The 57,671-nt window shown below is 70.3% G+C and carries 52 protein-coding genes and 3 rRNA genes (2 of these 55 only partly in view); 48 read left to right on the forward strand and 7 right to left on the reverse strand.

Annotated elements, in window-relative coordinates:
- Positions 1-632 carry the 5' end (the start) of an alpha-N-arabinofuranosidase gene (locus GJQ66_RS02690; RefSeq protein WP_155047790.1) on the reverse strand. Its footprint begins 892 nt before the window's first position, so 632 of the gene's 1,524 nt are visible here — the first part of the coding sequence; it begins with the start codon at positions 630-632; its stop codon lies off the left edge, out of view.
- A 94-nt stretch (positions 633-726) separates the two neighbouring features.
- Between GJQ66_RS02690 and GJQ66_RS02695 the strand changes: the two genes are divergently transcribed.
- The 13 genes from GJQ66_RS02695 (at position 727) to dapF (ending at position 14,500) form a co-directional block, all read left to right on the forward strand.
- A complete protein-coding gene (locus tag GJQ66_RS02695) occupies positions 727-1,755 on the forward strand; it encodes a LacI family DNA-binding transcriptional regulator (protein ID WP_155047791.1) in 1,029 nt (342 codons plus the stop codon).
- Positions 1,756-1,765: 10 nt separating this feature from the next.
- Positions 1,766-2,743, forward strand: a complete 978-nt coding sequence (gene dapA, locus GJQ66_RS02700) for a 4-hydroxy-tetrahydrodipicolinate synthase (RefSeq protein ID WP_155047792.1) — start codon at positions 1,766-1,768, stop codon at positions 2,741-2,743.
- Between the two features lie 35 nt (positions 2,744-2,778).
- Positions 2,779-4,455 (forward strand): ribonuclease J, encoded by a 1,677-nt coding sequence (locus GJQ66_RS02705; RefSeq protein ID WP_155047793.1) that lies wholly within the window; start codon positions 2,779-2,781, stop codon positions 4,453-4,455.
- Between the two features lie 82 nt (positions 4,456-4,537).
- Positions 4,538-7,321, forward strand: coding sequence for a DNA translocase FtsK (locus tag GJQ66_RS02710; protein WP_155047794.1), 2,784 nt, complete (start codon positions 4,538-4,540; stop codon positions 7,319-7,321).
- 21 nt (positions 7,322-7,342) lie between these two features.
- Positions 7,343-7,915 (forward strand): CDP-diacylglycerol--glycerol-3-phosphate 3-phosphatidyltransferase, encoded by a 573-nt coding sequence (pgsA, locus tag GJQ66_RS02715; protein WP_155047795.1) that lies wholly within the window; start codon positions 7,343-7,345, stop codon positions 7,913-7,915.
- Entirely contained in the window at positions 7,912-8,433 is a 522-nt protein-coding gene (locus GJQ66_RS02720; RefSeq protein WP_368732584.1) for a CinA family protein, read from the forward strand. The genes pgsA and GJQ66_RS02720 overlap by 4 nt, the downstream gene beginning before the upstream one ends.
- Before the next feature lie 115 nt (positions 8,434-8,548).
- Positions 8,549-8,860 carry a helix-turn-helix domain-containing protein gene (locus tag GJQ66_RS02725; protein ID WP_155047796.1) on the forward strand — a complete coding sequence of 104 codons (312 nt, stop codon included), beginning with the start codon at positions 8,549-8,551 and terminating at the stop codon, positions 8,858-8,860.
- Positions 8,861-8,870: 10 nt separating this feature from the next.
- Positions 8,871-9,092: a DUF3046 domain-containing protein gene (locus tag GJQ66_RS02730; protein WP_155047797.1), complete on the forward strand. Its 222-nt coding sequence runs from the start codon at positions 8,871-8,873 to the stop codon at positions 9,090-9,092.
- Between the two features lie 258 nt (positions 9,093-9,350).
- Complete coding sequence (recA, locus tag GJQ66_RS02735; protein WP_155047798.1) at positions 9,351-10,406, forward strand: recombinase RecA; 1,056 nt, start codon at positions 9,351-9,353, stop codon at positions 10,404-10,406.
- Between the two features lie 8 nt (positions 10,407-10,414).
- On the forward strand, positions 10,415-11,098 hold the full coding sequence (locus tag GJQ66_RS02740; protein ID WP_196215786.1) for a regulatory protein RecX: 684 nt from the start codon (positions 10,415-10,417) through the stop codon (positions 11,096-11,098).
- A 49-nt stretch (positions 11,099-11,147) separates the two neighbouring features.
- Complete coding sequence (gene miaB / locus GJQ66_RS02745; protein WP_155047922.1) at positions 11,148-12,692, forward strand: tRNA (N6-isopentenyl adenosine(37)-C2)-methylthiotransferase MiaB; 1,545 nt, start codon at positions 11,148-11,150, stop codon at positions 12,690-12,692.
- A complete protein-coding gene (gene miaA / locus GJQ66_RS02750) occupies positions 12,689-13,585 on the forward strand; it encodes a tRNA (adenosine(37)-N6)-dimethylallyltransferase MiaA (protein ID WP_368732585.1) in 897 nt (298 codons plus the stop codon). Before miaB ends, miaA begins: the two co-directional genes overlap by 4 nt.
- Positions 13,586-13,621: 36 nt before the next feature.
- Entirely contained in the window at positions 13,622-14,500 is an 879-nt protein-coding gene (gene dapF, locus GJQ66_RS02755) for a diaminopimelate epimerase (RefSeq protein WP_155047800.1), read from the forward strand.
- 140 nt (positions 14,501-14,640) lie between these two features.
- Here the strand turns inward: dapF and GJQ66_RS02760 are convergent, their stop codons facing one another.
- On the reverse strand, positions 14,641-15,336 hold the full coding sequence (locus GJQ66_RS02760; protein WP_155047801.1) for a LysE/ArgO family amino acid transporter: 696 nt from the start codon (positions 15,334-15,336) through the stop codon (positions 14,641-14,643).
- Between the two features lie 74 nt (positions 15,337-15,410).
- Between GJQ66_RS02760 and GJQ66_RS02765 the strand changes: the two genes are divergently transcribed.
- Complete coding sequence (locus GJQ66_RS02765) at positions 15,411-16,301, forward strand: LysR family transcriptional regulator ArgP (protein WP_155047802.1); 891 nt, start codon at positions 15,411-15,413, stop codon at positions 16,299-16,301.
- Positions 16,302-16,305: 4 nt separating this feature from the next.
- On the opposite strand, the gene GJQ66_RS02770 is transcribed toward GJQ66_RS02765, so the two are convergent.
- Positions 16,306-16,944, reverse strand: coding sequence for a class I SAM-dependent methyltransferase (locus tag GJQ66_RS02770; protein ID WP_155047803.1), 639 nt, complete (start codon positions 16,942-16,944; stop codon positions 16,306-16,308).
- Between the two features lie 113 nt (positions 16,945-17,057).
- On the opposite strand from GJQ66_RS02770, the gene hflX reads away from it, so the two are divergent.
- Positions 17,058-18,569, forward strand: coding sequence for a GTPase HflX (gene hflX, locus GJQ66_RS02775; RefSeq protein ID WP_155047804.1), 1,512 nt, complete (start codon positions 17,058-17,060; stop codon positions 18,567-18,569).
- A gap of 341 nt (positions 18,570-18,910) precedes the next feature.
- Here hflX and GJQ66_RS02780 read toward each other — a convergent pair whose 3' ends face one another.
- Positions 18,911-20,881 carry a prolyl oligopeptidase family serine peptidase gene (locus tag GJQ66_RS02780; protein WP_155047805.1) on the reverse strand — a complete coding sequence of 657 codons (1,971 nt, stop codon included), beginning with the start codon at positions 20,879-20,881 and terminating at the stop codon, positions 18,911-18,913.
- Positions 20,882-20,916: 35 nt separating this feature from the next.
- A complete protein-coding gene (lexA, locus tag GJQ66_RS02785) occupies positions 20,917-21,600 on the reverse strand; it encodes a transcriptional repressor LexA (RefSeq protein WP_155047806.1) in 684 nt (227 codons plus the stop codon).
- Between the two features lie 200 nt (positions 21,601-21,800).
- Here lexA and GJQ66_RS02790 point away from each other — a divergent pair, with 200 nt between their 5' ends.
- The 6 genes from GJQ66_RS02790 (at position 21,801) to GJQ66_RS02815 (ending at position 26,193) form a co-directional block, all read left to right on the forward strand.
- A complete protein-coding gene (locus tag GJQ66_RS02790) occupies positions 21,801-22,181 on the forward strand; it encodes a LysM peptidoglycan-binding domain-containing protein (RefSeq protein ID WP_155047807.1) in 381 nt (126 codons plus the stop codon).
- Positions 22,182-22,207: 26 nt separating this feature from the next.
- The gene (locus GJQ66_RS02795; RefSeq protein WP_368732586.1) at positions 22,208-23,290 is read left to right on the forward strand and encodes a histidinol-phosphate transaminase; all 1,083 of its coding nucleotides are present in this window, start codon (positions 22,208-22,210) and stop codon (positions 23,288-23,290) included.
- A gap of 10 nt (positions 23,291-23,300) precedes the next feature.
- The gene (hisB, locus tag GJQ66_RS02800) at positions 23,301-23,906 is read left to right on the forward strand and encodes an imidazoleglycerol-phosphate dehydratase HisB (RefSeq protein ID WP_155047808.1); all 606 of its coding nucleotides are present in this window, start codon (positions 23,301-23,303) and stop codon (positions 23,904-23,906) included.
- On the forward strand, positions 23,903-24,541 hold the full coding sequence (hisH, locus tag GJQ66_RS02805; protein WP_368732587.1) for an imidazole glycerol phosphate synthase subunit HisH: 639 nt from the start codon (positions 23,903-23,905) through the stop codon (positions 24,539-24,541). Before hisB ends, hisH begins: the two co-directional genes overlap by 4 nt.
- Before the next feature lie 106 nt (positions 24,542-24,647).
- Entirely contained in the window at positions 24,648-25,394 is a 747-nt protein-coding gene (gene priA / locus GJQ66_RS02810) for a bifunctional 1-(5-phosphoribosyl)-5-((5-phosphoribosylamino)methylideneamino)imidazole-4-carboxamide isomerase/phosphoribosylanthranilate isomerase PriA (protein WP_155047809.1), read from the forward strand.
- Positions 25,378-26,193 (forward strand): SseB family protein, encoded by an 816-nt coding sequence (locus GJQ66_RS02815; protein ID WP_155047810.1) that lies wholly within the window; start codon positions 25,378-25,380, stop codon positions 26,191-26,193. The genes priA and GJQ66_RS02815 overlap by 17 nt, the downstream gene beginning before the upstream one ends.
- A gap of 8 nt (positions 26,194-26,201) precedes the next feature.
- On the opposite strand, the gene GJQ66_RS02820 is transcribed toward GJQ66_RS02815, so the two are convergent.
- Positions 26,202-26,624 (reverse strand): DUF1844 domain-containing protein, encoded by a 423-nt coding sequence (locus tag GJQ66_RS02820; protein WP_155047811.1) that lies wholly within the window; start codon positions 26,622-26,624, stop codon positions 26,202-26,204.
- Positions 26,625-26,891: 267 nt separating this feature from the next.
- Here GJQ66_RS02820 and infC point away from each other — a divergent pair, with 267 nt between their 5' ends.
- From infC to rrf, 21 genes are all read left to right on the forward strand, one after another.
- The gene (gene infC, locus GJQ66_RS02825) at positions 26,892-27,497 is read left to right on the forward strand and encodes a translation initiation factor IF-3 (RefSeq protein WP_368732614.1); all 606 of its coding nucleotides are present in this window, start codon (positions 26,892-26,894) and stop codon (positions 27,495-27,497) included.
- 84 nt (positions 27,498-27,581) lie between these two features.
- Positions 27,582-27,776: a 50S ribosomal protein L35 gene (rpmI, locus tag GJQ66_RS02830; RefSeq protein ID WP_155047812.1), complete on the forward strand. Its 195-nt coding sequence runs from the start codon at positions 27,582-27,584 to the stop codon at positions 27,774-27,776.
- A 38-nt stretch (positions 27,777-27,814) separates the two neighbouring features.
- On the forward strand, positions 27,815-28,198 hold the full coding sequence (rplT, locus tag GJQ66_RS02835) for a 50S ribosomal protein L20 (protein ID WP_155047813.1): 384 nt from the start codon (positions 27,815-27,817) through the stop codon (positions 28,196-28,198).
- Between the two features lie 86 nt (positions 28,199-28,284).
- A complete protein-coding gene (locus GJQ66_RS02840) occupies positions 28,285-29,124 on the forward strand; it encodes a TrmH family RNA methyltransferase (RefSeq protein ID WP_368732588.1) in 840 nt (279 codons plus the stop codon).
- Between the two features lie 67 nt (positions 29,125-29,191).
- Complete coding sequence (locus GJQ66_RS02845; RefSeq protein ID WP_155047814.1) at positions 29,192-29,932, forward strand: amino acid ABC transporter ATP-binding protein; 741 nt, start codon at positions 29,192-29,194, stop codon at positions 29,930-29,932.
- Between the two features lie 63 nt (positions 29,933-29,995).
- The gene (locus GJQ66_RS02850) at positions 29,996-30,889 is read left to right on the forward strand and encodes a glutamate ABC transporter substrate-binding protein (RefSeq protein ID WP_155047815.1); all 894 of its coding nucleotides are present in this window, start codon (positions 29,996-29,998) and stop codon (positions 30,887-30,889) included.
- A gap of 100 nt (positions 30,890-30,989) precedes the next feature.
- A complete protein-coding gene (locus GJQ66_RS02855; RefSeq protein WP_368732589.1) occupies positions 30,990-31,637 on the forward strand; it encodes an amino acid ABC transporter permease in 648 nt (215 codons plus the stop codon).
- Entirely contained in the window at positions 31,634-32,560 is a 927-nt protein-coding gene (locus tag GJQ66_RS02860) for an amino acid ABC transporter permease (RefSeq protein WP_155047816.1), read from the forward strand. The genes GJQ66_RS02855 and GJQ66_RS02860 overlap by 4 nt, the downstream gene beginning before the upstream one ends.
- Before the next feature lie 37 nt (positions 32,561-32,597).
- Positions 32,598-33,638 carry a phenylalanine--tRNA ligase subunit alpha gene (pheS, locus tag GJQ66_RS02865; RefSeq protein ID WP_368732590.1) on the forward strand — a complete coding sequence of 347 codons (1,041 nt, stop codon included), beginning with the start codon at positions 32,598-32,600 and terminating at the stop codon, positions 33,636-33,638.
- Positions 33,638-36,136, forward strand: coding sequence for a phenylalanine--tRNA ligase subunit beta (pheT, locus tag GJQ66_RS02870; RefSeq protein ID WP_155047817.1), 2,499 nt, complete (start codon positions 33,638-33,640; stop codon positions 36,134-36,136). The genes pheS and pheT overlap by 1 nt, the downstream gene beginning before the upstream one ends.
- Positions 36,137-36,354: 218 nt before the next feature.
- Entirely contained in the window at positions 36,355-37,398 is a 1,044-nt protein-coding gene (argC, locus tag GJQ66_RS02875; RefSeq protein ID WP_155047818.1) for an N-acetyl-gamma-glutamyl-phosphate reductase, read from the forward strand.
- Positions 37,395-38,552 carry a bifunctional glutamate N-acetyltransferase/amino-acid acetyltransferase ArgJ gene (argJ, locus tag GJQ66_RS02880; protein WP_155047819.1) on the forward strand — a complete coding sequence of 386 codons (1,158 nt, stop codon included), beginning with the start codon at positions 37,395-37,397 and terminating at the stop codon, positions 38,550-38,552. Before argC ends, argJ begins: the two co-directional genes overlap by 4 nt.
- Positions 38,549-39,451, forward strand: coding sequence for an acetylglutamate kinase (argB, locus tag GJQ66_RS02885; protein ID WP_155047820.1), 903 nt, complete (start codon positions 38,549-38,551; stop codon positions 39,449-39,451). Before argJ ends, argB begins: the two co-directional genes overlap by 4 nt.
- On the forward strand, positions 39,448-40,656 hold the full coding sequence (locus GJQ66_RS02890) for an acetylornithine transaminase (protein WP_155047821.1): 1,209 nt from the start codon (positions 39,448-39,450) through the stop codon (positions 40,654-40,656). Before argB ends, GJQ66_RS02890 begins: the two co-directional genes overlap by 4 nt.
- Positions 40,653-41,582 (forward strand): ornithine carbamoyltransferase, encoded by a 930-nt coding sequence (gene argF / locus GJQ66_RS02895; protein ID WP_155047822.1) that lies wholly within the window; start codon positions 40,653-40,655, stop codon positions 41,580-41,582. Before GJQ66_RS02890 ends, argF begins: the two co-directional genes overlap by 4 nt.
- The gene (locus tag GJQ66_RS02900) at positions 41,555-42,673 is read left to right on the forward strand and encodes a heparan-alpha-glucosaminide N-acetyltransferase domain-containing protein (protein ID WP_368732591.1); all 1,119 of its coding nucleotides are present in this window, start codon (positions 41,555-41,557) and stop codon (positions 42,671-42,673) included. The genes argF and GJQ66_RS02900 overlap by 28 nt, the downstream gene beginning before the upstream one ends.
- A complete protein-coding gene (gene argH, locus GJQ66_RS02905; protein WP_368732592.1) occupies positions 42,670-44,115 on the forward strand; it encodes an argininosuccinate lyase in 1,446 nt (481 codons plus the stop codon). The genes GJQ66_RS02900 and argH overlap by 4 nt, the downstream gene beginning before the upstream one ends.
- Positions 44,116-44,126: 11 nt before the next feature.
- Complete coding sequence (gene tyrS, locus GJQ66_RS02910; RefSeq protein WP_155047823.1) at positions 44,127-45,428, forward strand: tyrosine--tRNA ligase; 1,302 nt, start codon at positions 44,127-44,129, stop codon at positions 45,426-45,428.
- A gap of 569 nt (positions 45,429-45,997) precedes the next feature.
- Positions 45,998-47,524, forward strand: a 16S ribosomal RNA gene (locus GJQ66_RS02915).
- A 362-nt stretch (positions 47,525-47,886) separates the two neighbouring features.
- Positions 47,887-50,984 (forward strand): 23S ribosomal RNA (locus GJQ66_RS02920).
- 143 nt (positions 50,985-51,127) lie between these two features.
- Positions 51,128-51,244: ribosomal RNA gene (gene rrf, locus GJQ66_RS02925) — 5S ribosomal RNA — on the forward strand.
- Together the 16S, 23S and 5S rRNA genes form the textbook arrangement of a ribosomal RNA operon.
- Positions 51,245-51,469: 225 nt before the next feature.
- Here rrf and GJQ66_RS02930 read toward each other — a convergent pair.
- On the reverse strand, positions 51,470-52,525 hold the full coding sequence (locus GJQ66_RS02930; RefSeq protein WP_155047824.1) for a hypothetical protein: 1,056 nt from the start codon (positions 52,523-52,525) through the stop codon (positions 51,470-51,472).
- Between GJQ66_RS02930 and GJQ66_RS02935 the strand changes: the two genes are divergently transcribed.
- The 6 genes in view from GJQ66_RS02935 to recN are tightly spaced (at most 24 nt apart) and all read left to right on the forward strand, a layout consistent with a single transcriptional unit that may run on beyond the window.
- Positions 52,451-53,698, forward strand: coding sequence for a hypothetical protein (locus GJQ66_RS02935; protein WP_155047825.1), 1,248 nt, complete (start codon positions 52,451-52,453; stop codon positions 53,696-53,698). The two genes, GJQ66_RS02930 and GJQ66_RS02935, sit on opposite strands and share 75 nt — an antisense overlap.
- Positions 53,682-54,719 carry an HAD-IIA family hydrolase gene (locus tag GJQ66_RS02940; RefSeq protein ID WP_155047826.1) on the forward strand — a complete coding sequence of 346 codons (1,038 nt, stop codon included), beginning with the start codon at positions 53,682-53,684 and terminating at the stop codon, positions 54,717-54,719. Before GJQ66_RS02935 ends, GJQ66_RS02940 begins: the two co-directional genes overlap by 17 nt.
- A gap of 24 nt (positions 54,720-54,743) precedes the next feature.
- Complete coding sequence (locus GJQ66_RS14565; protein WP_166316596.1) at positions 54,744-54,884, forward strand: hypothetical protein; 141 nt, start codon at positions 54,744-54,746, stop codon at positions 54,882-54,884.
- Positions 54,881-55,705: a TlyA family RNA methyltransferase gene (locus tag GJQ66_RS02945; protein ID WP_368732593.1), complete on the forward strand. Its 825-nt coding sequence runs from the start codon at positions 54,881-54,883 to the stop codon at positions 55,703-55,705. Before GJQ66_RS14565 ends, GJQ66_RS02945 begins: the two co-directional genes overlap by 4 nt.
- Positions 55,702-56,679, forward strand: coding sequence for an NAD kinase (locus tag GJQ66_RS02950; protein WP_155047828.1), 978 nt, complete (start codon positions 55,702-55,704; stop codon positions 56,677-56,679). Before GJQ66_RS02945 ends, GJQ66_RS02950 begins: the two co-directional genes overlap by 4 nt.
- Positions 56,676-57,671 carry the 5' portion of a DNA repair protein RecN gene (gene recN, locus GJQ66_RS02955; RefSeq protein WP_155047829.1) on the forward strand. Its footprint extends 693 nt past the window's final position, so only the first 996 of its 1,689 coding nucleotides appear in the window; its start codon is at positions 56,676-56,678; its stop codon lies beyond the right edge, outside the window. The genes GJQ66_RS02950 and recN overlap by 4 nt, the downstream gene beginning before the upstream one ends.

Genomic DNA, 57,671 nt, shown 5'->3' on the forward strand with positions numbered 1-57,671 from the left:
GCGATCCGGTACACGCGGTTGTCCCCGTGGTCGCGGACGTACGTCGCGTACTGGCGCGCGAGGTCGGCATATGCCTCGGCGCGCATGTTCCCGCCGCAGCCCCAGGCCTCGTTGCCGATCCCGAAGAACGGCACGCGCCACGGCTCGTCGCGCCCGTTTGCCCGCCGGAGGGCGGCCATGGGGGAGTCATCCGCGCGGGTGAGGTACTCGATCCAGTCGCTCATCTCTCGCACGGTCCCGGATCCGACATTGCCGTTGACGTACGGATCCGCCCCCAAGAGCTCGCACAGGTGAAGGAACTCGTGCGTGCCGAAGGAGTTGTCCTCGACGACGTCGCCCCAGTGCGAGTTGACCATGCGGGGGCGCTCGGCGCGCGGGCCCACGCCGTCGCGCCAGTGGTACTCGTCGGCGAAGCACCCGCCGGGCCACCGGAGGTTGGGGATCCCGAGCTCGCGGAGGGCGTCGACGACGTCGAGCCGGATGCCGCCCTCGTTCGGGATCTCGGAGTCCTCCCCGACGAAGAACCCGCCGTAGATGCACCGACCGAGGTGCTCCGCGAAGTGGCCGTACAGGTGGCGGCTGATGGTGGCGCCGGGCAGGTCGAGGTCGATGACGACGCGCGGGTCGGACATGGGGTTCCTTTCGTTGGGGTGTGATGTAACGATAAAGCACACGCCCGCGCGGCGGAACCCCGGCGCGTACGCTGGATCGGGAGAGGGGACGGCGATGGTCACGATGCAGGATGTCGCCCGCGCGGCGGGCGTGTCGGCGATGACGGTGTCGAACGTCCTGGCCGGCCGCGGGCGCGTGAGCGACGCCACGCGGCGCACCGTCCTGGCGGAGGTCGAGCGTCTGGGCTACGAGGTCGATCTCTCCGCGCGCCGGCTCCGGGCGGGCCGCACGGGCGCGATCGCGCTCGTCGTGCCGTTCTACGACCACGTGTTCTACGGGGAGTTCGCGGCGGACGCGGCCCGCGCCGCGGCGGCCGCCGGGCTGCACCTCGTCGTGGAGCAGACGGGCGCCACGCGCGAGGGCGAGCTCCGCGCGCTGTCCACGGCCCGCCTGCGCACCTACGACGGCGTGCTGCTCAGCCCCATCGGGCTGTCGGACGCCGATCTCGACCGCCTGGACACGCGCGTGCCCGTCGTGCTCCTCGGCGAGCGGCCCTCCCATCCGCGGTTCGATCACGTGGCGATGCCGAACGTCGATGGCGCGTGCCTGGCGACGGCTCGCCTCATTGAGGGCGGGGCGCGCCGCGTCGCGATCTGCGGGGGCGACCCAGGCGGATCCGACACCATGCCGGCCCTGCGCGCCGAGGGCTGGCGCCTCGCGCACGAGCGCGCGGGCCTCGCGGCGGATCCGCGGCTGGCGCTGGACGCGGGCGACCACACGGCTGCGGGCGCTCGCGCGGGCGTCGCGCGCGCCCTCGGGCGGGGCGCGGAGGTCGACGCGATCTTCGCCGTCACCGATCAGGTGGCGATCGGGGCCGTCGCCGGCCTGGCGGACGCGGGGCTCGCGGCCGGCGCGGACGTCGAGGTGATCGGGTTCGACAACCTCCGGATCGCGCGGGAGGTGGCGGGCGGCATCTCGACGATCGACCCCGGATCCGCGTGGATCGCCGAGCGCGCCGTCGGGCTCCTCCGTGCGCGGATCGACGGATACACGGCCCCGCCCGCCCACCTCACGAGCTCGGCGACGCTCGTCGAGCGCGCCACGACGAGGGATCGGGCGCGGACACAGGGGCGCACGCGATAACCTGAGGGGTATGACGCACCCCGCCAATCCGTTCGGTCAGGTCCTCGTCGCGCTCATCACCCCGATGACCGCCGACGGCGAAGTCGACTGGGACGCGACGGAGAAGCACATCGACGACGTCATCACCTCGGGCGCCGACGGCATCGTCGTGACCGGGACGACGGGGGAGACCTCGACGCTCACGGACGCCGAGAAGCTGCGCCTCGTGGAGGTCGGCAAGAGCGTCTCGGCCGGCCGCGCGAAGATCATCACCGGCGGCGGGTCGAACGAGACGGCCCACGCGATCGATCTCTACGACAAGAGCGCGAAGGCGGGCGCCGACGGCATCATGGTCGTCACGCCGTACTACAACAAGCCCACGCAGGCGGGGATCCTCACGCACTTCCGCCTCATCGCGGACTCGACCGAGCTCCCGGTCCTCCTGTATGACATCCCGGGCCGCACCGGGGTCCCGATTCGCTACGAGACGCTCCTGCGCCTCGCGAAGCACCCCAACATCCTCGGCGTGAAGGACGCCAAGGGCGACTTCAGCGAGGTAAGCCGGGTGCTGAACCAGACCGACCTGCTGTATTTCTCGGGCGACGATGCGAACGCGCTGCCCCACATGTCCATTGGCGCCTCGGGCCTGATCGGCGTCACGGCGAACATCGCCGCCGGCCCTTACCGAACCATCGTCGACGCGGTCAACCGCGGCGACCTCGCAACCGCCACCGAACAGCACAAGAAGCTCGAACCGCTCGTGCGCGCCGTCATGACGCACGTGCCGGGAACGGTCTCCGCGAAGTACATCCTCCACGGCCTCGGCCGCATCTCGAGCCCCCGCGTGCGTCTCCCGCTCGTGGGGCCCGAGGAGTGGGAGGCCGCCCTCATCGAGGACGAGCTCGCCGTCGTGGCGGGCGTGGACGGCGTCGACTTCTCGAACTTCCGCCCCGACCGCAACGCGGCCGCGGGCGGCGCGCTGCCGAAGGTGCCTGGCACCACCCGGTGACGACCACCCCTGCGCCCCCGGCGCGGAAAGGCACAATGTCCACTCCCGTTTTCGATCCGCCCGCTCTCAAGCCCGGCACCCTCCGCGTCACGCCCCTCGGCGGGCTCGGCGAGGTCGGCCGCAACATGGCGATGTACGAGTTCGACGGCAAGATCCTCATCGTCGACTGCGGCGTGCTGTTCCCCGAGGAGCACCAGCCGGGCGTCGACCTCATCCTCCCCGACATGGAGCCCCTGCGCGGCCGCCTCGGCGACGTCGTGGGCCTCGTGCTGACGCACGGGCACGAGGATCACATCGGCGCCGTGCCGTACCTGCTGCGGATGCGCCAGGACATCCCGCTGTACGGATCCAAGCTCACGCTCGCGCTGACGGCGGCGAAGCTCAAGGAGCACCGGATCACGCCCGTGGCGCACGTCGTGCGCGAGGGCGAGCGCCGCACGGTCGGGTCCTTCGACCTCGAGTTCGTCGCCGTCAACCACTCCATCCCCGACGCCCTCGCGGTCGCGATCCGCACCGAGGCGGGCCTGGCGCTCCACACGGGCGACTTCAAGATGGACCAGCTCCCGCTGGACGGTCGCCTGACAGACCTGCGCGCGTTCGCGCGCCTCGGCGAGGAGGGGGTCGACCTCTTCCTGCCCGACTCGACCAACGCCGAGGTTCCCGGCTTCACGCCGACCGAGCGCCAGATCGGCCCCGTGATCGACCAGGTGATGTCGAAGACCACGGGCCGCGTCATCGTGGCGAGCTTCTCGAGCCACGTGCACCGCGTGCAGCAGGTTATCGACGCGGCGCACGCGAACGGGCGTCGGGTCGCGTTGCTCGGGCGCTCGATGGTCCGGAACATGACCATCGCGCAGCAGCTGGGCTACCTCGACGTGCCCGAGGGCACGCTCGTCGACTACAAGAAGTCCGGCGACATCCCCGACTCGCAGATCGTCTACATGTCGACGGGATCCCAGGGCGAGCCCATGGCCGTCCTCAGCCGGATGGCGAACCTCGACCACGCGATTGAGCCGGGCGAGGGCGACACCGTCATCCTCGCGTCGAGCCTGATCCCGGGCAACGAGAACGCCGTCTACCGCGTCATCGACGGGCTCACGAAGCTCGGCGCGCACGTCGTGCACAAGGCGAACGCCAAGGTGCACGTCTCGGGTCACGCCGCTGCCGGGGAGCTGCTGTACTGCTACAACATCCTGCAGCCGAGGAACGTCCTGCCCGTCCACGGCGAGTACCGGCACCTCATGGCGAACGCGACGATCGCGCGGGACGCGGGCGTCCCGGAGGCGTCGACCTTCATCGCCGAGAACGGCACCTCGATCGACCTGAAGGACGGCGAGGCGTGGGTGTCGGGTCAGCTCGACCTCGGGTTCGTCTACGTCGATGGGTCCACGGTCGGCGCGATCACCGACGCCGACCTCAAGGACCGCCGCGTGCTCGGCGAGGAGGGCTTCGTTTCCGTCATTGTCGTCGTCGACGCGAAGACCGGAAAGATCATCACGGGCCCCGAGATCCACGCGCGCGGGATCGCGGAGGACGACAAGGTGTTCGACAAGGTCAAGCCGAAGATCGTCAAGGCCCTGGAGGACGCGGCGCAGAAGGGCGTGCGCGACAACCACGCGTTGTCCCAGGTCGTGCGCCGCACGATCGGGCGGTGGGTGAGCCAGTCGCTGCGCCGTCGCCCCATGATCGTGCCGCTCGTCATCGAGGCCTGATCACCACGGCCCCCGTCCGATCGGACGGGGGCCGTGCGCGTCCTCCGCGGGATTGTCGGGGGCCGGGCGTACCGTGGATCCCATGGCACGCCAGTCGACCGCGCCCCAGAAGTCCGCGCAGAAGGATCGCGGCGCCTCCTCCCGGGGGGCGTCTCGGCGTTCCGCGCCCGCGCCGCGCGGGCACATCGACGACCCGGAGCGTCCCGCCGTGCCCGTCCGAGCCTGGAACGGCCTGGCGCGCGCCGTCGGGGGCCTGTTCCGCGCGTTCGGGTCCGAGGGTCTCGACCGCGACGACCGCCGGGACGGCTTTCCGCTTCTCCTCGTGCTGCTCGCCGTCGCGGGCGCCGTCGTCGAGTGGTTCTTTATCGGGACCCCCGCGGCCGAGGCGATTAGCGCCTTTACCTTCGGGGGGCTCATCGGCCGCACGGCCTTCGTGTTCCCCGTGCTGCTGCTGTTCCTGGCGGGCTGGCTCTTCCGCCATCCCTCCTCCGTCCACGACAACGGGCGCGTCGGCATCGGCTTCGCGCTGTTCACCGTGTCGGTGGCGGGCATCTGCCACCTCGCGATCGACCCCGAGAGTCGACCGGCACCGGCCGACGGAATGCCCGCGCTCAGCGGTTCCGGCGGCCTGTTCGGCTGGATGATCGGAGAGCCGCTCGCGCTCGTGATCACGCCGATCGGCGGGTACATCGTCCTTGGCGCCGTGATCGCGCTCAGCCTCCTCATCATCACGAAGACCCCGCCGAACCGCATTGGTCGGCGCCTGGGCGACCTGTACGCGTGGATGTTCGACGCCGAGCGCCCCGCCGACCGCGACTCGTCCGGCGACGATGCCCCGACCGAGGTCCTCGAAGACGCCCCGTCGCGCGGCAAGCGCGGGCGGAAGAAGAAGGGCGAGCAGGAGCTCTTTGACGGCGCCGACGAGCTCCCGTGGTGGCGCCGCAACGCGTCCGGGCGCGAGGAGGACGCCGACGCGGTCACCGACCCACAGGAGCTGACCGAGCTGCTCGGCGCGCAGACCGACGGCGGCTACGACCAGGCGGTCGTGACGAGCAAGACGGATCCGGCGGAGGCCGCGACCGAGGTCTTGAACGATCCGGCCCTCGAGTCGCTTCGCTCCGCTTCGCACGAGGACGCGCACCTCGGCCTCCTGGGCGACGACGACGCCGAGGACGACGAGCTCGGCGGCATCTCGGGCTTCGGCACCGAGGGGCCGGGGGCCCGCGGGCCGCAGCCGCCCGAGGCGCCCTACTCGCTGCCGTCTCCCGCGGCGCTCGCGGCCGGCCCGCCCGCGGTCGTGAGCTCCGAGGCGAACGACCGCATGGTCGCGCAGATCGAGAGCGTCTTCGAGCAGTTCAAGGTCAACGCCTCCGTCACGGGGTTCTCCCGCGGGCCGACCGTGACGCAGTACGAGGTCGAGGTGGGGCCGGGCGTCAAGGTCGAGAAGATCACACAGCTCTCGAGCAACATCTCCTACGCGGTCGCGTCGAACGACGTGCGCATCCTCGCACCCATCCCGGGCAAGAGCGCCATCGGCATCGAGATCCCCAACGTCGACCGCGAGACGGTCGCCCTCGGCGACGTCCTGCGCTCGCCCGCCGCGCAGCGCTCGACCCACCCGCTCACGATCGGCGTCGGCAAGGACGTCTCCGGCGGGTTCGTCGTGGCGAACCTCGCGAAGATGCCCCACCTGCTCGTCGCCGGCTCCACGGGATCCGGAAAGTCGAGCTTCGTGAACTCGATGATCACGAGCCTGCTTATGCGCGCGAAGCCGAGCGAGGTGCGCATGGTGCTCGTGGACCCGAAGCGCGTCGAGCTGACGAGCTACGCGGGCGTGCCGCACCTCATCACGCCTATCATCACGAACCCCAAGAAGGCGGCCGAGGCGCTGCAGTGGGTCGTGAAGGAGATGGACATGCGGTACGACGACCTGGCGTCGTTCGGATTCCGCCACATCGACGACTTCAACCGCGCCGTCGTCGCGGGCGAGGTCCAGCTCCCGCCGGGTTCCGAGCGGGTGCTCAAGCCGTACCCCTACCTGCTTGTGGTCGTCGACGAGCTCGCCGACCTCATGATGGTCGCGCCGCGTGACGTCGAGGACTCGATCGTGCGCATCACGCAGCTCGCGCGCGCCTCCGGCATTCACCTCGTGCTCGCGACCCAGCGACCGTCGGTCGACGTCGTGACCGGCCTCATCAAGGCCAACGTCCCGTCCCGCCTCGCGTTCGCGGTCACGAGCGTCACGGACTCGCGCGTGATCCTGGACGGCGCGGGCGCGGACAAGCTCATCGGGCAGGGCGACGCGCTGTTCTCGCCGATGGGGTCCTCCAAGCCCTTCCGCCTGCAGGGCGCGTGGGTCACCGAGGACGAGATCGACGCGGTCGTGAAGCACGTCACGGGCCAGGCGCGGCCCGAGTATCGCTCCGACGTCGCCGAGGCGATGGAGGCTCCCAAGAAGGAGATCGACGAGGACATCGGGGACGACCTCGAGGTCCTGCTCGCGGCGGCCGAACTGATCGTGTCGAGCCAGTTCGGCTCGACGTCCATGCTGCAACGCAAGCTCCGCGTCGGGTTCGCCAAGGCCGGTCGCCTCATGGACCTCCTCGAGTCCCGCGAGATTGTCGGGCCCTCCGAGGGGTCGAAGGCGCGCGACGTCCTCGTCACGCCCGAGCAGCTCCCGGGCGTGCTCGCGAAGCTGAAGGGCGAGGATCCGCCCGCGCCGGCGGACGCACCCCCGGCCGCCGCCTCGGCGACCGACGACGACCGCTACGCGGAGGACCCGATCGAGGCGCAGTTCGACGGCGTCCCGACCGTCGACGCGTCCGAGAGCGAAGACGTGTGGGGCCTCACGGGGCGCGACGACTGACGCGCCTGCCAGACTGATCCCATGGCCATCCACCCGCAGCTCCCGAACGCCATCACGGTGGCGCGGATCCCGCTCGCCGTCGTCTTCTTTGTGCTCCTCCTGCTCGGCGGCCCGGAAGGGGGTCACAGCCTGGCGCTGCGGTGGACCGCCGGGGTCCTGTTCGTCGTCGCGATCTCGACCGACTGGATCGACGGATACCTCGCGCGGCGTTTCGAGATCGTGAGCGACTTCGGCAAGCTGTGGGACCCGATCGCCGACAAGCTCCTGACCGGATCCGCCTTCGTCGGCCTGGCGATCCTCGGCGAGGCGCCATGGTGGATCGTCGCGGTCATCCTCGTGCGGGAGTGGGGCATCACGGTTCATCGGCTCGTCGTCGCCAGCACCCACGTCGTCGCGGCCGCCTGGATGGGGAAGATCAAGACCGCAGCCCAGGGCGTCGTCCTTTCCTGGGCCCTCCTGCCCCTTGGCGAGCTCGTCGGCCGCGGGCCGTGGTCGCTCGTGACGGCGATCGGGCTGTGGATCGTCCTGATTCTCACGGTCGCGAGCGGCATCGACTACGTGGCCGCGCAGGTCCGCGGGGCGCGTCGAGCGTGAGCGCGGCGCGCGAGGTGTTGGGCGCGCTTGGCGCGCACGGCTGGTCCATCGCCACCGCCGAGTCGCTGACGGGCGGCCTCGTGTGCGCGGCGCTGGTCGACGTCCCCGGCGCCTCCGCGCACGTGCGCGGAGGCATCGTTGCCTACGACACGCGCGTGAAGCGCGACGCGCTCGGCGTGGACGCGGGCCTGCTCGCGGGCCGCGGCGCGGTCGATCCTGACGTGGCGGTCGCGATGGCGCGCGGAGTCCGCAGCGCCCTGGCGGTCGACGGCTCCCGGTGCGACGTCGGCGTCGCGACGACGGGGGTCGCCGGTCCCGACGCGTCCGAGGGGAAGCCCGCGGGGACGGTCTTCGTCGCGGTCGTGACGCCCGAGCGTGAGAGCGTCCGCGCGCTCGCGCTGCCTGGCGACCGGGCCGCCGTGCGCGGTGCGGCGGTCCGCGCCGCGCTCGAGCTCGCCCTCTCCGCGATCGTTCGGCCCGGGAATAGCGGCGGGGCGGCCGACGTTTCCCCGGCGTAACCGTTTGTCGATGTCGAGCCGTTCCCGCGCCCGAGGGCGTAGCCTGGTCATGACGACCTGTTAGGGTGCATTACCCACGACACTCGGCTCGCGAACGACTAAAGGAGGGGCCGCCATGATCCTGGTTCGACAAGAGATCGGCGACGTGCTTCGCGACTACCGTCAGCAGAAGGGGCAGACCCTCCGCCAGGTGGCGAGCAAGGCCAGCGTCGCGCTCGGGTACCTCAGCGAGGTCGAGCGCGGGCAGAAGGAGGTCTCGAGCGAGATCCTCGCCGCGGTGACCGAGGCGCTGGAGGTGCCGATGTCGGCGGTCATGCGCCGCGTCGGCGACCGGCTCGCCGTGCTCGAGGGCATCGACTCGACCTTCCCGGACGTCGTGCCTGACGACCTGGTCGCCGAGGTCGAGCCCGAGCTGTCGCTCCGGTGATCCTCCCCGCATGAGGCGGAGCGAGTTCCTCCGCGCGGTCGACGACCATTTCGGAGCGCGCGCGTCCTGGATCCTCGCGGATCTCACGTTGCCGGCGATCGGCCGCACCGCGGCTGACGCGCTCGACGAGGGCGTTCCGCCGCGCGATATCTGGCGCGCCCTGTGCGACGAGATGGACCTCCCCGCCCAGGCGCGGTACGGCGCGGGTCTGCGCGCGCCCCGCGACGCGTAGTCGCGAGATGTTCGACACGCCGAGCGCACAGTGACGCAGGTGTTCGAATATTCGTCCACTCCGGCGTAGGCTCGTTCCCAACGCGACGCGTTGCGCATTCGTGCACATGCGGCGGGAGACCGGGCACGAATGTCGGTGGCCCTCCGTAGCGTGAGGGATGGCGAGACACGTCACGCGCCCTGTCGAAGAGCCCGTCCCACGGAAGGCGGGCCGCGACAGCCTATGGGCGGCGGTTCACGAGCGATGAAGGAGTTCATCATGGCAGCAGCGGCAGATCGCGAGAAGGTCCTCGAGACCGCGCTCGCGCAGATCGATCGGCAGTTCGGCAAGGGCACGGTCATGCGTCTCGGTGGCGAGGAGCGCGCTCCCGTCGAGGTCATTCCCACGGGTTCCATCGCGCTCGACGTCGCGCTCGGCATCGGCGGGCTCCCGCGCGGCCGCGTCGTGGAGATCTACGGGCCGGAGTCCTCCGGTAAGACGACGCTCACGCTGCACGCGATCGCGAACGCGCAGGCGGCCGGCGGCATCGCGGCGTTCGTCGACGCGGAGCACGCGCTCGACCCGGAGTACGCGCGCAAGCTCGGCGTCGACATCGACTCGCTGCTCGTGTCCCAGCCCGACACGGGCGAGCAGGCGCTCGAGATCGCCGACATGCTCATCCGGTCGGGGGCGATCGACCTGGTCGTCATCGACTCCGTCGCGGCGCTCGTTCCTCGGGCCGAGATCGAGGGCGAGATGGGCGACTCGCACGTGGGCCTGCAGGCGCGTCTCATGTCGCAGGCGCTTCGCAAGATCACGGGCGGCCTGAGCCAGACGAAGACCACGGCGATCTTTATCAACCAGCTTCGCGAGAAGGTGGGCGTGTTCTTCGGATCGCCGGAGACGACGGCGGGCGGTAAGGCGCTGAAGTTCTACGCGTCCGTTCGCCTCGACATTCGTCGCATCGAGACGATGAAGGACGGCACGGAGGCGGTGGGAAACCGTACGCGCGTGAAGGTCGTCAAGAACAAGATGGCGCCGCCGTTCAAGCAGGCCGAGTTCGACATCCTGTACGGCACGGGAATCTCGCGCGAGGGGTCGCTCATCGACTTCGGCGTGGATCACGGGATCGTCAAGAAGTCGGGCTCGTGGTACACCTACGACGGCGATCAGCTCGGACAGGGCAAGGAGAACGCCCGCCGCTTTCTCATCGAGCACACCGACGTGGCGCTCGAGATCGAGAACAAGATCAAGGTCAAGCTCGGGCTCCTCGCGGATCCGAACGCGGACGCGGAGGCGCCGGTCGACGACATCGCGGCGCGCCGCTCGGCTTGAGGGGTATCGTGACGCGCGATCCCGAGAGCGAGCGGCTGGCGCCGGTCGTCCCGCTCTTCGGCGGCGCGGCGCCGGCCGTGCCGCCGAAGGACGAGGCGGGCGATACGGCCGATGCCGACGCGGTCGCCGCGGGGTGGCACACCACCTGGCGCGAGGAGGTCCGCGCGTCCGAGCGCGCGGACCTCGACGCCGGGGAGGACGCCGAGGCGATCGACCGCGCGGAGCGCCGTCTTTCTCGATCCATCGCGACGCGGTCGATCTCCGAGCGCGAGGCGCGCGATCGGCTCCGCCGAGACGGGGTGTCCGGCGCCGCCGTCGACGACATCATCGACCGCCTCGTGCGCGCGGGGGCGATCGACGACGGCCGCGTCGCCGAGGAGGCCGTGCACGCGGCCCTGACGCGCAAGAACCAGGGCCGCCGGGCGGTGCGGCAGGCGCTGACCAAGCGCGGCCTGGCGCGCGAGGCCATCGACGCGGCGCTCGCTGAGATGCCCGACGACGACGCCGAGCGCGCGCTCGAATTCGCGCGCGGCAAGGCCGCGTCGCTCATCCGCTACGACCACGACACCGCGCTTCGACGCCTCGTCGGCCAGCTGGGTCGCCGGGGGTACGGCGGCGCGCTCGCCCTGTCTGTGGCGAATCAGGCGCTCGAGGAGGCGCGACGCGGCGGGGGCGGGGTGCGGTTCACGTAGGGCCCGCTCCCATGCCCTTCCCGCGCAGAAAACGTAGAATGGGGCGGTGATGACCACCCCCTCCAGCGCCCCGACCCTCATCGCGCCCTCTCCCGCGGCACTCGACGACGCAGGCAGGCCGCGCTCGTACGAGGTGCGCACCTTTGGGTGCCAGATGAACGTGCACGACTCGGAGCGCCTCTCGGGCTCCCTCGAGAGCGCCGGATACGTCAAGGCGGCGGACGGCGAGGAGGCCGACGTTGTCATCATCAACACCTGCGCCGTGCGCGAGAACGCGGCCGGCAAGCTCTACGGGACGCTTGGCCACCTGAAGTCGAAGAAGGACCAGCGGGCGGGGATGCAGATCGCCGTCGGTGGGTGCCTCGCGCAGATGGACCAGGAGGCCGTGGTCGACAAGGCCCCGTGGGTCGACGTCGTGTTCGGGACGCACAACATGGGGTCGCTCCCGCAGCTCCTCGAGCGCTCGCGGCACAACGGCGAGGCCGAGCTGGAGATCCTCGAGGCGCTCGAGGTGTTCCCCTCGACGCTGCCGACCAAGCGCGACTCGTCGTACTCGGGCTGGGTGTCCATCTCGGTCGGGTGCAACAACACCTGTACCTTCTGCATCGTTCCGAGCCTGCGCGGCAAGGAAAAGGATCGCCGGCCGGGCGACATTCTGGAGGAGATTCGCCTCCTCACCGAGGACGGTGCGATCGAGGTCACCCTCCTCGGGCAGAACGTCAACACCTACGGCGTCGAGTTCGGCGACCGGCAGGCGTTCGGAAAGCTGCTGCGGGCCTGCGGCGAGATCCCCGGGCTCGAGCGCGTTCGCTTCACAAGCCCGCACCCCGCGGCGTTCACGGATGACGTGATCGACGCGATGGCCGAGACGCCCAACGTCATGCCGCAGCTGCACATGCCGCTCCAATCGGGCAGCGACAAGGTCCTGAAGGACATGCGCCGCTCCTACCGATCGAAGAAGTTCCTCGGCATCCTGGATCGCGTGCGCGAGCGGATCCCGCACGCGGCCATCACGACCGACATCATCGTCGGCTTCCCCGGCGAGACGGACGAGGACTTCGAGGACACCCTGCGGGTCGTCGAGGCGGCCCGCTTCTCGAGCGCCTTCACCTTCCAGTACTCGATCCGCGAGGGCACGCCCGCCGCCACGATGCCCAACCAGGTGCCGAAGGAGGTCGTGCAGGAGCGCTACGACCGGCTGATCGCCCTGCAGCAGCGCATCACGCTCGAGGAGAACGAGAAGCAGCTCGGCCGGACGATCGAGGTGCTCGTCTCGACGGGCGAGGGCAAGAAGGACGCCGCGACGCACCGCCTCACGGGCCGCGCGGAGGACAACCGCCTCGTGCACTTCGAGCTGCCGGAGGGGTCGGAGGTGCCGCGCCCGGGCGACGTGGTCACCGTCACCGTCACCCACGCGGCGCCGTCCCACCTCCTCGCGGACAGCACCGACGGACAGCCGCTGCGGATCCGCCGCACGCGCGCGGGCGACGCGCACGATCGCGCGCAGGCCGCCTCGTGCGCCGTCCCCGCCCCGGGCGGCGCGGCCGGCGGGGCCGTGAGCCTCGGACTCCCGACGATCCGCGTCGGCTCGTGACGCGCCTCCCCGGCGACATCGGCCGAGAGGCGTCTCCGGGGCTCTGGGCTGTCGTCGGTGCGACGGGCACGGGCAAGAGCGAGCTCGCGCTCGACCTCGCGGGGCGCCTCGGCGACGCCGAGATCGTCGGCGCCGACGCGATGCAGCTGTATCGCGGGATGGACATCGGCACCGCGAAGGTGCCGGAGTCCGAGCGGCGGGGGATCCCGCACCACATGCTTGACGTGTGGGAGGTCACGGAGGAGGCCGCGGTCTCGCGGTATCAGGCCGAGGCGCGCGAGGCGATCGCGGGCATCCTTGGCCGAGGGCGACACGCGATCCTCGTCGGAGGGTCCGGTCTCTACGTCTCGAGCGTGCTCTTCGACTTCGCGTTTCCGCCCCGCGACCCCGCGCTACGGGAGCGGATCGAGGCGCGCCTCGCCGACGAGGGCGCGGGCGCGCTGTACGCCGACCTCGCCGCGCGCGCGCCGGAGACGGCGGCGCGCATCGACCCCCGCAACACGCGCCGCCTCGTGCGCGCGCTCGAGGTCCTCGAGCAGGGCGCGGCGGGCCACGGCGCCGCGCTGCCGGACGCACCCCGCCCCTGGCGCGCGGCGTCCCTCCTCGGCCTCCGCGCCGAGCGCCCGGAGCTGACGGGCCGGCTCGACCGCCGCGTCGAGCGGATGTGGGAGGACGGGATGCTTGAGGAGACCGAGCAGCTACGTCTCGCGGGGCTCGAGGACGGGGTCACCGCGAGCCGCGCGATCGGCTACGCGCAGGCGCTCGCGCAGCTCGCCGGGCGGATGACCCGCGCCGAGGCGATCGCCGAGACCCAGGCGCTCACGCGGCGGTACGCGCGCCGGCAGGTGAGCTGGTTCCGGCGCTACGAGGGTGTGCGCTGGATCGACGCCTGACGGCGTCGGATCCGGACGGGTCCGTAGACTGGCCCCATGCCCGAGATCCCCTTCACCAAAGGCCACGGCACCGGCAACGACTTCGTGATCATCGCCGACCCCGACGGCGAGCTCGACCTGACGCCCGAGCAGGTGGCCGCGCTCTGCGATCGGCGCTTCGGGATCGGCGCGGACGGCCTCCTGCGGGTCGTTCGCTCCGCGGCGCTCGACGCGGGAGCCGCGGCGCTCGCGGAGGAGCCCGCGGCGGAGTGGTTCATGGACTACCGCAACTCCGACGGCTCGATCGCCGAGATGTGCGGCAACGGCGTGCGGGTGTTCGCCCGCTACCTCCTCGACAGCGGCCTCGCCGCGATCGAGCCGGGGTCGACGCTCCCCGTCGGCACGCGCGCGGGCGTCAAGGACGTGATGCGATCCGAGACGGGGTACCAGGTGGACCTCGGGCGGTGGCGCACGGACGGGGCGGATCCGCTCGTGCGCGCGAAGGGCCTCGACGTGGCGCGCCCCGGCATGCACGTGGACCTCGGCAACCCCCACGTCGTCGTAGCGGTGGCCAGCGAGGAGGAGCTCGAGGGGATCGACCTCACCGTCATGCCCGTGATCGAGCCCGCCCCTCCCGCGGGCGCCAACGTCGAGTTCGTCGTGCCGAGCGATCCGCTCGTGAAGGACGGCGTCGGGCGGATCCGCATGCGGGTCTTCGAGCGCGGGGTGGGGGAGACCCTCTCCTGTGGCACCGGCACCGTGGCGGCGGCGCTCGCCGTCCGTTCGTGGGCGGGCGCGGCCGCGCCCAACTCCTGGCGCGTCGAGGTCCCGGGTGGGGTGCTCGGCGTCCGGATGTTCCCCTCCCAGGACGGCGAGCGCGTCGCGCTCTCGGGCCCCGCGACCCTCGTGTACTCCGGCACCGTCACCCTCGCGTGAGCGCCGCGCCACCCGGCGTCATCCCGCGCTGCGGCGCGGATTCCCACACAACGCAGTCAATTTATCGGCGCACGGCTCCGGATCCGCGAAGGCCGGCGAGCCGGTCGCCGTATTGACTGCGTTGTGTTGCGCTGGGGGTGTCAGGCGAGCGCGAGCGCGGCGGCGAGGGCGACCATCAGCACGGCGACGGCAGCATCGAGCACGCGCCACGAGCGGGGCGAGCGCATGAAGCGCGCGGCGTAGCGCGAGGCGAACACCACGAACGCGAACCAGATGGCGCTGCCGAGGATGGCGCCCGCGCCGAAGGCCCAGCGCGCGTCACCGTAGGTCGTCGAGATCGAGCCCAGCATGACCACCGTGTCGAGATAGGTGTGCGGGTTCAGCCACGTGATGGCCAGGCACGTGAGGACGGCGGGCAGCGTGGCCGAACGCGCGGCGGTTGGCCGCGTGAGCGTCGCGGTGCCGCCGAACCCGGGCGGCGTCGCGGGAGCGTGATCCTGCGCCCCGGTCGTGGCCGGGACGACGACGGCGCCGGCGGATCCGCGGAGCGCGCGCCGGGCGGCGAGCGCGCCGTAGCCCGCGAGGAAGGTCACGCCCGCCCATCGGGCCGCGTCGAAGATCCACGGCACGCTCGTCACGAGGGCGCCGAACCCGCCGACGCCCGCCGCGATCAGCACGACGTCGCTGGCGAGGCACGCGAGCGCGAGCGCGATCGCGTGGCGCCGCCCGGATCCCGCGTGACGGATCCCCTCGCGGAGGAGGAACACGTTCTGCGCGCCCGGCGCCACGATGAGCGAGAGGCACAGCGCGAGGCCGGCGAGCAGGGCGGTGAGCATGCCCCCATCGTCCGGCCGCTCGTGCGAAGATCAAAAGCAGATGTGGATGTTCGTAGGACGATGAAGGAACGCTTATGTGGATCGCGCCGGAGCTCGCGGAGACCGTCGCCGCGATCGTGGACGAGGGGTCCTTCGAGCAGGCGGCGCGCCGGCTGCGGATCTCGCCGTCCGCCGTGAGCCAGCGGCTGCGCACGCTCGAGACGCAGCTGGGCCGCGCCCTGATCATCCGGTCGCGGCCGATTCGCGTCACCGACGCCGGCGCCCCGGTCCTGCGGCTCGCGCGGCAGTACGCCGTGGTGGGGCACGAGGCCGCGGCTGCCCTGGGTCTCGAGCGGCCCGGGACGATGAACGTGCCGATCGCCGTGAACGCCGACTCCCTCGCGACGTGGCTCCTTCCCGCCCTGGCGGAGGTCGCGGGCCGTCACGACGTGACGTTCGAGCTCCTCCGAGAGGACGAGGATCGCACTGCCGCGCTCCTCGAGTCGGGGTCGGCGCTCGCGGCGATCACGTCGCAGGCCCGGCCGATCGCGGGGTGCTCCGTCACGCCGCTCGGCGCGACGAGGTACGCGGCCGTCGCGACGCCGTTCTTCATCGCGCGGTGGTTCACGACGGGCATCGACGCGGCCGCGCTGGCGGAGGCGCCGCTCATCGACTTTGACCGCACCGACGACATCCAGTCCGACTGGCTGCGCGCGCACGGCGTGGATCCGGTCGTCCCGCCGCGGCACTACGTGCCCGCGTCCGAGGACTACGCCGCGGCGGTCCGCCTGGGGATGGGGTGGGGCATGCTGCCGCCCGAGCAGGCGCAGGCCGCGCTCTCGCGGGGCACGCTCCGCCAGCTCGGGGCGCCCGAGCTAGCCGAGCCGCTCTACTGGCAGCAGTGGAACATCGACGCACCCGTGCTGGGCGCGATCCGCGAGTCGGTCGCGTCCCACGCGCGTCTGGCGCTCGCGCCCGAGGCGTGAGGCGTCAGGCGGTCTCCACGGGCGCCGTGGGAGGGTCGCCGTGCCGGCGCACCTTGAGCACGCGGAACCCCTTCGCGGTCGCGTGCCGGCGCGTGGAGTAGCCGTCGCTGAACGTCTGTTCCAACCAGCGCTGCAGCGAGTCGCTGCCGAGGTTGCGCTGCACGACGAAGTACCCGTCGCTGTGGTGATCGAGGCGGGGGATCCACGTTTCAAGGAGCTCGTGCAGGACAGACTTCCCGACGCGGATGGGCGGGTTGGACCGGATGGCGCGGAAGACGACGTCGTCGGGCACCTGGTCGGCGGTGACGGGGTACACGTTGTCGAGCCCGAGCGCCTGCGCGTTTCGCCGCACGAGATCGAGCGCGCGCTCGTTGACGTCGAGCGCCCAGACACGTGCGTGGGGCGACTCGAGCGCCAGGGAGAGCGCGACCGGACCCCAGCCGCACCCGAGGTCGAGGAAGTCGCCGCCCGCGGGCGCGGCCGGCGCGTTCTGGAGCAGGACCTCGGTGCCCTTGTCGACGCGCTCCGGGCTGAAGACGCCGCGCGCCGTCGTGACCTCGACTTCGCGGCCGGCGAGGGCGACGCGCATCCGGCGGAGTTCGGCCGGGCTCGAGGGTGCTGCACTGAAGTAGTGTTCCCCCATAGGGGGCGACTCTACCGGAGCCGGGGGCGCTCACGGAATGGGCATTCCCGCCGCGCGCGCCGCCCGGCGCGGTAGACTGGAGGGCTACATCAGCCCCCTGTGAAAGGCACTCATTGGTCGATTCCACCCACACGAACGACGCTCTGGCCGAGGACGACGCCGTCGATCGGATCCTGGCGCGCGAAGAGGCGCGCCACACCTCGCGCATCTTCGGATCCGCCGAGGCGATCCAGGACCAGGCGACGGCATCGGGCGGCGACGACGGCGAGCAGTGGGACCTGCAGGCCCGGCACGCGTTGCGCCGCGTGCCCGGGCTCTCCACGGAGCTCGAGGACGTTACCGAGGTCGAGTACCGCCAGGTGCGGATGGAGAACGTCGTCCTCGCGGGCGTCTACTCGGCCGGATCCCTCCAGGACGCCGAGAACTCCATGCGCGAGCTCGCCGCCCTGGCGGAGACGGCGGGATCCGTCGTCCTCGATGGCGTGCTGCAGCGCCGGCCGCATCCCGACCCCGCGACCTACATCGGGCGCGGCAAGGCCGATGAGCTCAAGGGCATCGTCGAGAGCGTCGGCGCCGACACGGTCATCGCCGACACCGAGCTCGCCCCCAGCCAGCGCCGCGCGCTGGAGGACGTCATCAAGGTCAAGGTGATCGACCGCACCGCCGTGATCCTCGACATCTTCGCGCAGCACGCCAAGACCCGCGAGGGCAAGGCGCAGGTCGAGCTCGCGCAGCTCGAGTACCTCCTGCCGCGCCTGCGCGGCTGGGGAGACTCGATGAGCCGCCAGGCCGGTGGCCAGGTCGGCGCGGGCGGCGCGGGCATGGGCTCGCGCGGACCGGGCGAGACGAAGATCGAGCTGGATCGCCGACGGATCCGCAACCGCATGGCGATCCTGCGCCGCCAGATCCGCGGGTTCGCCCCCGCGCGCGAGGCGAAGCGCCAGGAGCGCACGCGCAACACGATCCCGTCGGTTGCGATCGCGGGCTACACGAACGCGGGCAAGTCGAGCCTGCTGAACCGCCTCACGCACGCGGGCGTGCTCGTCGAGAACGCCCTGTTCGCGACGCTGGACGCGACGGTGCGGCGGACGCAGACCGCGGACGGGCGCGTGTTCACGCTCGCGGACACCGTCGGTTTCGTGCGCAACCTCCCGCACCAGCTCGTCGAGGCCTTCCGCTCGACGCTCGAGGAGGTCGGGCAGGCCGACGTCGTCGTGCACGTCGTCGACGGGAGCCACCCGGATCCGGGCGGGCAGCTCGCGACGGTGCGCGACGTGCTCGCCGACGTGGGCGCGCGCGACGTCCGCGAGATCGTCGTGTTCAACAAGATGGATCTCGTGGGTGAGGACGAGCGCCTCGTGCTGCGGGGGCTGGCCCCGGACGCCGTGTTCGTGTCGTCGCGCACGGGCGAGGGCATCGACGAGCTCCGGCGGGTCGTTGAGGACGCGCTCCCCGTTCCGGACGTCGAGGTGACGGCCCTCGTGCCCTACAGCCGGGGCGACCTCCTCTCGGCGATCCACGAGACGGGGCAGTTCCTGGAGCAGAGCCACGAGGCCGAGGGCACGCGCGTGCGCGCGCGGGTGTCGGAGCGCCTCGCGCACGACCTCGCGCCGTATACCGCGTAGCCGCGCGTTTGCACGGGGGCGGTACGCTATGCCCTCGTTCGGCCCGACCCGCGGGGCGCGTCCTCCCGGAGACCTCATGACGAACGCGCGCCCCGACGGATCGACACCTCGTCTCCTGGCGTGAGCGCCGGTTTCGATCGGGCGGCCGCGGCCCCCGATCCGCGCACGCTCGTGGACATCCTCGAGGCGACGGCGCGGCCCGCGGCGAACGCCGCCCGGCGCGCGGGCGGCCGCGGCCTCCCAGCGCGCGAGCTGCCCCTCGCGCGCGGCGTTCTCGCGCGTCCCGTCGGCCGGGCCCCACGCGACGCGCACGGGCCCGACCCACGCCTCGCCCATGGCGCTCAGGCGCCGTCGAGCGCGAGCGCCGGGACGCCGCTCGGCGCGAAGCCCAGCGCGCTCCCGAGGAAGGCGAGCTCGGCCGCGAAGCAGCGCTCGATCGTCTCGGCGCGGCGGAAGCCGTGGCCCTCGCCCTCGAAGAGGAGGTAAGCGTGGGGGACGCCGTTGGCGCGCACGGCGTCGCGGAGCGCCTCGGACTGCGACGGCGGCACGACGGGATCCTCGGATCCCTGCAGGATGAGCAGCGGCGTGCGGAGCGCCTCGGGCCGCGAGAGCGGCGACCGCGCGATGTAGTCCGCTTCGGCCTCCGGCCACGGCCCGACGAGGCTATCGAGGTAGCGGGCCTCGAAGTCGTGGGTCTCGGCGAGCAGCATCCTGAGGTCCGCGACGCCGTACCGGCTGATGCCCGCGGAGAACACGTCGGTGTCGGCCAGGGCGCACAGGACCGTCCAGCCGCCCGCGGATCCGCCCTTGATCGCGAGGCGGGCCGGGTCGGCGAGGCCCCGTTCGACGAGGCCCTCGGCGGCGGCGCGCACGTCGGCGACGTCGGCGATGCCCCAGGCGCCCGCGAGGCGCTCGCGGTAGGCGCGACCGTATCCCGTGCTCCCGCCGTAGTTGACGTCGAGCACGCCGATACCGCGGCTGGTGAAGAAGGCGATCGCGGGCGAGACATCCCCCGTCACATGGCCGGTCGGCCCGCCGTGGACGAGGACGAGCGCCGGGGGGAGCTCGCCGCGCGGCGCGCGGAAGCCCGGGTGATGCGGGGCGTAGTAAAACGTGTGTACGGGCCCGTTCGGTCCCGCGAACGTCATGGGGCGGGCGACCGCGGCGAGGGCGTCATCGGCGAGCTCGCCCCCGCGGACCGCCTCGAGCGACTTCGCGTCGATGTCGAGCTGCCAGAGGCCGCCCGGCACGCGCTCGCCCGCGCCCGTGAGCAGGACCCGGCCGCCGCGGGCGTCGTGGACGAGCACGTCGCCCGTCAGCGGGGTCTCGAGCTCGGTCACCTCGCCCGTCGCCCGGTCGATGACGGCGAGCTGGGAGCGGCCGTTCGTCATCACCGCGAGGATCCGGTCGTTCGGCAGGGGAGCGAACCAGCGCGCTCCGAGCTGCCAGAGCGCCCCGCCCGTGTCTCCGTCGGCCGGGAAGATCGGTTCCGGATCCGCGGCGCGGCCGTCGGCGGAGACGTGGCAGGAGAACAGGTTCCAGCGCGCGGGTCGGGTGCCGTCCGCGAGCGGCACGGCGAGCGGCGGATCCTGCAGGAACACCAGCTCGTCGTCGCCCGTCCACTCCGGTTGCAGGGCCGAGACGCGGGGGTGGCCCGCGCTCGCGCGCCCGCCCGCCGCGACGGTCCACGCGGCCACGGTGCCGTCGGCACCGATCGCGCCGATCCGGAGCTCGGCCGCGTCCCACGGCATGTCGGGGTGGTCCCAGGCGATCCACGCGAGGCGTCCCGCGCGGGGCGCTGGGAAGGCGACGAAATCGCTGCCGGCCACGACGCTCGTGACCTCGCCGCCGTCGAGCGGGATGCGAACGATGCCGCGCGCCGGCGTCTCGTGCGCGCGGGCGTGGATCTCGCGCACGCCCCACAGGTCACCGTCCGCGAAGACGAGGTCGCCGAAGCACGCGCGCGGATCGTCCGGCGTCACGGGCATGGGCGCCGTGTCAGGCGAGGCGACGTAGACGCGCTGGTCGGACTGCTCGACGAACGCGAACCGGTCGCCGTCGAGGGGCGTCCACGCGCCGCCACCGTACTCGTGCACGCGCGAGCGCGCGCTCCACGGCGCCGCGAGGGCCGGTGCCTCGGCCCCCGCACGAAACACGGCCGTGCGCCCGCGCTCCGCGGGGACGGATTCGGCCCACCAGATCTCGTCGCCCACGTACCGCGCGCGGCCGAGCCGCAGGGACCCGGTCGGCATGTCGGCGGGTCGAATCGGTGACGGCCAGGATCCGTAGGGTCGCTCCTCGATGTGGGCCATGCCCCCACGCTATGGCACGCGGAGCGGCCGGGTGCTCAGACCGCGCGCATCACGGCGACGACGCGCCCGAGGACGACGGCCTCGTCGCCCAGGATGGGCTCGAAGGCGGAGTTGCGGGGCAGAAGCCACACGTGGCCGTCGCGCTGGCGGAAGGTCTTGACGGTCGCCTCGCCGTCGAGCATGGCCGCGACGATCTCGCCATTCTCGGCCGTGTGCTGCGCGCGCACGACGACCCAGTCGCCGTCGCAAATGGCCGCGTCGATCATGGATTCGCCCGAGACCTTGAGCATGAACAGCTCGCCGCTGCCCACGAGCTGCCGGGGCAGCGGGAAGACCTCCTCGACCTGCTGCTCGGCCGTGATCGGGATCCCCGCGGCGATCTGGCCGACGAGCGGGACCATCGCGGCATCGCCGACGGGCGGGGCCACGTCGACGGGGTTCTCCGTCGCCGTGCCGGGTAGGTCGATGAGCACCTCCATCGCGCGGGTCTTCCCCGGGTCGCGGCGCAGGTATCCGCTGAGCTCGAGCTGCCCGAGCTGATGCGTCACGCTCGAGAGCGACTTGAGACCGACGGCGTCCCCGATCTCGCGCATCGTCGGGGGGTAGCCGTTCGACTGGATCGAGCGCTGGATGACCTCGAGGATCGCGAGCTGCTTCTCGCTCAGGTTCTTGCGTCGGCGGACCCTCGTCACGCTCTGGGGCTTGTCGTCGGCGCTCATCCGCGGCTCCTCGGTGGAATGTCGGTGGTCCCTGGTGGGGTGATCCGTGTCACGACAGACGCTACCCGGACGGGGGCGATCTTCGGCATCTTTGTTCGAGTGTGTCGCGCGATTCGCGCGGGGCGAATCGAAAAAGAGGCTTGACGCGTTCGAACATTCGAAGATAGATTCGGTACGAACCTACGAGAGAAGGTCAGCTCATGAGCACGGTCATCCTCACCGCACCCGCCGCAATCCCCGGCCGCCAGAGGGCCGCGCGCACGCGCCTGCGGATCACGCGCCGGGGGCGTCGCGTCCTCGCCGCCGTGGCCGCGGCGCCCGTGGTGGTGGCCGTGGCCGCAGCCGTCCTCGGCGGCGGCGCCGCGCTCGGCTCGGGCGTCGCCGGGGCGCCGGCCGGCACGTTCGAGACCGTCACGGTGATGTCGGGCGACTCGCTCTGGTCGATCGCGGAGCGCGTCGCGCCGAGCGCGGATCCGCGCGACGTGGTGGACGAGATTGCCTCGCTCAACGGCCTCGCGGGCGCCGAGCTCGAGATGGGCCAACGCCTCGCGCTGCCCGCGGCCTACTCCACGGCCGACTAAGCGCGGTCGGGTCGTAGCATGGGCGGGTGACCGCGACACTCGACGACCTGCCCCTCCGCCCCGACCTGCGGGGCCAGAAGCCCTACGGAGCGCCCCAGGCGCCGCTGCCGGTGGCGCTGAACGTCAACGAGAACACGCACCCGATCCCGCCCGAAGTGGCCGACGACATCGCCGACGCCGTCGCGAAGAGCATCTCGGGGCTGAACCGCTATCCCGACCGCGAGTTCACCGAGCTGCGCGAGGCGTTCGCCCGCTATCTCGGCCACGGGCTGAACCCGGATCAGATCTGGGCGGCGAACGGGTCGAACGAGGTCCTGCAGCACCTCCTGCAGGCCTTCGCTGGCCCGGGCCGGCGGGCGTTCGGCTTCGCGCCGACCTACTCGATGTACTCGCTGCTGGTGCGCGGGGTCGGCTCCGAGTGGGTCTCGGGCGAGCGGGGCCCGCGCTTCGAGATCACCCCCGAGAGCGCGGCGCGCCAGGTGGCCGAGGCAGATCCGGACGTCGTGTTCCTCTGTGCGCCGAACAACCCCACGGGCACCCCCCTGAGCCTCGACGTGATCGAGGCGGTGTACGAGGCGGCCCGCGGCATCGTCATCGTCGACGAGGCGTACTTCGAGTTCGCCCCCGCCTCTGCCGACTCTGCCCTGACCCTCCTGCCCGGACGCGAGCGCCTCGTCGTGTCTCGCACGATGAGCAAGGCCTTCGCGTTCGCCGGCGCGCGGGTGGGGTACCTCGCGGCGGACCCGGCGGTGATCGACGCGCTGCGGCTGGTTCGCCTGCCGTACCACTTGAGCGCGCTGACGCAGGCCGCGGCCACCGCGGCGCTCGCGCACAGCGACGCGTTGCTCCGCATGGTCGACGACATCGTCGAGCAGCGCGACCGCATCTCGGCGACGCTCGACGCCCTGGGGTACGACCCGTACCCCAGCTGGAGCAACTTCGTCCTCTTCGGGGGCGTGACCGATCCGCAGGACACGTGGCGCCGGCTCTACGATCGCGGCGTGCTCGTGCGCGACATCGGGATCCCCGGGCACCTGCGGGTGTCCGCCGGCACGGCGGAGGAGACGACCGCGTTCCTCGACGCGCTCGCCGCGATCCGCGACGAATAGACTGGGCGGCATGACGAACGCCCGCACCGCGCGCCGCACCCGCACGACCAGCGAGTCGTCGATCGAGCTGGAGCTCGACCTCGACGGCACCGGTCAGAGCAGCATCGACACGTCGGTGCCGTTCTTCGACCACATGCTGACCGCGTTCGCGAAGCACTCGCTCACCGACCTGCGCGTGACCTCGACGGGCGACACCCACATCGACGTGCACCACACGGTGGAGGACACGGCGATCGTGCTGGGTCAGGCGATCCGCGAGGCCCTCGGCGACAAGGCGGGGATCTCCCGCTACGGGGACGCGCTGGTCCCGCTCGACGAGGCGCTCGCGCAGGCGGTCGTCGACATCTCCGGCCGCCCGTTCCTCGTGCACACGGGCGAGCCCGCTGGCTTCGAGATGCACCTGATCGGCGGCCACTTCACGGGGTCGATGGTGCGCCACACCTTCGAGGCGCTCGCGTTCCACGCCGGCCTCACGATGCACGTGCGGGTGCTCGGCGGGCGCGACCCGCACCACATCGCCGAGGCCGAGTACAAGGCCCTCGCGCGCGCTTTCCGCCAGGCCAAGGCGCTCGACCCTCTCGTCGACGGAATCCCGTCGACGAAGGGCGCGCTGTGACGGCGCCGACGGTCGCCGTCCTCGACTACGGGTCCGGCAACGTCCACTCCGCGGTGAAGGCCCTGGAGGCGGCCGGCGCCAAGGTGCGGCTCACGCGGGAACGCCAGGAGGTGCTCGAGGCCGACGGCCTCCTCGTCCCCGGCGTCGGCGCGTTCGGCGCGGTCATGGACCAGCTCACCGCGATTCGCGGAGACGAGCTGATCGAGCGCCGGCTCGCGGGCGGGCGACCCGTGCTCGGCATCTGCGTGGGCATGCAGGTCATGTTTGAGCGCGGCATCGAGCGCGGGAGCGACGTGCCGGGGCTCGGCGAGTGGCCAGGCGACGTCACGCGGCTCGACGCCCCGGTGGTTCCGCACATGGGCTGGAGTACCGTCCGTCCGGGCGAGGGGTCGCGGCTGTTCGCCGGCGTCGAGGACGAGCGCTTCTATTTCGTCCACTCGTACGCGGCGCAGGCCTGGAGCCTCGAGGTGTCGCCTCCCTTCCCGCAGCCCGCGGTGACGTGGTCGACGCACGGGGTCCCCTTCCTCGCCGCGGTCGAGAACGGGCCGCTCGCGGCGACCCAGTTCCACCCCGAAAAGTCGGGGGAGGCAGGGATCCGACTGCTGCGAAACTGGGTGGGTCTGCTCGCGGAATGACGCGGATCCGCCGGGCGCGCGGCTCTCGATTGGAGAGAACGCGCCGCGGGGTCTAACGTTGTCGCTTGTGCGTCACGCGGGAGGGTCCCGCGGCCATCGAGGAGAGATGAACGATTTCGCGTCCACACCAGGACTGATCCTTCTGCCCGCCGTCGACGTTGCGGGCGGTCGCGCCGTTCGCCTCACGCAGGGCGAGGCCGGCTCCGAGACGAGCTACGGCGACCCCATTGAGGCGTCCGAGCAGTGGAAGGACCAGGGCGCCGAGTGGTTGCACCTGGTCGACCTCGATGCGGCGTTCGGGCGCGGTTCGAACGCCGGCATCCTGCGCAAGGTCATCAAGCACATGAAGGGCGTCAACGTCGAGATCTCGGGCGGGATCCGCGACGACGCCTCGCTGGAGGCGGCCCTCGCCTCGGGCGCGCAGCGCGTCAACCTGGGCACGGCGGCCCTCGAGAACCCCGACTGGACCGAGGCCGTGATCGCGCGCTACGGCGAGGCGATCGCCGTGGGCCTGGACGTGCGCGGCACGACGCTCGCGGCGCGGGGCTGGACGAAGGAGGGCGGCGACCTGTGGGACGTGCTCGCCCGCCTCGAGAAGGCGAACTGCGCGCGCTACGTCGTCACGGACGTCACGAAGGACGGCACGCTGCGCGGGCCGAACACCGAGCTTCTCACGGCCATGACCGAGCGCACGGATAAGCCCGTCGTCGCGTCGGGCGGCATTGCCAGCCTCGACGACATCGCCGAGCTCCGCGACCTCGTGCCGCAGGGCGTCGAGGGAGCGATCGTCGGCAAGGCCCTGTACTCGGGCGCCTTCACGCTGGCCGAGGCGCTGGATGTCGCGTCCGTCTGACGCGGATCGACCGGCCCTGCCGGAGCACCTCGCCGCCCTCGCGGGCGGCGGGGACTCGGCGGGCCAACCGTGGGAGGGGCGCGCCTTCTCCCCGAACCCGGCCGCCGGCGACGATGGATCCGCGGATCCCACGCTGCATGCGGCCCTGACGGGATTCCGCGACGGCACGGCGCGGGAGGAGGACGTCGTCGACGCCCTCCGCGCCGCGCGCGTGCTGGTGCCGCTTGTCGCGGAAAAGGGCGAGGAGGGTGTTGCGCCCTCGGGGCTCGCGGTCGACAAGACGCAGGAGCTCTCGATCGTGACGGTGCGCGCGCCGGACGGGCGCGCGGTGCTCCCCGCGTTCACGAGCGTCGACACCCTCCGGGCCTGGAACCCCGAGGCCCGGCCCATCCCCGTCGCGGGGACGCGCGCCGCGCTCGCGGCGGCGGGGGATGACACTGACCTGCTCGTGCTCGATCCGACGACTCCGACCGAGTTCGTCGTGCGCCGCCCCGCGATCTGGGCGATCGCGCAGGAACAGCCCTGGGCGCCACCGTGGCGGACCCCCGAGCTCGTCGTCGCCTTCGAGGCCGCCATCGCGTCGGAGCTCGCGGTGCACGGCGTCCGCGTCTCCCCGGGCGACCCCGAGGCGCGGCTGCGCGGCCCCGAGACGCTCGTCACCCTGAGCCTCGCGCGCGGGCTGGATCGCGCCGAGCTCGACGCCGTGCTGACCCGGCTCGCCGGCCGCTGGGCCGCCGACGACCGGATCGCCGTGCTCGTGGACTCGATGAAGGTCGCGCTCGAGGCGAGCCGCGACTGACCCGCGCGTCAGATGACGGGGCCGGTGAACTTCTCGCCGGGGCCCTTGCCAGGCGCGTCCGGGATCGAGGAAATCTCGCGGAAGCGCAGCTGCAGCGAGCGCAGCCCGTCGCGAATGGGGCGCGCGTGCATGTCGCTGATCTCGGGCGCCGCGGCCGTCACGAGACCGGCGAGCGCGTTGATGAGCTTGCGGGCCTCGTCGAGATCGAGCAGTTCCTCGGCCGCCTCCTCCTCGCCCAGGCCGAGCTTGACGGCGGCCGCGCTCATGAGGTGCACGCACGAGGAGGCGATGACCTCGACGGCGGCGACGTCGGCGATGTCGCGGGTGGCCTGAACGTCGGCTCCCGCCCGCTCCTGCTCCTCCCAGCGGGCGACGCGCTCGGCGTCGAATGCGTGCGCGTGGGGGGCGGATCCGCCGGGGATGGTGCTCATGTGCTGCCTTCTGCTAGACTTCTCCGGGCTCCGAAAGTGATTTCGGACGAAAGAGGATCTTCATCCCACCCGCGCTTGCCGCTTCAGGCTACCGGGTCATGCAACACTCCGCTCGCCGCACGGCGAGTCGGGACGGGCCGCGCGCCCGTTCGTCGGGTGATGGCGTGCGAACGCGTATCGCACGGGTGGATGCAGGTGTCTCTCCCGCCCGTGGCGCGATCCTCGCGCGACGGTGGCTCATCGACTACCGCACCCTAGGAGTTCCGCATCAGCGATCCCCGCATCAACGAGCGCATTCGTGTTCCCGAGGTCCGTCTCATCGGCCCGGGTGGCGAACAGATCGGCGTCGTCCGCAGCGAGGTTGCGCTCCGCCTCGCGCAGGAGGCCGACCTCGACCTCGTCGAGGTGGCTCCGAACTCGCGGCCTCCCGTGGCCAAGATCATGGACTACGGGAAGTTCAAGTATGAGACCGCGCAGAAGGCCAAGGAAGCGCGCCGCAACCAGGCCAACACGGTTCTCAAGGAAGTTCGCTTCCGCCTGAAGATCGATCAGCACGACTACGACACAAAGCGCAAGCGCGCCGAGGGATTCCTCAAGGCCGGAGACAAGGTCAAGGCCATGATCCTGTTCCGCGGCCGCGAGCAGCAGCGCCCCGAGATGGGCGTGCGCCTGCTGATGAAGTTCGCCGAGGAAGTGGCGGAGTTCGGTTCGGTCGAGTCTCGCCCCAAGATCGATGGCCGCAACATGGTCATGATCATCGCGCCGGTCAAGAACAAGTCCGAGGCCAAGGCCGAGCAGAACGCCCAGCGCGCTGCGAGCAAGCAGGCGGCGCGCGACGCGAAGCACGCCGGCAAGGCACCCGCGGGCGAGTAGTCACCCCACACGCCTTCTCGCCGAGAGGCGGGCAGCACCCCCGTCGCCCCTCGCGGGCGCACACGTCAAGGAAAGTCACGAAGAATGCCGAAGCAGAAGACCCACTCGGGTTCCAAGAAGCGCTTCAAGATCACCGGCAGCGGCAAGATCAAGAAGCAGCAGGCGGGCATGCGCCACAACCTCGAGCACAAGTCGAGCCGTCGCACGCGTCGCCTGAACCAGGACCAGATCATCTCGGGCAACGACGTCAAGACCGTCAAGAAGCTCCTCGGTCGCTGAGCGGCTCGAAACTCGTTACTCGTTAAGGAAACGTCACCATGGCAAGAGTTAAGCGCGCAGTCAACGCGCACAAGAAGCGTCGCGTCATCCTCGAGCGTGCCTCGGGCTACCGCGGCCAGCGTTCGCGCCTGTACCGCAAGGCGAAGGAGCAGGTCACCCACTCGCTCGTCTACGCGTACCGCGACCGTCGCAAGCGTAAGGGCGACTTCCGCCGCCTGTGGATCCAGCGCATCAACGCGGCGAGCCGCGCGAACGGCCTCACCTACAACCGCTTTATCCAGGGCCTCGGCCTCGCGGGTGTCGAGGTCGACCGTCGCATGCTCGCCGAGCTGGCCGTGAACGAGCCCGCCACGTTCGCGACGCTCGTCGAGGTCGCCAAGGGCGCGCTGCCCGGCGACGTCAACGCCCCGAAGGCCGCGTAAGCACCTTCGCTCAAGGGCCGTCTCCCTGTTTCGGGGAGGCGGCCCATTGTCGCGCGCGGGGGCGAGCGGATCCGTAGAATCCAGGGGTGCTTGAGAATCCCCGCGCCGCCCGTGTCCGCTCCATCCGTAAGCTGGGCCAGAGGAGCGCCCGCCGCGAGACGGGGCGCTTCCTCCTGGAGGGGCCGCAGGCCGTGCGCGAGGCGCTTGCGGCCCGACCCGACCTCGTCGAGCAGCTCTACGTCACGCCCACCGGGCTGGAGAAGCACGGCGACATCCGCGCGCTCATCGACGACGCGCAGGCGGAGAACCCCGACCTGACGTGGGAGTACGCCGACGAGGAGGTCGTCGCGGCGATGGCGGATACCGTCACGCCGCAGGGCTTCGTCGCGGTCGCGCGCCAGAACCCCACGGCGCTCAAGGACATCCTGGGGGATACGGCGGCGCCGCGGCTGATCGTCGTGTGCGAGGAGGTGCGGGATCCGGGCAACCTCGGCACGATTATGCGGGCCGCCGATGCGGCCGGCGCCGACGGCCTCGTGCTGACGGGGCGCACGGTCGACCCGTTCAACCCCAAGGTGGTCCGCTCGACCACGGGGTCGCTCTTTCACGTGCCGTTCGCGGTCGAGGCGGACCTCGCCGACGTCGCGGGCCGCGCGCGGAGGGCGGGCCTGCAGGTGCTCGCGGCCGATGTGAAGGGCGAGGACATCCTCGCGGCGCGGACCGAGGGGCGGCTCGAGGCGTCGACCGCCTGGGTCTTCGGCAACGAGGCCCGCGGCCTGACGGACGAGGCGCTCGAGCTCTGCGACGGCGCGCTCCGGTTGCCCATCTACGGCCATGCCGAGTCGCTCAACCTCGCGACCGCCGCGAGCGTGTGCCTGTACGAGACGGCGTTCGCGCAGCGATCGGCGCGCCCGGCGGCCGGCTGAGGTAACAACCGCGTTTCGCCCGCGCGGCCGATGGTGCTTTCCGCGCGCGAGCGTCTAGGCTCGCGACATGGCTGAGCCCCTTGTCGTCATCGACGCCGTCGATAAGCACTACGGCGACTTCCACGCACTCAAGAACATCGACCTCACGGTCTCGCGCGGCGAGGTCGTGGTCGTCATCGGCCCCTCGGGGTCGGGCAAGTCGACGCTGTGCCGCACGATCAACCGCCTCGAAACGATCACGAGCGGATCCATCACGATCGACGGCAAGGAGCTCCCGAAGGAGGGCAAGGCCCTCGCGGCGCTCCGCGCCGACGTCGGGATGGTCTTCCAGTCGTTCAACCTCTTCAGCCACCTGACGATCCTCGAGAACGTCACGCTCGGCCCCATCCGCGTGCGCGGCATGAAGAAGGCCGACGCCGAGAAGGAGGCGCGCGAGCTCCTCGACCGCGTGGGCATCGCCCACCAGGCCGACAAGCTGCCGGCGCAACTCTCGGGCGGCCAGCAGCAGCGCGTCGCGATCGCGCGCTCGCTCGCGATGCACCCCAAGGTCATGCTCTTCGACGAGCCGACCAGCGCCCTGGACCCCGAGATGATCAACGAGGTCCTCGACGTAATGGTGGGGCTCGCCAAGGAGGGCATGACGATGGTCGTCGTCACCCACGAGATGGGCTTCGCGCGCAAGGCCGCCGACCGCGTCGTGTTCATGGCCGACGGGGAGATCGTCGAGGAGGCGACCCCCGATGAGTTCTTCACGAACCCGCGGTCCGACAGGGCGAAGGACTTCCTGTCGAAGCTCATCACGAACTGACTTTTCGGACCCCTTCCCGGCGCCGCGACAGCACGCGACGCCTTCACCCACCAGGAGGACACCATGCGAAAGTTCCGCACCATCGCGGCGGCCGGCCTGGCCGCCGGCGCGCTGTTCACGCTGACGGCCTGCAACAGCGGCACGCCCTCGGGCGACGCGGGCGACGGCGGCGACGCCGAGGCGCCCTACGAGGTCGCGAGCGACGTCTCGCTCGAGGGCAGCCCGACCTACGACGCCATGGTCGAGGCCGACGAGGTCAAAATCGGCGTCAAGGAAGACCAGCCAGGCCTCGGCTACCTCGACGCGACGACCGGCGAGCGCTCCGGCTTCGACGTCGAAATCGCCCGCTGGATGGCCGCCTCGCTCGGCTTCTCCGAGGACCAGATCGACTGGCAGGCCATCCCGTCCGCCAACCGCGAGCAGGCCCTCATTAACGGCGACGTCGACTTCTACGTCGGCACCTACTCGATCACGGACGAGCGCAAGCAGCAGATCGACTTCGCCGGCCCGTACTTCGCGACGGGCCAAGGCCTGCTGGTCGCCGCGGACAGCGACATCGCGTCCGACGCCGATCTCACGAGCGACGTCACGGTCTGCTCGGCGACGGGATCGACCCCGATCCAGAACATCCGCGACAACTACGACGCGCAGACGGAGGAGTTCGACACCTACACGCAGTGTGTCGACGCCCTCCTCAACGGCACGGTCGACGCCGTCACGACCGACGAGCTCATCCTCATCGGCTACGCGGCGCAGTACCCGGACGAGTTGAAGATCGTCGGCGAGCCCTTCAGCGAGGAGCTCTACGGCATCGGCGTGCCGAAGGGCGACGACGCGCTGCGCGACTTCTTCAACACCACGCTGGAGGAGGGCGGCGACACCTGGTCGGCCATCTTCGACCAGGAGCTCGGCGACGCGGGCGTGACGCCCGAGCAGCCGGCGGTCGACCGCTACTGATCCGCCGGATCCGATTCGGATCCTCCCGCGGTGGCCGGCCTCGCGGCCGGCCACCGCACCATCGCTTCCCCGGGAAGCACATCAGCGAAGGAGGCGCGGCGTGGATACGCTGCTCGACAACCTCGATCTCTGGGGCGTGGCGCTCCGGAACACCGTGGTCCTGTTCGTCGCGAGCGGGCTCATGGCCCTCGCCCTCGGCACGATCGTCGGCGCCATGCGCGTCTCGCCCGTGCCGATCGCGCGCGCCGTGGGAACCGCGTACGTCAACCTCGTTCGCAACACCCCGCTGACCCTGATCTTCTTCTTCTTCGCCCTGGGGTTCCCGGCCCTCGACATCGTGGACCTGAGCTTCACCTCGCTCGCGATCCTCGCCCTCGGCTTCTACACGGCGACCTACGTCGCCGAGGTCCTGCGCGCGGGAATCGGCACGGTTCCCGTCGGTCAGGCGGAGGCCGCACGAGCCATCGGCCTGCCGTTCGGCCAGGTCATGACCCTCGTCGTCCTCCCGCAGGCGTTCCGCTCGATCGTGCCGCCCATGATGAGCGTGTTTATCGCTCTGCTGAAGAACACCACGATCGCCGCGGGCTTCTCGGTCGTCGAGCTGGGGTCGCTGCGCGCCAACCTCTCGGAGCGCGGCGAGCCGGCCATGGTCGTCCTCCTCTGGATCGCGGCGTTCTTCGTCGCGATGGTGCTGTTGCTCAGCTGGCTGCAGCGAACGCTCGAGACGCGGTGGAAGGTCATCCGATGAGCTCCGTCCTGTACGACGTCCCCGGCCCGAAGGCCGTCGCGCGCAACCGGGTGGTCGGCGGCGTGACCGTCGTCGTCATCGCCGCCCTGATCGGCTGGCTGCTGTGGCGCTTCGTGGAGACGGGCCAGCTGACGGCCGAGAAGTGGTCGGTGTTCACGTACACCTATCTCTGGACCGACCTGATCATCCCCGCGATCGGCAAGACGCTCGGGGCGTTCGTGACCGCGGCCGTCGGATCCATCGTGCTCGCGTTTGTCCTCGCGATCGGGCGCCTGTCGGATCATGCCTGGGTGCGCACGCCGTTCACGGTCATCACGGAGGTCTTCCGCGCGATCCCCGTGCTGATCCTCATGATGATCCTGTACTACGGGCTCCCGTCGGTCGGCGTCTCGGTGTCGCCCTACCTCGCCGTCGTCGTCGCGCTGATCGTCTACAACGGATCCGTGATCGCCGAGGCCCTGCGCGCGGGCGTCGTCGCGCTCCCGGGCGGCCAGAGCGAGGCCGGCTACGCGATCGGGCTGCGCAAGACCGGCGTGATGACCTTCATCCTCATGCCGCAGGCGGTCCGTTCCATGCTGCCGGTGATCCTCGCCCAGCTCGTCGTCGCCCTGAAGGACACGGCGCTCGGCTCGATCATCACGTACGAGGAGCTCCTCTACGTGGCCAAGCTGATCGGCGGCAACCTGCAGACCGGCAGGCCCTACATCCCCGCCGCGATCGTCATCGGGGCGATCTACATCGCGATGTGCCTGGCGCTGTCCGCGCTGGTGCGCCTCGTCGAGAAGCGCACCGCGGCCTCGCCGCGCACGCGCGGGCCCGCCGCGGACGACCCCCGCGCGCACGACGCGACCGTGACGTCGGTCATCGCGGCCCAGCAAGTCGCCGGCGACACTCAGGCGGAACCGGGCGGCGCCTCCCGCTGAGCGGCCCGGGAGCCGTCAGCAACTAGACTCGGGTCTCGTGTCTGACATCCCTGCCATCACCCCCGAGGCGGTGGAGGCCGCGGTCGCGGAGGCGCTCGCCGCCGCCGACGCCGCGCCCGATACCGCCGAGCTCAAGCGCGCCCGCGCCGCCCACCAGGGCGAGGGAAGCGTGCTCGCCGCGCTCAACGCGCAGATGCGCCACGTCCCGAAGGAGCACAAGGCCGAGTTCGGCAAGCTCGTGGGGCAGGCGCGCGGTCGGGTGAACCAGGCGTTCGCCGCGCGCGAGCAGGCGCTCGCCGCCGCCGAGGTGGCCGCCCGGCTCGAGGCCGAGCGGATCGACATCACGGCGGTCGCGCCGCGCACGCGCACGGGCGCGCGCCATCCGCTCGCCGTCATGCAGGAGCAGATCAGCGACCTCTTCGTCGGCATGGGGTGGGAGATCGCCGAGGGCCCCGAGCTCGAGCACGAGTGGTTCAACTTCGACGCACTGAACTTCGACGAGGACCACCCCGCCCGCCAGCTGCAGGACACGTTCTTCGTGGATCCGGTCCAGCGCCACCTCGTCATGCGCACCCACACGAGCCCCGTGCAGGTGCGGTCGATGCTCGAGCGCGACCTGCCGATCTACGTGCTGTGCCCGGGCAGGGTCTACCGCACCGACGAGTTCGACGCGACCCACCTGCCCGTGTTCACGCAGGCCGAGGGCCTCGTCGTCGACAAGGGCATCACGATGGCGCACCTCAAAGGCACCCTCGACCACCTCGCGAAGCAACTCTTCGGCGCCGAGGCCAAGACCCGCCTGCGCACGAACTATTTCCCGTTCACGGAGCCGTCGGCTGAGTTCGACCTGTGGCACCCGACCTTCAAGGGCGGCGCGCGCTGGATCGAGTGGGGCGGGTGCGGCATGGTCAACCCCAACGTGCTCCGCGCGGCGGGGATCGACCCCGAGGTCTACAGCGGCTTCGCGTTCGGGATCGGGATCGAGCGGGCGCTCATGTTCCGCAGCGACGTACAGGATATGCGGGACATGGCCGAGGGCGATGTCCGCTTCAGCGAGCAGTTCGGGATGGTGGTGTGATGCGCGTCCCGATCTCGTGGCTGCGTGAGTTCGTCGAGCTTCCTGCCGGGGCGACGACCGACGACGTGTTCGCGTCGTTCGTGTCGGTCGGCTTCGAGGAAGAGGAGGCGATCGGGTTCGGCGTGACGGGTCCCGTCGTCGTCGGGCAGGTGCTCTCCTTCGACGTCGAGCCGCAGAAGAACGGCAAGAACATCCGGTGGTGCCAGGTCGACGTCGGCGAGGCCGAGCCGCGCGGCATCGTGTGTGGCGCGCAGAACTTCCACCCCGGCGACAAGGTCGTCGTCACGCTGCCCGGATCCGTGCTGCCCGGGCCCTTCCCGATCGCCGCGCGAAAGACCTACGGCCACGTGTCGGACGGCATGATCGCCTCCGCGAAGGAGCTGGGCCTCGGCGACGACCACGACGGGATCATCCGCCTGGGCGAGTGGGGCCTCGACCCCGAGGTCGGATCCGACGCGATCGCCCTGCTCGGCCTCGACGGCGAGGCGGTCGACGTCAACGTCACGCCCGACCGCGGCTACGCGCTGTCGATCCGTGGCCTCGCGCGCGAGTACGCGCTCGCCACCGGAGCCGCGTTCCACGACCCGGGCGCGCGCCCCGCGGGCGAGACGGATCCCGGATCCGGGTTCCCCGTCCGCATCCAGGACGAGAACCCGCTACGCGGGCGCGCCGGCGTGCGCGAGTTCGTCGTGCGCACCGTGTCGGGCGTCGACGCGTCCCGCCCCACGCCGCCCTGGATGCGGGCGCGCCTCTTGCTCGCGGGGATCCGCCCCCTCGGGCTCCTCATCGACATCACGAACTTCGTCATGCTCGAGCTCGGGAACCCTATCCACGGCTACGACGCCGACCGGCTGTCGGGCGGAATCACGGTGCGCCGCGCGGCCGCCGGCGAGCACCTCACGACGCTCGACGGCACGGACCGTACGCTCAGCGCGGAGGACCTCCTGATCACGGATGACTCCGGCCCGATCGGGCTCGCCGGCGTCATGGGCGGGCAGACCACCGAGCTGCAGGACGACACGACGAACGTGGTCATCGAGGCCGCCGTGTTCGATACGGTCTCGATCGCGCGCACGGCCCGCCGGCACAAGCTGCCGAGCGAGGCGTCGCGCCGCTTCGAGCGGGGCGTCGACCCGCGGATCCCGCTCGTGGCGGCCCAGCGCGTGGTCGACCTCATGGTGGAGCTCGCGGGCGGGACCGCCGGCGAGGCGGGCTTCGCGCTCGGTTTCGCGGGCACCGCGGACGACATCGACCTGCCGCACGGCTTCGTCTCGGGCCTCATCGGCGTCGACTACGCGCCGGCGCGGATCGCCGAGACGCTCGAGCTCGTCGGGTGCGCCGTGCGCGAGACGCCCGCGGGCCTCGCGGCGACGCCGCCCTCGTGGCGCCCCGACCTCACGGACAAGTGGACGCTGGCCGAGGAGGTCGCCCGCGTCGACGGGCTCGACAAGGTGCCCTCGCTGCTCCCCACCCCGCCGTCGGGCCGCGGGTACACGGCCGCGCAGGCCGCGCGCCGGCGCGTCGCGCACTCGCTCGCGGCCGCGGGCCTCGTCGAGACCCCCTCGTTCCCCTTCACGAGCGAGGCGCAGAACGACCTGCACGGATCCGCCGCGGGCGCGCACCTCCCGAGCGTGCGGCTGGCGAACGCGCTCGACGGGCAGGCACCGTTCCTGCGCCGCAGCCTCGTCCCCGGCCTCGTGCAGACGGCGCACCGCAACCTCGCCCGGGGGACGACCGACCTCGCGCTCTTCGAGATCGGAGGGGTGTTCCTGCCGGCCGACGGCGTCGCCTACGGCACGGACACGATCCCCCCGCTGGGCGAGCGTCCCTCGGACGCCGTGCTCGCGGAGCTCGACGCGGCGATCCCCCCGCAGCCGCGGCACGTCGCGGTGCTCTTCGCCGGCGACATCGCCCCCAAGCAGCCGGGCCGCGCCGCCGAGGCGGCGGGCCTGGCTTCGGCGCTCGACGCCGTGCGGGCAATCGCCGAGGCGGCGGGCGTGACGATCACCGTCGCGCAGGCCGAGCGCGCCGCGCTCCACCCGGGGCGCACGGGCGTCCTCTTCGCGGCGGGCGAGGAGGTCGGCTACGTCGGCGAGCTGCACCCCGACGTCGCGGCCGACGCGGACCTCGTCGGGCGCGTCACGGTCGCCGAGCTCGATCTCGATCGCGTCGTCGCCCTCGCGGGCGAGCGCGTGACGGTGTCGTCGCTGTCCACCTTCCCGGCCGCGACGCAGGACGTGTCGCTGGTGGTGCCCGCGGGCGTTCCGGCGGGCGACATCGAGAGCGCGCTCGTGGAAGGGGCGGGCGACCTCCTCGAGGCCGTCCGGCTCGTCGACGACTACCGCGGACCCGGGATGGCCGACGGCGAGAAGTCCCTGACGTTTGCGCTGCGGTTCCGCGCCGAAGACCGGACGCTGACGGCCGCGGAGGCCACCGAGGCCAAGACCGCCGGCGTCCGCGTCGCGGCCGAGCGATTCGGGGCAACCCTTCGCGACTGAGCGGGATCGTCACCCTCCGGCGGTCCGCGCCGCCGGAGGGTGATACGCTCGGCGGCATGACTTCGCCGGTGACCGCGCGGCCCGCCACGGGCCCCGTTGCCGCGCGCCGACGCGCCCGCCGAATGCCGGCGGACCGCGTTGTGGCGCACCCCTGAACGGGATGCGCGAGCGGTCCGCCGTCGTAGGCCCCATCGCTCACGAACCCTAAGGTAGAAGTCATGACGTATTCGGTTGCCGTCTCCGGCGCCTCCGGCTATGCGGGCGGCGAGATTCTCAGACTGCTCGCCGCGCACCCCGACGTCGAGATTCGCACGGTCACGGCGCACTCCAGCGCGGGGGATCCGCTGGCACTGCACCAGCCGCACCTGCGCTCGCTCCGGCAGCTCGAGCTCCAGCCCACGACCCCCGAGACGCTCGCGGGCCACGACATCGTGTTCCTCGCGTTGCCGCACGGCCAGTCCGGCCAGTACACCGACGCGCTCGCAGGCGCGGGGCTCGTCATCGACGCGGGGGCCGACCACCGCCTCACGTCGCGTGCCGACTGGGACGCCTTCTACGGCGGGGCCTTCCACGAGCCCTGGACGTACGGCGTGCCCGAGCTGGTCACGGCCGGCGGCCGCCAGCGCGACGCGCTCGTCGGCGCCACGCGCATCGCGGCCCCGGGCTGCAACGCGTCGACCGTCGCGCTCAGCATGGCCCCGGGCGCTGCCGCGCGCGTCATCGACGCGACCGACATCGTCAGCGTGCTCGCCGTCGGCCCGTCGGGCGCGGGCAAGAGCCTCAAGCCGCACCTGTTGGGATCCGAGATCCTCGGCACGGCGAATCCCTACGCGGTCGGCGGCACGCATCGCCACATCCCGGAGATTCAGCAGGCGCTGCGCGCGGCGGGAGCGGCGGATCCGCGCATCTCGTTCACACCGGTCATCGTGCCGATGTCGCGGGGCATTCTCGCGACCTCCTCGGCGCCCATCGCGCCCGGCGTGACCGACGCGGAGATCCGCGGTGCGTGGGAGGCGGCGTACGGCGAGGAGGAATTCGTGCAGCTCCTCCCGGCGGGCCAGATGCCGCGCACGGCGGATGTGATCGGGGCGAACACCGCGCTTCTCGGCCTTGCCGTCGATCGCGCGGCGAACCGCGTGATCGTCGTGGCGGCCGTGGACAACCTGACCAAGGGCACGGCGGGAGCCGCGATCCAGTCGATGAACATCGCGCTCGGCCTGCCGGAGGGGCGGGCGCTGACGACGAACGGAGTAGCGCCATGAGCGTGACCGCACCGCAGGGCTTCGAGGCGGCGGGCGTTTCCGCTGGCCTCAAGAGCACGGGCAAGCCCGACGTGGCGGTGATCGTCAACCGCGGGCCGCGCGACACGGCGGCCGCCGTGTTCACCTCGAACCGGGCGCAGGCGAACCCCATCATGTGGTCGAAGCAAGCGATCTCCGACGGGGCGGCCCGGGCGATCGTACTGAACTCGGGCGGCGCCAACTGCTTCACGGGATCCTTCGGCTTCCAAACGACGCACCAGACCGCCGAGCGGGCCGCAGAGCTGCTCGGAATCGGCGCCATCGACGTGCTGGTGTGCTCGACCGGGCTCATCGGCACGGGCGACGAGACCTTCCGGGCCCGCGTGCTCGACGGCACCGAGCGGGCCATCGCCGCGCTTGCGGCCGACGGCGGGGAGCGCGCCGCGGCGGCCATCATGACGACGGACACCGTCCCGAAGACGGCGGTGCGCGCCCGCGACGGCTGGACGATCGGCGGGATCGCGAAGGGCGCCGGCATGCTCGCGCCCGGCCTCGCGACGATGCTCGTCGTCCTCACGACCGACGCGGACCTCACGCCGGAGGCGGCCGATGCACAGCTCCGCGCCGCGACGCGGACGACGTTCGATCGCCTCGACTCCGACGGCGCGATGTCGACGAACGACCAGGTCACCCTCCTCGCGTCGGGCGCGACGGGGATCGTGCCGGATCCGGCGGCGTTTGGGGAGGAGCTGCAGGCGCTGTGCCTCGACCTCGCCGCGCAGCTCATGCGCGACGCGGAGGGCGCCTCGCACGACATCCGGATCGAGGTGGTGGGAGCCGCGTCCGAGGACGACGCGGTCGTCGTCGGCCGGTCGGTCGCGCGCAACAACCTCTTCAAGACGGCGATCTTCGGCAACGACCCGAACTGGGGGCGCGTGCTGGCCGCGATCGGGACGACGGACGCGGAGTTCGACCCGTACGACGTCGACGTCACGATCAACGGGGTCCGCGTCTGCACGCAGGGCGGCCCGGACCGCCCCCGCGACGAGGTCGACCTTGCGCCGCGCGACACCCACGTGCTCATCGACCTGCGCGTGGGGTCCGACGCCGCCACGATCATGACCAACGACCTCACCCACGCCTACGTGCACGAGAACAGCGCCTATTCCTCATGACACCGATCGATCTGCAGCAGACGAGCCCCGAGGAAGCCGAGTTCAAGGCGTCCACCCTCATCGAGTCGCTCCCGTGGCTCAAGCAATACCGCGACCAGATCGTCGTCGTGAAGTACGGCGGCAACGCCATGATCTCGGAGGAGCTCCAGGAGGCGTTCGCCGAGGACATCGCCTACCTGCGCTACGTCGGCATCAAGCCCGTGGTCGTGCACGGCGGAGGCCCGCAGATCTCGAACATGCTCGATCGGCTCGCGATCCCGAGCGAGTTCAAGGGCGGGTACCGCGTGACGTCGACCGAGGCGATCTCGGTCGTTCGTATGGTGCTCACGGGCCAGATCAACCCGCAGCTCGTCGCGAAGATTAATTCGCACGGCCCGTTCGCCGTCGGGCTGTCGGGCGAGGACGCGGCGCTCTTTGGCGGCCGCCGGCGGGGCGTCGTCATCGACGGTGTCGAAGAGAGCCTCGGCCGCGTCGGAAACGTGGAGGAGGTGGATCCGACCCCGGTGCTGGATCACCTGCGCGCGGACCGGATCCCCGTGGTCGCGGGGGTGGCGCCGGACCTCGACAACCCCGGGCACACGCTCAACATCAACGCGGACGCGGCGGCGAGCGCCCTGGCTCGCGCGCTCGGAGCGAAGAAGCTCGTCATTCTCACGGACGTGCCGGGCCTGTACGCCGACTGGCCGAATCGCGATTCGCTCGTGTCCCACCTGACGTCGGCGGAGCTGCGCGACCTCATGCCCCGGCTCGAGTCGGGCATGATCCCCAAGATGCAGGCCTGCCTCGACGCCGTCGACGGCGGCGTCGAGAAGGCATCGATCATCGACGGCCGCGTGCCGCACTCGGTGCTCGTCGAACTCTTCACCAGCAACGGAATCGGAACGGAGGTCGTGGCATGAGCCAGACGGAATGGAACCAGGCCGCGGGCCGCGACCTGATGAGCCTCGGGGGGCGCCTCGCGAACCTCGTGCGGGGCGACGGATCCCACGTGTGGGACGACGAGGGCACGCGCTTTCTCGACTTCCTCGGCGGGATCGCGGTGAACAGCCTCGGTCACGCGCATCCCGTCTTCGTCGAGGCGGTCTCGCGCCAGGCGGGGACCCTCTCGCACGTGTCGAACTACTTCGCGACGCCGCAGCAGCTGGAGCTCGCCGCGCGGCTGAAGCGCCTGGCCGGCACGGGCGAGGCGGGGCGCGTGTTCCTCGCGAACTCGGGCACGGAGGCCAACGAGACCGCCATCAAGCTCGCGCGCCTGCACGGGCGGGGCCGCGGAGCCGAGACCATTCTGTGCCTCGAGGGCGCCTTCCACGGCCGCTCGACGGGCGCGCTCGCCCTCACGCCGAAGGCCGCGTACCAGGATCCGTTCGCCCCGCTCATGCCGGGCGCCCGGCCCGTCGCGCACTCGATCGAGGCGCTCGAGGCCGCGTTTGCCGAGGGCGGCGTCGCGGCGATCTTCATCGAGCCGATCCAGGGCGAGGCGGGCGTCGTCGAGCTGCCCTCGGGCTTCCTCGCCCGGGCACGGGAGCTGGCGACGGAGCACGACGCGCTGCTCATCCTCGACGAGGTGCAGACCGGATCCGGGCGCACGGGGGAGTGGTTCGCGTTCCAGGCCGCGGGCGTCACCCCGGACGCGGTGACGGTCGCCAAGGGCGTCGCGGGCGGGTTCCCGCTCGGCGCGCTCGTGACGTTCGGGGCCGCGAGCGAGCTCTTCTACCCCGGCACGCACAACTCGACGTTCGGCGGGAACCCGCTCGCGAGCGCCGTAGCGAACGCCGTCCTCGGGCACATCGAGGACGAGGGCCTGCTCGCCAACGTGCGCGGCCGCGGCGCGGAGATTCGGGCGGGCGTGGCGGACCTGCCGCTCGTCACGGGCACGCGCGGCGCGGGTCTGCTCGTCGGCATCACGCTCGCCGCGCCCGTGGCCGCGGACGTCGCGGCCGAGGCCCTGCGGCTCGGCCTTATCGTGAACGCGCCGACCGCCGACGTGATCCGCGTCGCACCCGCCTACACGGTCGGCGACGCGGAGATCGCCGAGTTCCTCGATCTCTTCGGGCGCGCGCTCGCGACCGTCGCCGACACCTCGAAAGTGGAGACCCCCGCATGACGCGTCACTTCCTGCGCGATGACAGCATCACGCCCGCGGAGCAGGCCGAGATTCTCGACCTGGCCGCCGAACTCAAGGCCGACAGGTGGCGCGAGAAGCCGCTGGCCGGACCGCAGACCGTCGCGGTGATCTTCGACAAGTCCTCGACCCGGACGCGCGTGTCGTTCGCGGTGGGAATCGCGGACCTCGGCGGATCCCCGCTGATCATCACGACCGCGAGCAGCCAGCTCGGCGGCAAGGAGACCCCGGCCGACACGGCTCGCGTGCTCGAGCGTCAGGTCTCGGCGATCGTGTGGCGCACCTACGCGCAGGAGGGGCTCGAGCAGATGGCCGCGAACACGACCGTCCCGGTCGTGAACGCCCTCAGCGACGACTTCCACCCGTGCCAGCTGCTCGCGGACCTCCTGACGATCCGCGAGCACAAGGGCGCCACGCAGGGGCTGACGATGTCGTTCTTCGGCGACGGGAAGTCGAACATGGCGCACTCCTACGTCATCGCCGGCGTCATGGCCGGCATGCACGTGCGCGTCGCGAGCCCCGCCGACTACGCGCCGCGCGCCGACGTCATCGCGGACGCCGACGAGATCGCGAAGACCACGGGCGGATCCGTGACCCTCCTCACCGACGTCAACGAGGCGGCCGCGGGCGCCGACGTCATGGTCACCGACACGTGGGTGTCGATGGGTAAGGAGGAGGAGAAGCTCGAGCGGCTCCGCGACCTCGGCGGTTACAAGGTCACGACCGAGCTGATGCAGCTGGCCCAGCCCGACGCGATGTTCATCCACTGCCTGCCGGCCGACCGCGGATACGAGGTCGACGCCGAGGTCATCGACGGCCCGCAGAGCGTGATCTGGGACGAGGCGGAGAACCGCCTGCACGCGCAGAAGGCGCTGTTGGTGTGGCTGCTGCGTCAGCAGGCGGCGTAGCGACCATCGCACCGCGCCGCCGGGCACGGCTCGGCGGCGCGGGACGCGAGCCCGGCGTCGATCTGGCGCGTGGGCTCGCCGTGTTCGGCATGTTCGCCGCGCACGTGGTCGTCACGGCGACCTCGTTCGACGCCGGAGACCCCGCCTCCTGGAACGCGGTGGTCAACGGCAACTCCTCGATCCTGTTCGCGACCCTCGCGGGGCTGAGCCTCGCGCTCGTGTCCGGCGGCGCCGCGCCCCTGACGGGGATGGCACTCGGTACCGCACGCGCCCGCATCGCGGTCCGGGCCGTCTGCATCTTCCTCGTGGGGCTCGCGCTCATGGCGCTGGGGACGCCCGTCTACGTGATCCTGCCGGCGTACGGGATCCTGTTCCTTCTCGCGCTGCCGCTGCTCGGCCTGCCGGTCTGGGCGTTGGCCGCGCTCGCCGGGGCCGTCGCGGTGGTCGGGCCGTTCGCGGTGGCCGCGATCGACGCGTGGCCGATCTGGTCGGGCCCGGAGGGCGCGGCGCTCGCGGATGCGCTCGGGTGGCACTACCCCTTCGTCGCGTGGATCGCGTTCGTCGCGGCCGGGATGGCGCTCGGCCGCGCGGACCTCTCGCGCCTCTCGACCGCGGCTGCCGCGCTGTGCATCGGATCCGGAGCCGCGATCCTCGGCTTCGGCCTGGTCCCGCGGCTTCTCCCGCTCTCGCCGGCGTTCGACGGCGCGCCGCACTCGACCGGGATGGGGGAGATGATCGGATCCGGCGGCCTCGCGATCGCGATCGTGGGCGCGTGCGTGCTCGTGTGCCGGACCCCGGTCCGCGTCCTCGTCTGGCCCCTGCGCGCGGTCGGATCCATGCCGCTGTCGGCCTACGCCGCGCAGCTGGTCGTCTGGGCCGTGTGGATCGCGGCGACGGGCGGCGGAGACCTGGGCGCGCTCGCGGGGTTCCGGGCCGCCGAGCCCTTCTGGCCGTTGTCCCTCGCGACGCTGGCGGCGTGCTCCGCGTGGGCGGCGCTCGTGGGCAAGGGACCGCTGGAGGCCGGGATCGCGTGGGTGGCGCGGACGGTCGTTCCGGGCGCGATGCCGCGCGGCGATAGGCTGGGCGCGTGAGCAGCGAAGACCCCGAGACCACCCCGCACGGCACGAACGAGGGCGCCCTCTGGGGCGGCCGATTCGCGTCGGGCCCGAGCGCGGCGCTCGAGGCCCTCAGCCGGTCGACGCATTTCGACTGGAAGCTGGCGGCGTACGACATCCGCGGATCCCACGCGCACGCCACCGCCCTGGAGGCCGCCGGGTACCTGACGCCGGAGGACGCGCGCGAGATGCACGCGGGTCTGGACCGCCTCGCGGAGAAGGTCGCCTCGGGCGAGGTGCGCCCGCGGCCGGGCGACGAGGACGTGCACGGCGCGATGGAGCAGCTCCTGCTCGACGAGGTCGGATCCGAGCTGGGGGGACGCCTTCGCGCGGGCCGCAGCCGGAACGACCAGATCGCGACCTTCGTGCGGATGTACCTCATCGACCACGGCGCGGTCATCGCGCGCGAGGTGCTGCAGCTCATCGACGCGCTCGTGTCGCAGGCGGAGGCGCACCCAGACGCGATCCTTCCGGGCCGCACGCACCTGCAGCACGCGCAGCCCGTGCTCCTCGCGCACCACCTGCAGGCGCACGCCTGGCCGCTCGTGCGCGACCTCGAGCGCCTGCGAGACTGGCGCGTGCGCGCGGGAGCCTCGCCGTACGGCGGCGGCGCCCTCGCCGGGTCGACCCTCGGCCTCGACCCGGCGCTCGTGGCGCGGGAGCTCGGCCTCGATCGCCCCGCGGAGAACTCGATGGACGCCACCGCGTCGCGCGACGTCGTGGCGGAGTTTGCCTTCATCGCCGCCCAGATCGGCATCGACCTGTCGCGCTTCGCGGAGGAGATCATCCTCTGGAACACGCGCGAGTTCGATTTCGTCACGCTCGACGACGGCTACTCGACCGGCTCGAGCATCATGCCGCAGAAGAAGAACCCGGACATCGCCGAGCTGGCCCGCGGCAAGGCGGGCCGCCTGATCGGCAACCTGTCGGGGCTGCTCGCGACGCTCAAGGCTCTCCCGCTGGCCTACAACCGCGACCTCCAGGAGGACAAGGAGCCGGTGTTCGACTCGGTCGACACGCTCGAGCTCGTCCTCCCCGCCTTCACGGGCATGGTGCAGACGCTCGTGTTCCACACGGAGCGCATGGCGGCCCTCGCCCCCGAGGGCTTCTCGCTCGCGACCGACGTCGCGGAGTGGCTCGTGAAGCAGGGCGTGCCCTTCCGCGAGGCGCACGAGATCTCCGGCGCGCTGGTGCGGGCCTGCGAGGCGCGCGGCATCGGGCTCGAGGGCGCCGACGACGCGCTCCTTTCCGAGGTCTCCGCGCACCTGACCCCGGGCGTGCGCGAGGTCCTCACGATCGAGGGATCCGTGGCCTCGCGCTCCGGCGTCGGCGGCACCGCCCCCGAGCGCGTGGCGGAGCAGCGGGGGGAGCTCACCCACCGCGCCCGCACGGCGTTCCAGGCGCTTCTCGGCGAGTAGGATCGGCTCTCATGACATCACCCGCGGCCCGCGTTGCCGCCGAGGCGAACGATCCCACCTTCGACACCCTGTGGGATGAGCTTGTCTGGCGCGGCCTCGTGCACGTTTCGACCGACGCCGATGCTCTGCGAGAGCTCCTCGACGGGGAGCCGATCGTCTATTACTGCGGGTTCGATCCGACGGCGCCCAGCCTGCACCTCGGCAACCTCGTGCAGCTGCTCACGATGCGACGGCTCCAGCTCGCCGGCCACCGCCCGCTGGGGCTGGTGGGCGGATCCACGGGCCTCGTGGGCGACCCGCGCCCGACCGCCGAGCGCACGCTCAACACTCCCGAGACTGTCGCGGAATGGGTGACCAAGCTGCGCGCTCAGATCGAGAAGCTCCTGAGCTTCGAGGGCGACAACGCCGCCCGGATGGTCAACAACCTCGACTGGACGGCGCCGCTGTCGGCGATCGACTTTCTCCGCGAGATCGGGAAGCACTTCCGCGTGGGCACGATGCTCAAGAAGGACGCCGTGAGCGCGCGCCTGAACTCGGACGCGGGCATCAGCTTCACCGAGTTCAGCTACCAGGTGCTGCAGGGGCTCGACTACCTCGAGCTCTTCCGGCAGTACGGGTGTGTGCTCCAGACGGGCGGATCCGATCAGTGGGGCAACCTCACGAGCGGCACGGATCTCATCCACCGGGTCGAGGGCGCGTCCGTGCACGCGTTCGGCACCCCGCTCATCACCAACAGCGACGGCACGAAGTTCGGTAAGAGCGAGGGTAACGCGATCTGGCTCGACGCCGAGATGTGCAGCCCCTACGCGATGTATCAGTTCTGGCTCAATACGGACGACCGGGACGTGATCGACCGGTTGAAGGTCTTCACGTTCCTTGGTCGCGACGAGATCGGGGAGTACGCCCGACGGGTCGCGGACGAGCCCTTCCGCCGCGCAGCGCAGAAGCGCCTCGCGCTCGAGGTGACCACTACCGTGCACGGCCCGGACAAGACGGCGCAGGCCATCGCGGCCACCGAGGCCCTCTTCGGCCGCGGCGACCTCGCCTCCCTGGACGCCGGCACGCTCGCCGCAGCGCTCGGCGAGCTGCCGAACGCGACGCTCGCCACGGGGGCATCGATCATCGACGCGCTCGTCCAGACAGGGCTCGTCGCCTCCGTCTCCGAGGCGCGTCGCGCGATCAAGCAGGGCGGCGTCTCGCTCGACGGCGTGAAGGTGGATGCCGAGGACGCGCGGGTGTCGGGCGCGCTGCCGGGAGGCGTGTCCGTGCTCCGGCGCGGCAAGAAGGCCCTCGCCGGCGTCTTTGTCGCGTAAGGCCCGGCGTCGCCACGCGGGACCCCGCACCTCTCCTCGAGGTGCGGGGTCCCGCGTTTTTCCGGGGGAATCGACCCGGCACAGCCCGTGCGACACGCCCGGGTGTGGGCGGGAGTTGGCACGGGGTTTACGTCCGCGTAATGTATTCACTTGTCGCCGCCAAGCGGTGAGGTTGAGCCGGAAGGTTCCTTCGCCCCAGGTCGTGTGACGAACATCACATTTCTTCTCAGTTCGGGCTCAGGTTCGGGTGGGTAGGTTTGTGGCTTGTCTTCCTGGTCGGGTGTGGCGGGTTGTGGCTTTCGGGTTACGGCGTGTCGGATTTGACAGTGAGATTCGGACTGATAAGATAGAGAAGTTGCCCCGGAGGGCTCAGCTGGGAGGCTGAGGGCCGGGTGCGTCTGATCCTTGAGAACTCAACAGCGTGCACTTGTCAAATGCCAAATTATCCTCGGCACCTCTTTGTGGGGTGTTTGAGAATTCCTTTGGATCATTTGATGTCAGATGACATCACATTGGTCAGTTTCAAACTCGCTGGTCACACGTTTTCCCGTGTGGTTATGCATTTTTTCTTTTTGGAGAGTTTGATCCTGGCTCAGGATGAACGCTGGCGGCGTGCTTAACACATGCAAGTCGAACGATGAAGCTCCAGCTTGCTGGAGTGGATTAGTGGCGAACGGGTGAGTAACACGTGAGCAACCTGCCCCGAACTTTGGGATAACAGTTGGAAACAGCTGCTAATACCGGATATGCACCGCGAAGGCATCTTCTGCGGTGGGAAAGATTTTTCGGTTCGGGAGGGGCTCGCGGCCTATCAGCTTGTTGGTGAGGTAATGGCTCACCAAGGCGTCGACGGGTAGCCGGCCTGAGAGGGTGACCGGCCACACTGGGACTGAGACACGGCCCAGACTCCTACGGGAGGCAGCAGTGGGGAATATTGCACAATGGGCGCAAGCCTGATGCAGCAACGCCGCGTGAGGGATGACGGCCTTCGGGTTGTAAACCTCTTTTAGTAGGGAAGAAGCCTTCGGGTGACGGTACCTGCAGAAAAAGCGCCGGCTAACTACGTGCCAGCAGCCGCGGTAATACGTAGGGCGCAAGCGTTATCCGGAATTATTGGGCGTAAAGAGCTCGTAGGCGGTTTGTCGCGTCTGCTGTGAAAACTGGAGGCTCAACCTCCAGCCTGCAGTGGGTACGGGCAGACTAGAGTGCGGTAGGGGAGATTGGAATTCCTGGTGTAGCGGTGGAATGCGCAGATATCAGGAGGAACACCGATGGCGAAGGCAGATCTCTGGGCCGTAACTGACGCTGAGGAGCGAAAGAGTGGGGAGCAAACAGGCTTAGATACCCTGGTAGTCCACTCCGTAAACGTTGGGAACTAGTTGTGGGGGCCTTTCCACGGTCTCCGTGACGCAGCTAACGCATTAAGTTCCCCGCCTGGGGAGTACGGCCGCAAGGCTAAAACTCAAAGGAATTGACGGGGACCCGCACAAGCGGCGGAGCATGCGGATTAATTCGATGCAACGCGAAGAACCTTACCAAGGCTTGACATATACCGGAAAGGTCTGGAGACAGATCCCCCCTTGTGGTCGGTATACAGGTGGTGCATGGTTGTCGTCAGCTCGTGTCGTGAGATGTTGGGTTAAGTCCCGCAACGAGCGCAACCCTCGTTCTATGTTGCCAGCACGTAATGGTGGGAACTCATGGGATACTGCCGGGGTCAACTCGGAGGAAGGTGGGGATGACGTCAAATCATCATGCCCCTTATGTCTTGGGCTTCACGCATGCTACAATGGCCGGTACAATGGGCGGCGATACCGTGAGGTGGAGCGAATCCCAAAAAGCCGGTCCCAGTTCGGATTGAGGTCTGCAACTCGACCTCATGAAGTCGGAGTCGCTAGTAATCGCAGATCAGCAACGCTGCGGTGAATACGTTCCCGGGTCTTGTACACACCGCCCGTCAAGTCATGAAAGTCGGTAACACCTGAAGCCGGTGGCCTAACCCTTTTGGGAGGGAGCTGTCGAAGGTGGGATCGGTAATTAGGACTAAGTCGTAACAAGGTAGCCGTACCGGAAGGTGCGGCTGGATCACCTCCTTTCTAAGGAGCTTCGATGGCAATTATTCTTTGGGGTGGTTGTTCAGAGAGCCCGTTCTCCGGCGAATGTTCGGAGCGGGTAGCTCATGGGTGGAACATTTGACAAGAGCCTGATTGGTGCTGTGGTTTGTGAGTACGTCGCTTCGGTGATGGGAAAGCGGATCGTGGGGCTGGTCGGGCTATGCACGTTGTTGGGTCCTGAAGGCTCAGCCGCCTTTTGGTGACTGGGTTTTCTGCCCTCATGCTGCATGCTCCTTTTGGGGTGTGTGGGTGGGGTGCACCCGTACTTTGAGAACTACACAGTGGACGCGAGCATCTTAAAGAAGCGAACATGAATAGATTTTTTCTGTTTGTGGCTCATGTGATTTCAAGTCTTTAAGAGCAAACGGTGGATGCCTTGGCATCTGGAGCCGAAGAAGGACGTAGCAATCTGCGATAAGCCTTGGGGAGCCGATAAGCGGGCTGTGATCCGAGGATTTCCGAATGGGGAAACCCCGCCAGACGCTTTTGTGTTCTGGTGACTCCCGCCTGAATGTATAGGGCGGGTTGAGGGAACGTGGGGAAGTGAAACATCTCAGTACCCACAGGAAGAGAAAACAACAGTGATTCCGTGAGTAGTGGCGAGCGAAAGCGGATGAGGCTAAACCGTGCGTGTGTGAGAGCCGGCAGGCGTTGCACGTGCGGGGTTGTGGGACATGCCTATCATGACTGCCGTTGTGGTGGCCGTACAGAAGCGTATAGACGAATCGGTTTGAAAGCCGGACCAGAGAGAGTGCCAGTCTCGTAGTCGACATGCGTGTTCTGCGGTGGTGTGTATCCCAAGTAGCACGGGGCCCGTGAAATCCCGTGTGAATCTGTCAGGACCACCTGATAAGCCTAAATACTCCCAGATGACCGATAGCGGACAAGTACCGTGAGGGAAAGGTGAAAAGTACCCCGGGAGGGGAGTGAAATAGTACCTGAAACCGTTTGCTTACAAACCGTCGGAGCCTCCTTGTTGGGGTGACGGCGTGCCTTTTGAAGAATGAGCCTGCGAGTTAGTGATACGTGGCGAGGTTAACCCGGGTGGGGTAGCCGTAGCGAAAGCGAGTCTGAATAGGGCGATTCAGTCGCGTGTCCTAGACCCGAAGCGAAGTGATCTATCCATGGCCAGGCTGAAGCGACGGTAAGACGTCGTGGAGGGCCGAACCCACTTAGGTTGAAAACTGAGGGGATGAGCTGTGGATAGGGGTGAAAGGCCAATCAAACTTCGTGATAGCTGGTTCTCTCCGAAATGCATTTAGGTGCAGCGTTGCGTGTTTCTTGCCGGAGGTAGAGCTACTGGATGGCCGATGGGCCCCAACAGGTTACTGACGTCAGCCAAACTCCGAATGCCGGTAAGTGAGAGCGCAGCAGTGAGACGGTGGGGGATAAGCTTCATCGTCGAGAGGGAAACAACCCAGACCACCATCTAAGGTCCCTAAGCGCGTGCTAAGTGGGAAAGGATGTGGAGTTGCTTAGACAACCAGGAGGTTGGCTTAGAAGCAGCCACCCTTGAAAGAGTGCGTAATAGCTCACTGGTCAAGTGATTCCGCGCCGACAATGTAGCGGGGCTCAAGCACGCCACCGAAGTTGTGGCATTGACACTATCGACAAGCCTTCGTGGTTCAGTCGTGTTGATGGGTAGGAGAGCGTCGTGTGCCGGGTGAAGCGGCGGAGTGATCCAGCCGTGGATGGCACACGAGTGAGAATGCAGGCATGAGTAGCGAATGACGTGTGAGAAACACGTCCTCCGGAAGACCAAGGGTTCCAGGGTCAAGCTAATCTTCCCTGGGTAAGTCGGGACCTAAGGCGAGGCCGACAGGCGTAGTCGATGGACAACGGGTTGATATTCCCGTACCGGCGAAGAACCGCCCAAGCTAATCCAGTGGTGCTAAGTGCCCGAATCCATCCATCGTCACCTTCGGGTGGCACCGGGTGGCCTAGCGCACGACCCCATGCTGGTGCGGTTAGCGTATTAACAGGTGTGACGCAGGAAGGTAGCCCAGCTGGCAGATGGTGTCCAGTGTAAGCGTGTAGGCCGAACCATAGGCAAATCCGTGGTTCATGTGGCTGAGACGTGATGCGTATCAAGTGGGTGATCCTATGCTGCCGAGAAAAGCATCGACGCGAGGTTCTAGCTGCCCGTACCCCAAACCGACTCAGGTGGTCAGGTAGAGAATACTAAGGAGATCGAGATAATCGTGGTTAAGGAACTCGGCAAAATGGCCCCGTAACTTCGGGAGAAGGGGCGCCCAGCACTTATAGAAACTTGCTTTCGAAAGGGTGTGTGGGCCGCAGAGACCAGTGGGGAACGACTGTTTATTAAAAACACAGGTCCGTGCGAAGTTGCAAGACGATGTATACGGACTGACGCCTGCCCGGTGCCGGAAGGTTAAGAGGAAGGGTTAACCCTCGGGTGAAGCTCTGAATTTAAGCCCCGGTAAACGGCGGTGGTAACTATAACCATCCTAAGGTAGCGAAATTCCTTGTCGGGTAAGTTCCGACCTGCACGAATGGCGTAACGATTCCCCAACTGTCTCAACCACGAACTCGGCGAAATTGCATTACGAGTAAAGATGCTCGTTACGCGCAGCAGGACGGAAAGACCCCGTGACCTTTACTACAGCTTGGTATTGGTGTTCTGTGTGGCTTGTGTAGGATAGGTGGGAGACTGTGAAGCGATCACGCTAGTGGTTGTGGAGTCGTTGTTGAAATACCACTCTGGTCACTCGGGATATCTAACTTCGGACCGTGATCCGGTTCAGGGACAGTGCCTGGTGGGTAGTTTAACTGGGGCGGTTGCCTCCCAAAGAGTAACGGAGGCGCCCAAAGGTTCCCTCAACCTGGTTGGCAATCAGGTGGCGAGTGTAAGTGCACAAGGGAGCTTGACTGTGAGACTGACAGGTCGAGCAGGGACGAAAGTCGGGACTAGTGATCCGGCAGTGGCTTGTGGAAGCGCTGTCGCTCAACGGATAAAAGGTACCTCGGGGATAACAGGCTGATCTTGCCCAAGAGTCCATATCGACGGCATGGTTTGGCACCTCGATGTCGGCTCGTCGCATCCTGGGGCTGGAGTAGGTCCCAAGGGTTGGGCTGTTCGCCCATTAAAGCGGTACGCGAGCTGGGTTTAGAACGTCGTGAGACAGTTCGGTCCCTATCCGCTGCGCGCGTAGGAAGTTTGAGAGGATCTGACCCTAGTACGAGAGGACCGGGTTGGACGAACCTCTGGTGTGCCAGTTGTTCCGCCAGGAGCATCGCTGGTTGGCTACGTTCGGGATGGATAACCGCTGAAAGCATCTAAGCGGGAAGCCGGCCTCAAGATGAGACTTCCATCACCTTCGGGTGGAGAGGCTCCCAGCAGACTACTGGGTTGATAGGCCAGATGTGGAAGCGCAGTAATGCGTGTAGCTGACTGGTACTAATAAGCCGATGACTTGATAACACTTCGTCTTTTGATGTTGTTCGCGTCCACTTTGTGGTTCTCAGGGTACGGTTGTGCTCTGGGGGCTGGTGATAAGTAAACAGTGTTGTGCTGTTGAAACACAGGTTTACCCGCGCCTTTTGGGGTGTGTGGTTGGTAGGTGTTTCGGTGGTTATAGCGAGAGGGAAACGCCCGGTCTCATTCCGAACCCGGAAGCTAAGCCTCTCAGCGCCGATGGTACTGCACCGGGGACGGTGTGGGAGAGTAGGTCGCCGCCGGACTTCACTTGGTCGAAAGGGCCGCCCAACGCTGGGCGGCCCTTTCGTGCGTTATGGCCCCGGTTTATGCTCGGGGCGAGGAATTAGAGAACGAATACCGTCTGCGCGGGGCTTTCGCGCGGGCTGAACAGGGGAGTGGACATGGCCACCGACGACAACACCGATAGCGGCTCCGGCCGCGCCGGCGGCGACGCTGGTCGTGGACGCCCTCCCCGCTCCGGAGATTCCTCACGCGACCGTGGGGGTCGCCGTGACGATCGCCGCCAGGGCGGGTACCGCGGGCGCAATGACCGTCGTGATGGCGGGTACCGCGGGCGCGACGATCGCCGTGACGGTGGGCGACGTTCGACGGGCGACCGTCGCGAGGGCGGGTACCGTGCTGGTGGCGATCGTCGTGAAGGCGGTTACCGCGGACGTGACGACCGTCGTGACGGTGGGCCGCGCTCGGCGGGCGACCGTCGCGAGGGCGGTTACCGTGGACGGGATGACCGTCGAGACAGCGGCTACCGCGGACGGGATGACCGTCGAGACGGGGGGCCGCGTTCGACGGGCGACCGTCGCGACGGCGGGCAGCGCTCGACGGGTGACCGTCGCGAGGGTGGCTACCGTGCTGGTGGCGATCGCCGCGATGGTGGCTACCGTGGACGCGACGACCGTCGCGACGGCGGGCAGCGCTCTACGGGTGGCGGCTACCGTACTGGTGGCGATCGCCGCGACGGTGGCTACCGTGGACGCGACGACCGCCGCGACGGCGGATACCGTCCGGGTGGTGACCGTCGCGACGGCGGTCCGCGTTCGACGGGCGACCGTCGCGAGGGTGGCTACCGTGCCGGTGGCGAGCGTCGCGAGGGTGGCTACCGCGGACGCGAGGACCGGAGTGCCGGGGGCTACCGCGGGCGCGATGATCGCCGCGCCGGTGGGTCCCGCTCGTCGGGCGACCGTCGGGACGGCGGGTATCGCGGGCGCGATGACCGCCGCGACGGTGGAGCCCGTTCGACCGGAGACCGTCGTGAGGGCGGGTACCGCGGGCGCGATGACCGCCGCGAAGTCGGCTACCGCGACGAGCGGGAGAACTCGCGTCCGCCGCAGCAGGACCGCATCCCGGATCCGCCGCTGCCGGACGACATCACTCCGAAGGACCTCGCGCCGTCCGCGCGCAACGAGCTGAAGACGCTGAGCGCGGAGAACGCCGAGCGCGTGGCGCGGCACATGGCGATGGCCGCTCGCGCGATCGACGACGACCCGCAGCTCGCGCACGAGCACGCGCAGGCGGCGATGCGCCACGCCGGGCGCGTCGCTGTGGCCCGCGAGACGCTCGCGGTGACCGCCTACGCGACGGGAGATTTCGCGCTCGCCCTGCGCGAGCTGCGCACGGTGCGCCGCATCACGGGTCGTAACGACCACGTGGCGATGATCGTGGACAGCGAGCGGGGCGTCGGACGTGCCGACAAGGCTCTGGAGGAGGGGCGTGCGGCGGACCGCGCGTCGCTCGAGGTCTCGCAGCGCGTGGAGCTGGCGATCGCTATGTCGGGTGCGCGTCTGGACCTGGGCCAGACGGAGCTCGCGCTCCACGAGTTGGACATCCCCGAGGACGACCCGAACCGCGCCTTCGAGTGGAGCGCCGGGCTCTTCGCCGCGCGCGCCGCCGTGCTCGAGGACCTCGGGCGCACGGACGAGGCCGACGAGTGGGCGCGCCGCGCGTCGATCGCGGAGGACGCGATCCTGTCGAAGCTCGCCGAGGACGACACCGTCGAGATCCACGAGATCGAATTCGACGCGCCGGGCTCCGTCGACGGCGCGGACGCCGACGAGCCCGTCGACGCGGTCGACGAGGCGCGGCCGGTAGGTTCGGGCGACGAGTCGGTTGGCGCGGAGCAGCGCGACGGCGCGGCCGACGATTCTGATGGTGTGGCGGTAGATGCAGCTTCCGCGGATGCCGATGCGGACGGGTCGCTCGCCGAGAGCGACGCCGAGCTCGGTGCAGCGGATTCCGCTGAGCCCGTCGACGTGGCGGAGGAATCCGCCGCGCCCGAGGCCGCGGGGTCGCCCACGGACGCCCCCGAGCCGGAGGCGCAGGACGTCGAGGTTCCCGCGGACGCGCCCGCGGTCGACGACATGTCCATCGAGGACGAGGTCGCCGAGATCCTGGCCGACGCTGGCATCGTGGACGACAACGCTGCGGACGTCGTTGCTTCCGACGTCGATGCGGTAGACGGTGACGCTTCGGAGGGTGCCGCCGAGTCGGAGGACGTTGCTTCGGAGGACGTTGCTTCGGAGGGCGCTGCCTCGGAGGGCGTTTCGTCGGAGGTCGATGGTTCGGGCGTCACCGAGCCGGAGAGCGCCGATCCTGCGGACGACGACGCGGCAGACGGTGACGGTGCGGACGCCGCCGGCACGACGACCGATCAGGGCAACGCGTCGGACGAGGAGGACCGCCCCGATGGCGCTCTTTTCTAAGCGCACGACGCGCACGCCGCTCGACGGGGTGGACGTGCTGCTCGCCGACCTTGACGGCGTCGTATACGCCGGCCCCGGTGCCATCCCGCACGCGGTCGAGAGCCTGAATCGGGCGGCCGCTGACGGGATCCGCCTCGGGTACATCACGAACAATGCCTCGCGCACCGATGCCTCGGTCGCGCAGCACCTGGCCGACTTCGGCCTCGGCACCGCGCCGGAGGACGTCGTCACCAGCCCGCAGGCGGCCGTGTCGCTCCTCGCGGAGCGCGTGGATCCGGGCGCGACGATCCTCGTCGTCGGCGGCGAGGGCCTCGTCGTCGAGCTCGAGAAGGCGGGGTACGTCGTGACGCGAAGCGCGGACGATGCGCCCGCCGCCGTCGTGCAGGGGTTCAACCCCGACGTCGCCTGGACCGACCTCGCGGAGGCGGCGTTCGCGCTGGCGCTCCCCGAGGAGGACGGGGGTATCCCCTGGATCGCCACGAACACCGACTGGACGATCCCGCGTGAGCGCGGGATCGCGCCGGGCAACGGCACGCTCGTGTCGGCCGTGCACACCGCGGTCGGCCGGCTCGCGACCGTCGCGGGCAAGCCACAGGCACCGATCTTCCACGCCGCGACGGCGCGCTTCGGCGCCGCCCAGCCGCTCTTCCTCGGAGACCGCCTGGACACCGACATCCAGGGCGCCCAGGCCGCCGGCATGGACTCCGCCCTCGTGCTGACGGGCATCGATCGCCCCAAGCACGTTCTGGCCGCGCCCGAGCACGCGCGCCCGACCTACATCGTCGGGGATCTGCGCGAGCTGTTCGAGCCGTACCCCGAAGTGGTGCGCAAGCGCGACATCACCCAGGTGGGCGACGCGCGCGTGCGCATCGACGGGCCGCGGGTGGAGATCCTCTCGGAGGGCTCGCGGGACATCGACCTCGTGCGCGCGGGCGCCCACGCGATCTGGGCGACAGGCCGACAGATCTTCGGCTTCGACGTGCCGGAGCGCCTCTACCGCGACACGTTCCACCGCCCGTAGGGGCCCGGGACGTATCGTGGGGGGATGACCGACGACAGCCTCGACGAGAACCTGCTCGGGCGCCTGCGGGTGATCGAGAGCCAGCCGCTCTCCGAGCGCGCCGAGGCCTACCGGTCGCTGCACGACGAGCTCAGCCGCGCGCTCGAGAAGTCGCCCGGCGCGTGAGTGCGCGGCTCGACGCGGCGCTCGCGGCGCGGGGGCTCGCCCGGTCGCGCACGCACGCCGCCCGCCTCATCGCCGAGGGGCGCGTCGTCGTCGACGGCGCGGCGGCCACCAAGGCCTCGGCGCGCGTGGACGATACCGCGCAGATCGCCGTCGACGCCGATCGGTACGTCTCGCGTGCGGCGCACAAGCTCGTGGCCGCGCTCGACGCGTTCTCCGTCGACGTCGACGGGCGTGCGGCGCTCGACATGGGGGCCTCGACGGGCGGCTTCACCCAGGTGCTCCGCGAGCGCGGCGCGGATCCGGTGCTCGCGGTCGACGTGGGGCACGGGCAGATCGCGCCCGCGGTCGCGGCGGATCCGGGCGTGCGCGTCGTCGAGGGCTTCAACGTGCGCCACATGACCCGCGAGTCGCTCGCCGCCGCGAGCGGCGTCGCGGGCGCGCCGAGCGTCGTGACGGGCGATCTGTCCTTCATCTCCCTGGCCCACGTGCTGCCCGCCGTCGCCGAGGTCGCGGATCCGGCGGCGGACATCGTGCTGCTCGTCAAGCCGCAGTTCGAGGTCGGACGCACCCGCGTCTCGGGCGGCATCGTGGCGGATCCGCGGCTGCGCGCCGACGCCATTCGCGGCGTCCTCCGGGCGGCGGACGCCGTCGGCCTGCGCGCGCGCGGGATGACGCGGAGCCCGCTGGTCGGCACCCACGGCAACGCGGAGTTCCTTGTGCACTTCGCGCGCCGCGGGGGAGCGGATCCGACACAATGGGAGGACGATCTCGCCCGCCTCGCGGCGACGCCCGACGCACCCGAATCGACTGGGGGACGATGAACGCGCACAACATCCTGATCGTGGCCCACGCGCACCGGGACGACACGGTTCAGGCGGCCGCGCGCATCGTGTCGATCATCCGAGACCAGGGCGCGCGCCCCGTCTTCGCTGCCGAGGATCGTGCGGCGCTCGCGGGTATCGCGCCGGGGTTCGCCGACGTCGCGGTGCTCGGCGACGACGTCTCGCCGGACGACGTCGCGGTCGCCATCTCGCTGGGGGGCGACGGCACGATCCTGCGCGCCGCCGAGCTCGTGCGCGGGGGCACCGCGCCGATCCTCGGCATCAACATGGGCCACGTCGGCTTCCTCGCGGAGATCGAGCGCGACGACATGGACGACGCCGTGCACCGCGTCCTCGCGGGCGATTTCGACGTGGAGGAGCGCCTCGCGCTCAGCGTGAAGGTGCGCGACAAGTCGGGCGAGATCGCCTACGAGACGTGGGCGCTGAACGAGGCGTCCATCGAGAAGGACGCGCGCGAGCGCATGATCGAACTCGTCATCGAGATCGACGGCCGGCCGCTGTCGACGTTCGGGGCGGACGGGTGCGTCGTCGCGACGCCGACCGGATCCACCGCCTACAGCTTCTCGGCGGGCGGCCCGGTGATCTGGCCGACCGTCGAGGCGATCGCCGTCGTGCCGCTGTCGGCGCACGCGCTGTTCGCGCGCCCCCTCGTCGTGGGCCCAGACCACGCGGTCGCGGTCGAGGTGCAGGCCGGCGGCCTCGCCTCGGGCATCCTCTGGTGCGACGGTCGGCGGTCCCACCCGCTGCCGGTGGGCGCGCGTGTGTCGATCCGGCGATCCGAGGAGCCCGTGCGGCTCGCCAGGCTGCACCACGCGGCCTTCACCGATCGCCTCGTGCGCAAGTTCCAGCTCCCCGTCCACGGCTGGCGCGGCCCCACCGGCACGATGATGACGGAGGCCGTCAGCATCATCCCGTCCGCCACGACCGCCGACCGCGAGGGGGCCGCGCAATGATCGAACAGGTGCGCCTCAAGGACCTCGGCGTGATCGCCGACGCGACGCTGCCCATGGGGCCCGGATTCACGGCCGTCACGGGCGAGACCGGCGCGGGAAAGACGATGGTGGTCACGGGCCTGGGGCTCCTCATGGGGCAGCGCGCCGACAGCGGCACCGTGCGCTCGGGCGCCGCGCAGGCGGTCGTCGAGGGCATCTGGAACGTCGAGGCGGACGGTCCGGCGGCCGGCCGCGTCCACGAGGCGGGTGGCGACCTCGAGCCGGTCGGCGACGGGCGCAGCGAGCTGTACCTGTCGCGCACGATTCAGGCCGAGGGTCGCAGCCGCGCGGCCGTCGGTGGCCGCGCCGCACCGGCCGGCGTCCTCGTCGATCTCGCCGCGCAGCTCGTGGCGGTCCACGGGCAGTCGGACCAGCTGCGCCTGACGTCGAAGGCCGCGCAGCGCGACGCGCTCGACCGCTTCGGGGGCGACGCGGTCGGCGGCGCGCTCGCCGCGTACCGCGAGGCGCACGCCGCGTGGGGCGCGATCCAGCGCGAGCTCTCCCGCCTCGTCGACGAACGCGACCAGCGCCGGGGCGAGGCCGAGCGCCTGCGCGAGGAGCTCGCGGAGATCGAGGCTGTCGCGCCCGAGCCGGGCGAGGACCAGCGGGTGGCCGCGCGGGCCGAGCGCCTCGCGAACGCCGAGGAGCTACGGGAGGCGGCGCTCGCGGCCCGCGAGGCCCTCTCGAGCGAGGAGGGCGCGCCCGACGTCGGGGCGCTGCTCGCGGACGCGACCCGGGCGCTCGAGCGCGCGGCCGACCCGGCCCTCGCGCGGGTGCGCGAGCAGCTCGCCGACCTCGTCTATCGCGCGAGCGACGCGGCCGTCGAGCTTTCGAGCTATCTCGCCGACCTCGACGAGGAGGGCCCCCAGGAGCTGGCGGCCGTCGAGGAGCGCCGCGCCGCGCTCGCCGCCCTCGCGCGTCGCCACGGATCCCTCGACGAGGCCATCGCGCTC

Source organism: Microbacterium sp. ZXX196 (assembly GCF_009709595.1).
Lineage (GTDB): Bacteria > Actinomycetota > Actinomycetes > Actinomycetales > Microbacteriaceae > Microbacterium > Microbacterium excoecariae.

Coding starts and splice junctions, on each gene's coding strand:
- GJQ66_RS02845 (WP_155047814.1), top strand. CDS start 29,192: ATGGCTGAGCCCCTTGTCGTCATCGACGCCGTCGATAAGCACTACGGC.
- dapF (WP_155047800.1), top strand. CDS start 13,622: ATGCCCGAGATCCCCTTCACCAAAGGCCACGGCACCGGCAACGACTTC.
- GJQ66_RS02705 (WP_155047793.1), top strand. CDS start 2,779: ATGTCCACTCCCGTTTTCGATCCGCCCGCTCTCAAGCCCGGCACCCTC.
- GJQ66_RS02710 (WP_155047794.1), top strand. CDS start 4,538: ATGGCACGCCAGTCGACCGCGCCCCAGAAGTCCGCGCAGAAGGATCGC.
- GJQ66_RS02850 (WP_155047815.1), top strand. CDS start 29,996: ATGCGAAAGTTCCGCACCATCGCGGCGGCCGGCCTGGCCGCCGGCGCG.
- GJQ66_RS14565 (WP_166316596.1), top strand. CDS start 54,744: ATGACCGACGACAGCCTCGACGAGAACCTGCTCGGGCGCCTGCGGGTG.
- argJ (WP_155047819.1), top strand. CDS start 37,395: ATGAGCGTGACCGCACCGCAGGGCTTCGAGGCGGCGGGCGTTTCCGCT.
- GJQ66_RS02940 (WP_155047826.1), top strand. CDS start 53,682: ATGGCGCTCTTTTCTAAGCGCACGACGCGCACGCCGCTCGACGGGGTG.
- GJQ66_RS02820 (WP_155047811.1), bottom strand. CDS start 26,624: ATGAGCACCATCCCCGGCGGATCCGCCCCCCACGCGCACGCATTCGAC.
- hisB (WP_155047808.1), top strand. CDS start 23,301: ATGACGAACGCCCGCACCGCGCGCCGCACCCGCACGACCAGCGAGTCG.
- rpmI (WP_155047812.1), top strand. CDS start 27,582: ATGCCGAAGCAGAAGACCCACTCGGGTTCCAAGAAGCGCTTCAAGATC.
- priA (WP_155047809.1), top strand. CDS start 24,648: ATGAACGATTTCGCGTCCACACCAGGACTGATCCTTCTGCCCGCCGTC.
- argB (WP_155047820.1), top strand. CDS start 38,549: ATGACACCGATCGATCTGCAGCAGACGAGCCCCGAGGAAGCCGAGTTC.
- argF (WP_155047822.1), top strand. CDS start 40,653: ATGACGCGTCACTTCCTGCGCGATGACAGCATCACGCCCGCGGAGCAG.
- GJQ66_RS02890 (WP_155047821.1), top strand. CDS start 39,448: ATGAGCCAGACGGAATGGAACCAGGCCGCGGGCCGCGACCTGATGAGC.
- GJQ66_RS02730 (WP_155047797.1), top strand. CDS start 8,871: ATGAGGCGGAGCGAGTTCCTCCGCGCGGTCGACGACCATTTCGGAGCG.
- GJQ66_RS02935 (WP_155047825.1), top strand. CDS start 52,451: ATGGCGATGGCCGCTCGCGCGATCGACGACGACCCGCAGCTCGCGCAC.
- GJQ66_RS02765 (WP_155047802.1), top strand. CDS start 15,411: ATGTGGATCGCGCCGGAGCTCGCGGAGACCGTCGCCGCGATCGTGGAC.
- argC (WP_155047818.1), top strand. CDS start 36,355: ATGACGTATTCGGTTGCCGTCTCCGGCGCCTCCGGCTATGCGGGCGGC.
- GJQ66_RS02695 (WP_155047791.1), top strand. CDS start 727: ATGGTCACGATGCAGGATGTCGCCCGCGCGGCGGGCGTGTCGGCGATG.
- pgsA (WP_155047795.1), top strand. CDS start 7,343: ATGGCCATCCACCCGCAGCTCCCGAACGCCATCACGGTGGCGCGGATC.
- rplT (WP_155047813.1), top strand. CDS start 27,815: ATGGCAAGAGTTAAGCGCGCAGTCAACGCGCACAAGAAGCGTCGCGTC.
- GJQ66_RS02950 (WP_155047828.1), top strand. CDS start 55,702: ATGAACGCGCACAACATCCTGATCGTGGCCCACGCGCACCGGGACGAC.
- GJQ66_RS02860 (WP_155047816.1), top strand. CDS start 31,634: ATGAGCTCCGTCCTGTACGACGTCCCCGGCCCGAAGGCCGTCGCGCGC.
- pheT (WP_155047817.1), top strand. CDS start 33,638: ATGCGCGTCCCGATCTCGTGGCTGCGTGAGTTCGTCGAGCTTCCTGCC.
- tyrS (WP_155047823.1), top strand. CDS start 44,127: ATGACATCACCCGCGGCCCGCGTTGCCGCCGAGGCGAACGATCCCACC.
- GJQ66_RS02780 (WP_155047805.1), bottom strand. CDS start 20,881: ATGGCCCACATCGAGGAGCGACCCTACGGATCCTGGCCGTCACCGATT.
- dapA (WP_155047792.1), top strand. CDS start 1,766: ATGACGCACCCCGCCAATCCGTTCGGTCAGGTCCTCGTCGCGCTCATC.
- miaB (WP_155047922.1), top strand. CDS start 11,148: ATGACCACCCCCTCCAGCGCCCCGACCCTCATCGCGCCCTCTCCCGCG.
- recA (WP_155047798.1), top strand. CDS start 9,351: ATGGCAGCAGCGGCAGATCGCGAGAAGGTCCTCGAGACCGCGCTCGCG.
- GJQ66_RS02815 (WP_155047810.1), top strand. CDS start 25,378: ATGTCGCGTCCGTCTGACGCGGATCGACCGGCCCTGCCGGAGCACCTC.
- GJQ66_RS02770 (WP_155047803.1), bottom strand. CDS start 16,944: ATGGGGGAACACTACTTCAGTGCAGCACCCTCGAGCCCGGCCGAACTC.
- GJQ66_RS02760 (WP_155047801.1), bottom strand. CDS start 15,336: ATGCTCACCGCCCTGCTCGCCGGCCTCGCGCTGTGCCTCTCGCTCATC.
- lexA (WP_155047806.1), bottom strand. CDS start 21,600: ATGAGCGCCGACGACAAGCCCCAGAGCGTGACGAGGGTCCGCCGACGC.
- GJQ66_RS02790 (WP_155047807.1), top strand. CDS start 21,801: ATGAGCACGGTCATCCTCACCGCACCCGCCGCAATCCCCGGCCGCCAG.
- GJQ66_RS02725 (WP_155047796.1), top strand. CDS start 8,549: ATGATCCTGGTTCGACAAGAGATCGGCGACGTGCTTCGCGACTACCGT.